This window comes from Yersinia similis (assembly GCF_001053095.1).
Taxonomy (GTDB): Bacteria; Pseudomonadota; Gammaproteobacteria; order Enterobacterales; family Enterobacteriaceae; genus Yersinia; species Yersinia similis.
Window position 1 is genome coordinate 1 of the sequence record NZ_CGBP01000002.1, and the last position, 57,347, is coordinate 57,347.

Sequence of the window (57,347 nt, forward strand, 5' to 3'; positions counted from 1 at the left end):
CGCACAGTAGAACGGCAGCGCGAACTCTTCAACGCAGTACCAAAAAAAACGCAGACGATGAACAGCCGCCATATTACCGGCCACGCTATCGACCTGCTCCCCACCGGTGCCGATTGGAATGATTATAAATGCTGGTTGCCGGTATTGGATGCCATGCACCACGCCGGTAAAGAGTTAGGCGTTAAGCTGCGCTTCGGTATCACATGGACAGATAACCCGAATGACAAGCCCGCCAAGTTTTTGGATGCGCCGCATGTGGAAATCCCAGCATGAAAATAAAATTTGAGCTATCAACAGCGCATTTTGCAGAAGATATGAGGCCGTCACACGGGCCACAAAAATGGCCGTGGTGGCGCTTATTTTCAATTAGCGTTGTTCGCCAAGAGATTCACCGTCCATCAACAGGGCGCAGGATGTGGTTTTATACGCGTTGGGGTGCTGGATACATGGGTATCATTTTAGTCCGGCGTGCATTATGACGACAATCACACGATACGGCCTAATCGGTGCGCTGCTAGTGGCTATCTGTCTCGGCGTTCTGGCATTTCATTATCAGAATAAGGCCACTGGTTTAGAAAAAGACAACACTACGCTGACTGGAGAAAGGGATGTAGCCCAATTCACACTCGGCAACTACACCACGTCAGTTCGTCTATTCAACGATATTGCAAAGGCAAGCGATCATGAGAAAAGGCGCGTTATCAGTGAGAGTGAAATCCGCATTACTGCAATTAAAAAAGATATCAGTGCGGACGAATGCGCTACTCGTTCTATTCCTGTTGCCGCTGTTGAGCGCCTGCGGAATCACGCAAATAAAATACGTACAGACTCCGCACGTACCCCTACCCGCCAGCCTGCTTTCTGATTGTATGCCGCCGCTCATCCCTGACGAGCTAACATGGGGCAACAGCTTGCTACTGAATGACACGCTATTAACAGTTATTGAGTTGTGCAATATGGATAAGGCGAGCATTCGCAAGATTGAGGAGAGCAGAAATGAGCCGTAAAGCCCCTACGCCGCCTCCGTACAAACCTGGCGATACAGTGAAGAGGCCAGCCGCACCGCCTCCACCTCCGCCGCCGACTAACGAGCAGGCGTCATTTTATTTAATTCTGAAATCGGTGAATGGCCAACACGAAAAACAGCATAAACACGCTGTATTGATATCGAGTGGTCTTTAAAATCCCCGGCATTATATTTCAATCACTAGCAGGAAGTTCTAAATGGATATGAAAAAGACGCTGACGTCTGAGCAGAAAGCGCTTTTTGATGCCATGACGCAGTTACAGAAGAAATTCGTTACAGCACTACTCGATGGTGCTAACCAGACCGGTGCATATCGAAAGGCTGGCGGTAAGGCAAAGACTGATGACGGGGCGAGAGCGTCAGCCAGTCAAATCTTAACAAATCATAACGTTCAAGCCTTCCTCCAGTCCGTACAGCACGAAACAGTTAACGAGGCCATCATGACCTACACGGAAGCGATGGAACGACTAACATTGATGGGGCGCACGACAATTCATGATATCGCCACATTTGGCAATTATCAGATTGGTGAGGACGAGGAAGGGCAACCGGTATTTCAGGCGTCGTGGAAATTTAAGGACTCCAAGAATATTAAGCCCGAACACCTGGCTGCCGTCGCTGAATTATCCACTGGCAAGGACGGACTAAAAATTAAGCTGCATGATCCGAAAGCTGCCATCAAGCAACTGGCTGAAATGCGCGGCTGGGAGGCACCGAAGAAAACCGAATTGACCGGCGCGAACGGTGGCCCTATCCAAACGTCAAACCTAACCCCGGATGAAGCCGCCGAGGCATATCGTAAGCTGATGGGGTAATTTTGGTAAACGTCCAGAAATAGCCGGTTCGACGAGTAAAACCTCTATGCAAAATATAGGTTAATTTATGCATCATTTATGCACTCGATTTTCTAACATTCTGCATCATTAACTCTGACAAATAAGCCTTTCGATTCATTATGTTGATGAGTGCTATACGCTTGGTGCGTGTAACATCCATTATGTTAAAAAGTCATTTTTCGTGCAATTTAGTGTAGTGATGATAGTGTCAGTAATAAATAAACAAAAATGTTTAATCTTCTATTGCGCATATAAGCAAAAATGTTTATACTTGTTTCAAGTTAAATAAACAGGAGGAGGAAGTGAAACAACGCGAGTTCCAGCGTTGGCTAGCGGGGCAAGGAGCTGAATTTTCGAATGGCACTAATCACTTGAAGATTTTCTTAAACGGCAAGCAAACGATAATGCCAAGACATCCGGGGAAAGAAATACCGGAGCCTCTGAGAAAAGCGATTCTTAAGCAACTTGGACTTAAATAATAAACCAGCCCTTCGGGGTTGGTTACTCGCGGAGATTCACTTAGTCAAATATGCGATATCCAATAAAATTTGAGCATGACGAAACCGGGTGGTGTATATCGTTCCCGGATATACCAGAAGCATTAACTGGCGGAGCTACAAAGGAAGAAGCGCTATCATTGGCGCAAGACGCCCTTGTAACGTCGTTTGATTTCTATTTTGAAGACCAGCGCCCGGTACCCATGCCAAGCACAGACGGTGAGGAGTTTATCGAGGTGCCTGCAAGCGTGGCCGCCAAAGTGCTATTGCTTAACGCTATGCTGGCTACAGGAACAACACCGGCAGAGCTTGCCCGTCGCCTGGGTACACGCCCGCAAGACGTTAACCGCATTGTTAATCTTGGGCACACGACAAAAATCGACACGATAGAAGCGGCGCTTAAGGCGCTAGGTAAGCGTTTAGAAATAAACGTTCTCTAAATATCGTCAACTTATCTAAAGGCTCGCTTCGGCGGGCTTTTTTTATGGAAAAATTATGCCGTTACCGTTTCCGTTCGACTTCAAGAACCCGGACTACACCCAGATTTTTGAGTGGAGAATGGAGCGACTACAACGCATACGTCAACAGCCTGACATGCTGCCAGCCATGCGGACGTTTTACCGCAACAACCCCGCTCAGTTCATTATTGATTGGGGTATGACCACCGACCCGCGCAACCTTGATTACGGGCTACCTGTCACCATCCCATTCCTTTTATTTCCCAAACAGGAAGAGTGGATCCACTGGATTATGGACAGGCGGGAACGGATGGAAAACGGCATCACTGAGAAAAGCCGTGAAATGGGCCTGAGCTGGACAGCGGTCGGCATGGCCAGCGCGTTATGCCTGTTCAATAAAGAAATGGTGATCGGCTTCGGCTCACGCAAAGAAGAATACGTAGACAGCACCGGCGACCCGAAAGCGCTGTTCTGGAAAACGCGGAAATTTATTGAAACTTTACCGCCTGAATTTCGCGGTTCGTGGAATGACAAGAAACACGCCCCTTATATGCGAATTGAGTTCCCTGATAGTGGCTCAATCATCAAAGGCGAGGCGGGGGATAATATCGGGCGCGGTGACCGTACCACGCTTTATCTTGTTGATGAATCCGCGTTCCTACTGCGTCCACTTTTGATAGACGCGGCGCTGTCACAAACTACCCGTTGCCGTATTGATCTCTCGTCAGTCAACGGCATGAACAACCCCTTCGCGCAGAAACGGCACGGCGGGAAAATACCGGTATTCACATTTCACTGGCGCAGTGACCCGCGTAAAGACGATGCCTGGTATAAGAAAGAATGTGAAAAAATAGATAACCCGGTCATCGTCGCACAAGAATTAGATCTCAACTACAACGCCGCCGCCGAGGGTATTCTAATTCCGTCTGAATGGGTGCAGGCCGCTATCGGGGCGCATACGAAACTGGGTATCACGCCCTCGGGCGCACGCATTGGCGCGCTGGACGTGGCGGACGAAGGGATTGACCTTAACGCATTTTCAAGCCGAACCGGTGTCTTGCTCGACCGCTTAAAAGCCTGGTCAGGTAAAGGCTCTGATATTTACGCAACTACGCAAGACGCAATGATATTGAGTGATGAGAATGACTGTGACTATCTGCTCTATGACGCTGACGGCCTCGGCGCGGGTTGCCGTGGTGATGGGCGCGTTATCAATGAGACGCGACAGAAAGCAGGACAGCGGCAGGTTGAGATAAAGCCCTTCCGGGGCAGCGGTGAAGTTATTTACCCTGACAAGCCTGTATTCAAAGCGGACACGAAAAAAGACGCACGAACCAACAAAGACTACTTCGCAAATCGTAAGGCGCAGGGGTGGTGGGCGTTGCGTATGAGATTCCAAGAGTCTTACCGCGCTGTGGTCAAAGGTATGCCATTTGATCCGGACGAGATAATCAGTATTGACGAAAACTTGCCGGAAAAAGAAAAGCTAATTGCAGAATTGAGCCAGCCAACTTACACAATTAACGGGGCGGGGAAAATCATTGTCGATAAAGCGCCATCGGGCACACGCTCACCCAACCACGCCGACACTGTGATGATTTGTTTTGCACCTGAAAAAATCCGGCGCTCCACTTTTGGATAGTTCGTTTTTTGCTCTATTTAACATAATGACTCTTAAGCGAACTTGTATTCAAAATGCTAAATATTGCTTTCAATACGTTGCGGCATCGTGTGACACGTCACGACGTAAATAGCACACAAACTCATGGCAATCAGTGAATTAACGGCAAGCACTTTACTTTAACAATCAATCAAATCGTTTGAACGAGAGCCGGGGTTTTTATCCTCGGCTTTTTTGTTTGTGCGATTTATGGCACTTGAGGCGAGATCAATGATGAGGTGGTTTAAACGTAAGAAAAAAGAGGAACCACAAAAGCCAGAGCGAGTGCGTGAAGGGTTCTTTAGTACTCACCGCGAATCAGACGATAGCGCGACGGCTACAGAAGTGCTGCAGGGGAAGATAAGCCACATTGCCAATACTCAACCGGTGGCCCAAACAGTTGGTACATTGGACAGCATGGACGGCGGCGGGGCGTTACAGTCCCCGCACGTGAGCGGTGGCGGTACGGTCAGTGACAGCTTGTTTATGTGGTATGCCAACAGTAACTTTATCGGCCACACCATGTGCGCAATCATTGCGCAGCACTGGTTAATATATAAAGCCTGTGCCATGCCGGGCCGCGATGCGATTCGGCAGGGCTATACGATTCAAGGCGAGGGCGGCGAAGAGTTAGATCCGGATGCCTTAAAGCTGCTGAAGCGCTACGACAAAAAAATGAACATCAATAAACAGATGCGCGATTTTGTCACCTTCGGGCGTATTTTCGGGGTTCGTGTCGCCCTGTTTCGCGTTGAGAGTGACGACGACGAATATTATCAAAACCCGTTTAATGAAGATGGCGTAACGGAGAACAGTTACAAGGGCGTGGTACAAATTGACCCCCATTGGTGTACGCCTGATTTAGACGCAGAAGGATTAACAGATCCGACATCACCCAATTTTTACAATCCAACACACTGGATAATTAATGGCAAAAAGTACCATCGGTCGCACTTGATGATATTTATCCCTAATCCCGTCGCCAACATCTTGAAGCCTGGTTACCTGTTCGGCGGTGTGCCGGTGCCGCAGAAGATCATGGAGCGCGTCTACGCCTCAGAACGTACAGCTAACGAAGCCCCTCAGTTAGCACTCAGCAAGCGAACAACGATATTTAAAACTGATGCGGCTAAGGCATTATCAAACGAAAGTGCGTTCAATCAGAATATGGCTACATGGATTAAATACCGCGACAACTACGGCGTGAAAATTGTTGATAACGAAGAAGATAGCTTAGAGCAGTTTGATACTTCCCTTGCCGACTTTGACGCGCTGATCATGACGCAGTATCAGCTTGTAGCTGCCGGTGCTGATGTCCCGGCGACCAAGCTACTCGAAACCCAGCCTAAAGGGTGGGCTAGCTCGGGCGAGTACGAAGAGGGCAGCTATCGAGAAGGACTGGAAAGCCTACAGACCCACGACTTAACCCCGCTACTGGAGCGACATCACTTACTACTGATGCGCTCACACGTTGCGCCTGAACTCAATATTAAGCCTGTTGAAACTTGTGTTAATTGGGAGTCGCTCGACTCACCGACCGCCAAAGAATACGCAGAGATTAACGAAATCAACAGCCGTGCAGATTTGAACCTGGTGAATTCCGGCGCGCTCGATCAATACGATGTCCGTGACCGGCTCATGGCCGATAAAAACAGCGGGTATAGCGGTATAGCGCCAGCAGAGCCACCGGAAGAGCCAGAGCTACCGACAGAGGGGGAGGGCAATGGCGAAAACACCACGCAAAATGGCGAGACGTCAGCCGCCTAAGCCTAAGGACGGCATTCTACGTGGCGCAACACTGTTTATGTCAGTCAGCGCCGGAAGCGAATATCAGCACACTGTTACCCGCACCTTTGATCTACTCCGCGTTGAATCTGAATCAGAAATAAAACGCCTGTTTGAACAATCAGATTCGCCCGTTCTGGACGGTGCGACGCTGGACGGCAGTCTCGCTAACAGTGCTGCGAAATTGCTGCACCGGCTCCGGAGGCGATTTAACAGCGTCTTTAATGACATGACAGATAAAGCGACGGCCCGAATGCTGGAGCGGGTTTCGGGTAACGCAGGCAGCGACGTTAAACGCAGCTTGGAGGAAATCGGGGAGGGGGTATCAATCAAAGTAAATATGTTATCGCCAACAGTGAAAGAAACAATTCAGGCGAAAGGGTATGAAGCCGCCAACCTGATCAAGCGGGTACCGAGTGAATATCTGGACGACATCGGCGCGGAGGTGATGCGCTCTATTTCTTCCGGTCGTGGACTACAGGATTTACAGCCAGCACTGGAAAAAAGAGGCGTCAAGGTGCGTAACTGGGCGAAAAACGTCGCGCTTGATCAAACCCGCAAAGTGTACGACGGCATTTCAACAGCGGCCATGAAATCCGCGGGCATTCGTAAATTTGAGTGGGTTCATAGCGGCGGCAGCAATGACCCACGCGAACACCATATGTTGCCGTGGCCAGCAGGGCTAAACGGTGGAATTTTCGATATAGACGACCCGCCGATTATTGATAAGCGAACCGGTGAGCGCGGGACTCCCGGACAGCTCCCCTATTGCCGGTGTACCAAACGGCCAATAATTGATTTTGGTGATGACGATGAGTGAACGCTCAATTGATACAAACGGCTGGTTTGAATCCCCGAACAACCCCTTAAGCAAAGTCGGTATTTATGCCTACCTCGGCAAAAACATTCCCGGCGCACCTGACCCCAGCAAGATTTATTACGTATACAGACCCGAGGATGAGCTATCAGACCCCGCATGTATCGACTCGTTCAAATTGCTGCCGTGGACAGATGACCACCCACCGGGGTTATTGGGTGAAGAGGACGAAGGGTTAACACCAGCGGAGGAAAAGGGCGTACAGGGCGTGATCGGTGAGCGTGTCTATTACGAAGACGGCGTTCTGTACGGGAATATCAAGGTTTTTTCACAAACGATGGATGAGCTGATACGCAAAGGCAAAAAAGAATTGTCGTGCGGCTACCGCTCTAAATATGAATGGCAATCGGGTACGTACAACGGTGACCAATACGACGTTATCCAGCGACAAATTAGAGGTAATCATTTGTCGCTGGTAGACGAAGGGCGTATGGGTTCAGAAGTCGCTGTACTCGACGCGTTTACACTTGACTCAAAGGATGTAATTCACATGACAGAAGAAGAAAAAAAAGCACTGGCCGCATTGCTGGCCATGTTACCTGCACTGCAAAAAATCGTTGATGCGGCGGGTACGGCAGACAACGAAGAAGAAACAAAAGACAGCGAAGAGGAGGAAGGCACTAAGGACAGCGAAGAGCCGGAAGAGGGTACCAAAGATAGTGAGGAAGAAGGCACCGCTGACGAAGAGGATAAAGATAAGGATAAAGAGGGTACCGCCGACGAGGACGACAAAGACAAAGAAACTGCCGCTGCGCTGGATGCGATGGACAAAGAAATCAAAGCGCTAAAACGGGATGGCTTTAAAAACGTGATGCGTGAAGTGTCGCGCCGTGATGCGTTGGCGCGTGATCTGTCTCGCCACGTTGGCACCTTTGACCACGCCGACATGACCACGAATGAAGTTGCTGCGTACGGTGTTAAAAAGCTGAAAATCACCCATGCGAAAGGGCAGGAACTCTCTTGCCTGTCGGGGTATTTGCAAGCAGCTAAAGCCGCGCCAGTGACGACCTACAGCGGCACCGGCCTCGACGCTATCGATAGCGGTAGTGCGATTTCTAAATACCTGACAGGGGATGAAAAATAATGAATTTTCAAAAAACGGTCCGCTTTGATCAAGCGTTCGGCTTAGTCGGTGAAGTGTCATTTGACGGCCCACTTCGCGCAAAACCGGGCGTACTTAACAGCGAAAACCCGGCCAATAACGTGTTTGGCCGGGCCTTTACTGTGCTGTCAGATGGCTCGATCACGGCAGGCGGTACCGGTTCATTCTGGGGCATTCTCGCTAACCCCAAGGCCCACATGTTCACAAGCCGAATTGGCGACGACGGCAATAACACGTTACCAAACGGCGTTAATGCTGAGTTTGCCGATATGGCGATTATTAACGTTGAAGTATCAACACCAACAACGGTCGGTAGCGACCTGTTTTACTCAACAGAAACAGGGGCGCTGTTGGCCTTGCCATCGGGTACCGCAGCACCAGCAGGACACGCAGCCGTTCCAAACGCTAAAGTAGCCCGACTCCCGCAGACCAGCGCGACAGGCGGTCTTATCGTCGCGCAACTGACTAATTAAGAAAGGACGAAAAATGAAACAATCAGTTACTCACAGTTCACTTGCGCCGCGCAATGTCCGCCCGTTGTCGCTGACAGCAAAAGACATCACTGGCAACGCGCATTTAGAGTTAGGCCGACTGGGGATTAATATTTCGCGCGGCACTATTAGCAACATGATCAGCGGAATGGGCTTGGACAGCAATGATACAGGACTAGCACCATCGCCACTACCGGGGTTGATGCCGGGCGGTTCGCCTACGCCTATTCAATTTCTGCAAGCCTGGCTACCGGGCTTTGTACGCATGATTACAGCCGCGCGCAAAATTGATGAGTTGATCGGCATTGCGACTGTTGGAGCCTGGGAAGATGAAGAAATTGTGCAAGGGATGCTGGAGCCTATCGGCAGTGCGGCTATTTACTCTGACCACGGCAATATTCCGCTGGCGTCTTGGCAAGTGGGTTATGCGCGTCGCAGCATTGTACGTTTTGAACAGGGTTTTTCGGTCGGCGCTCTTGAAGAAGCCCGCACAGCTAAAGCGAGCCTTGCGACAGCAGCGGAAAAACGCAGTAGCGCGGCACAGTCGTTAGATGTCTCGCGTAATCGGGTAGGATTTTACGGCTACAACGATGGTCAGAATATGACCTACGGTTTTCTAAATGAACCCAACCTGTTACCTGCATTAACGGCGGCACCCGGCGCAGGTGGTGATACGACATGGCAGAGCAAAACCTTCCTTGAAATTACAGCAGACATTCGCCGGATTTTAGTTGAGCTTCAAGTTGCGAGTATGGACACTATCGACCCTGAAGCCATGCCGATCACTATCGCACTCCCTACAGGCGTTAATCAGTATCTGAGCGTCACGTCAACCTACGGCAACTCGGTGCGCCAGTGGGTGAAAGAAAACTATCCTAATTTGCGTTTTGTCACAGCGCCGGAGATGAAAGATGCGGTTGGTGGCGAAAGCGTTACTTACGCATACCCTGATTCTGTCAATGACGGTTCAAGTGACGACGGTCAGGTGTGGTCGCAAAACGTGCCGAGCAAATTCACCGTGATCGGCGTTGAAAAACGCAGCAAAGTTTATGTTGAAGATTTCAGTAACGCTACGGCGGGGGTGCTGCTCAAGCGTCCGTATCTCGTTATTCGCCTGATCGGCATTTAACAGTAACTATTGAACATCAAGGGGGCCAATGCCTCCTTTTTTATTTTTAGGAGTTTCTATGCACTATGTTTTTTCCACAATTTCAACGGATGTTAAGTACACATTTTACGGACAGTCAGCAAATGACATGCCAGCGATTGAACGCACGATAACAATTAAAGGCGGCGCGAACGTAGCAACCAAAAATCTCATTACCCCACGCGGCGTAATGACGGCTATAGAAGATGCAGAAGTTGACATGCTCAATACTCACCCGGTTTTTTTACGTCACAAAAAAAATGGTTTTGTGCATGTTGAAGCCAAACCCGCAGCAGCCGATGACGTGGCAAGCGACATGGAACCCCGCGACGAGTCCGCACCGCTGATTGATGATGACTTTACCGGTGATGAAAAGCCGCCAACGACATCGAAAGACAAGAAAAATTAAGGTGACGTGATGACCATAGATATCAGTGTTGTAGAATTCCGTGAACGCTTCCCCGCAATGAGTGATGTGATTGTTTTCCCTGACGGCTTAATTCTTCATCAAAGCGAAATGGCGCAATGCTTCATTAGCGTTGGCCCCACGTTACGCGGCGACTGCTATCAAATGGCTATCTATCTGATGACCGCGCACCTGGTCTGGTCTGATTATCTCATCCGGCAGGGGCAGACAACGGCCGGTATTGTGACCGGCGCGACCGTCAGTAAAGTCTCGGTGAGCATTACGCCGCCGCCGTCTGGCAGTGCATGGCAATTCTGGCTGTCAACGAGTCCCTATGGTTTGCAATTGTGGGCGTTCCTCAATATCAAATCAGCGGGCGGGGCATATGTTGGCGGCTTACCTGAGCGCACCGCTTTTCGTAAAGTGGGCGGGGTGTTCTGGTAATGGCCGGTCAATGGCGGGGGGATGGCGGCAGCAAAATAGCGCGTATTCGTCGTGAAATTGCCGAACTCAACAGCATGCAAATGCGTGTTGGATGGATGGAATCAGCGCGGTACGCGGACGGGAAGCCGGTTGCCGGGATCGCCGTGGTACAGGAATTAGGCACCGAAGATTTAACCATACCGCCGCGATCATTTATGCGAACCACTCAAGATGAGAAAAAAATTGAGTGGGACAGCAATATGAAAAAAGGCTTCACAGCAGTAATAAAAGGGACTCGCACCAGTGCACAAGTCATGGAGGCGCTGGGGCTGATGGCGGCGGGCGATGTTCGCAAGAAAATTACCCAGATATTCACCCCGCCACTGGCCATTAGCACGATAAAAGCCCGTGCGCGCAAGGCGGGACCGAGCGCACGCGCGATATCTATCAAGCCGTTAAATGACTCAGGGCTGATGCTAGCGACGCTCACGCACGTAGTGACTGGAGGTGATGAATAATGATACCGGGTATCAATTTGTTAAACGTAGCGCTGGGCGTTATTGGCTCCCAGCCGGTGGTCTATTTTCGCGACAGTGGCCAACGAGAGACCTTGGCGAACGGCAACTTAAAAACGGTGTTCGAAGAGGGTAAACCCATTTTATCCGGCAGCGTGCAGGCAGTGCCGAAAGAAAAGGTGATCCGGCAGGGTCTGGAAGAGTCATTTGATTATGTTGAATGGTTTGTTTCACAGTCGGTAATCGGCGATGAGCGAGACTACAGCGGCGATGAAATCAAGTGGAACGGTAAGCGCTGGAAAGTCGGCAGCGTTGAAGACTGGTCGGCTCAGGATGGCTGGTGTGTCGCTGTCTGTCAGGAGGTGAAAATAAAACGTGTTAGATAATCCGCTTATTATACTCATCCGAACAAGTTTACTTGCGGGGTTAAAAAGTCGGGGTTATGAAGATATCAACGTGTGGCAAAGTTACCAGCCGACCCAGCAAGGAACATCGTCAGACAAAACACTCTATATTCACAAAATAACAAACGGCAATCACGGCTTTGCGGGTAATCAAGAAATCTACGACGAACAAAACGAGGTCATCAAAAGAATAACCACTGAGATTTTAACGCCGACGTATCAAGTCAGTTCTACGGTTGTTTACGATGAAAATGAGCCTTTTGCTATGACGGCGGGTGACCTCGTTTATTTAGCTTTCAGTGTTATGCAATCAACAGAGTTTCAAAATTTATTACTCGCACAAGACGTGAATATATTCCGTGCGGGTAGCATAAAAAACATTACAGTGCCGAGCGACAAGGCAGGTCATGAAGACCGGCCAACGTTTGATATACAAATCACACATAAAAATATTTATACAACTGAAGTGCCGGTTGTTAAGTCCGTTCATCATCGAACAAGCAGGATTTAAAGAGGTTATAGAATGTCTATTGATCTGAGTAAGTATGTCGAGATTATATCCGGCGTGGGTGGGGGGAATTCTGTTCGTGCGCGTGAATTAATTCTACGGATTTTTTCACGTAATAATTTAATTTCGCCCGATTCCACTTTAGAGTTTAACAACGCGAATAATGTATTAAGTTATTTCGGCGTTGAATCAGAAGAGTACAAACGAGCGGTTAAATACTTCAGCTATATTTCGCCGTCGATTGTGCAGCCTTCAAAAATATCATTTGCGCGTGATCAACGTGAAATTAGTGATTCGTTATTTTTGGGTAAGTCTGGCGCGTATAAACTAGATAATATTTTGCCGCTGTCCGGAACCATCAGCGGAAATCTCGACGGTGTAAAGTTTACTACGCTAGAAATGACATTTGAAAATGATGAGTCACTGAATAGCGTGGCGCGAACAATACAAGGTGAAATTAGTGCCGCAGGTATTGAATACGCGCCAGCCATGTCACAGACATCAGCGACTTACAATGCCACGGCTGCACGTTTTGAGTTGACAATAATTGGTGAAAACGCAGATGTTCCAGTCTCAGCAAAATTGACTATCGACCCTGGCGAAATTGCTGACGCGCTTGGATTATCGGACGGCACAGCGATAATAGGTATACCCGCTGCGCTAAACCCTGTCGAGAGCGTCGCGGCGGCTGACGATATCAGCAACAACTACGGCTCATTTTTGTTTATGAGTGACGATAACTTAGAAACAAGCATTGAACTTGCAGAAGCGAACGCGGCGAAAAACGTCATGTTTATGTATCTGCTTGGCTGTACAGCAGCAAGTGCAAGCGCGTATTACGACGCGTTGAAATCAATTGCCAGTGTCGGCTTAACGCTTATTGCCACTGAAAATACTGATTTTGATGATCAGATCCCAGGCACATTAATGGCAGCGACAAATTATGACGGTCGTAACAGTGTCATTAACTATATGTACCGCCAGATCCCCGGCGTGACTCCAAAAGTCACCACAACGTTACTATCAGATACGTACGATAAATTACGCATTAATTATTACGGACGCACTCAGACCGCAGGCCAAAAGATTGATTTTTATCAGCGTGGAATACTGATGGGCGGCGCAACAGCCCCGGTTGATATGAATGTTCACGCTAACGAACAATGGCTTAAAGATGTGTGTGCGGTGGCGCTGTTATCGCTTCAACTATCACTTGGCCGTATCCCCGCGAATATTTCCGGGCAAGCGCAAATCCTTACTGCTCTTCAAGAATCAATCAACGCGGCGCTGAATAATGGCGTGATCAGTGTGGGTAAAACCTTCGACATTATTCAAAAGCTGTATATCACGCAACTGGCGGGCGACGATGGCGCATGGCAGCAAGTACAGAATATTGGCTACTGGATTGATGCCGTCATGCGCAGTACGACTACAGAAGATGGCCGGATTGAATGGCAGTGTGTCTACACGCTGATTTATAGCAAAGATGATGCCGTTCGTCGCATCGTCGGCACCCACGCACTGATTTAAGGACAGATAGAATGGATATTTCAGGTTTTGGCACAATTGTTAATATTCGTGCTTCAAAAACGTTCCCCGCCGGTTTTAACGTTACGCAATTTGCAGATGATGCCGACCCGCTTGATTCGCCGTCTCAACAACTCGCGGATGTAGGTATGGGGCTAAACGGCGATATGGTGTCTTGGAGCGTGGCTCAAGTGCTGCAAGTCACATTAAACATCACCCCCAACAGCGACGATGATCGTAACTTAGCGATACTGGCAGAGGCGAACAGAATAGCGAAGGGTAAGCGCAGCGTTAATGATGAAATTACCATGTCGATTTCATACCCATCCGGGGAAAGTCGGACGTTATCTGGGGGGGTTATTACTGATGCCATGATCGGTAATAGCGTGAGCAGCGCGGGCCGGTTGAAATCAAAGCCGTATATTTTTAAATTTGAGAATCAGGTGATCGCATAATGTTAGAGCCTATTGAAAAAGAAATCCCCCTGCCCGAGGGGGGCACAAAGACCTTCATTCTGAGTAAGTTCCCGGCCATCGCTGGTCGTGAAATCGTCACACAATACCCGACCACTGGCGCGCCTAAAATCGGCGACTACAAGACTAACGAAGCGTTGATGCTAAAGCTGATGGCTTACGTTGCTGTGCCGATAGAGGGAGGCAGTCAGATCCAACTAACGACAAGCGCTTTAGTAAATAACCATGTCCCGGATTTTGAAACATTGATGAAACTCGAATGGGCAATGATGGAATATAACTGTAGTTTTTTCAGGAACGGCGTGGCCTTAAATTTCTTAACCGGTTTAACAACGAAAGTCCAAACGTTGATTACGAAAACGTTGACGGGTTTATCGCAACCATTGTCGGAGCCGACCGCGCCACCCTCCGAGAACTCAGAGACGTCTACACACTAGAAGAGGCTTTTGATCTCTTCGAAATCATCGCAGTACAGCGCATGAATGAATCCCTCGCCATGGAATACTCGCAAAGGAAAAAATAATGAACTTGCTCGAGGCGTTTTACTACACGTTTGCAGCCGACGCCTCCGGGCTTGATCGTGGGCTGACTGATGCAGAAAAAAAGGCCGAGAAATTAAAAAACTCGGTATCAAATGCCGATGCGGCGGCTGAAAAGCTCGGTACGTCATTTTTAAGCCTGGCTAAGGCGGGCGTTGGATTATTGGGCGTCACCTTAACGCTGGGCGGCATCAAAGCCCTTGCATTGGGAACAGCAGAAACAACAAGCGAGCTAGGCAAGCAGGCCCGGCAAATGAACGTCAACGTATCGACGTTGGACGCGTGGCGCAAGACCATCACAGAAAGCGGCGGCGATGCTGAAGCCTTCACGCGCACGCTCGGCAATATGGCCCAGCGGTTCCGTGATCCGGAGGCCGCATTATTGCGCTATAGCAAAGCACTGGGGGGCATGAGCGCATTCAAAGCGCAGCGTATCGGGAAAATGATTGGCCTGGACGAGGGAACGATAGAATTACTGCGCAAAGGTAAAGTGAGTGTAGAGGAATTACTTAAAAAGCAGAAAGAGCAGGGGGTAATAACAAAAGAGCAGGTCGCGATGACGGATAAATTCAATCAGGATTTGCGAACACTTAAAATGAGTTTTACTGATTTAAAAACTAATATCGGAATGGGATTAATTCCAACATTTCAATATTTGCTTGATAAGTGGAACGCATTATCAAAATGGACATCTGAAAATAAAGATTTCGTGAAAGGATTCTTTATTGCTATTGCAGCTATCATTGTCGATTTTTATTTACCCGCGATGTTAAAAGCAGCAGCAGCAACGATAGCGGCAGTTTGGCCTATTTTGTTAATCGTTGCCGCTGTGGTTGCTATTGCCGCTGCGTTCGCTTTGGCCTATGACGACGTCATGAATTTTCTTGCGGGAAATGATTCAGTTATCGGTGAGCTATCAAAAAAATGGCCGTGGATCGGTGAATTGGTGCTGGGCTTAGTCGCTGAATTGAAAAATCTCTGGGCGCAAATTGTCGCGGTCGGAGATGCGTTAATTTTAATGGTAACTAACCCTATTCAGTTTTTAAAAAACTTCGGCGCTGAAATTAGAGAATTACTGGATCTGCTATTTGGTGAGGGTGCTGGAGATAGTATTTTTAGCGCAATCGCGGATTCAGTCGGCGCGGCGTGGAATGGGATAAAGATATTAATTACAAGCGTTGTCGGCTTAGCCATGAAAGGGTTTGAAGCTATCGGTAACGCGTGGAAGACTGTGAAGGGCTGGTTCGGCGCGGGCGAAGAAGAAGTTAATAACGCTAAAAATACAGCAACGGCAGGGCAGTCGCGGCAAGGGTGGGAAGAGCCTGTAGACTTAACTTATGGCGGTAAAGCGCAACTGGCGCAGGCATCAGCAAGCAGTGTGACGACAATGACGAGCAGCAGCATTACTAACAGCAAAGCAGCGAATAAAAATATTAATAATCGCGTCGATAAAATCGAAGTGATCACGCAAGCGACGGACGCGGAGGGGATCGCCCGTGACATCGGCAGTGAATATGGTAATGCAATGAGTCAGTACGCAGACGGGCTGGAAATATAATGAATGGAACAGAAATTTACGGTATCTATGACAGTGACTTTAACCTGATGTTTGAAAACGCCATTAATATGACAGCCAGTGTTTTTGAAGGCTCTAAGTTAATGGAACACCCCATCGAAGATGGTTCAACAAAAACGGACCACAAAATAATACTGCCAGTTGAGATAGAAGTTACGTTATGGATATCGGAAGCGCATTATAAAGACACGTACTCTGTAATTAAACAGGCTTTGTATAGTGACTCCAGCTTTCAAGTTAATACTCGCGTTGGAATTTATTCCAATATGATTTTATCTGAGATGCCGCACGAGGAATCACCCGATCAATCCGGTGCTATTATCATTACGTTGAGTTTGAAAGAAGCGGTTATTGTTACCACGCAATATCAGGCGTTAACGTCAAGAAAGGTTAAAGACTCGAAAGATACCAGCACTGTAAATCGCGGAGAGCAAAAACCGGTGAAGAATTCTGTTGCCATTGGTGTGGTGTGGGATTTATTTGGAAAATAACATGACTCAGTTAATTATTTTGGAATCAGTAGCGAACCAATCATTAACGATTCGACTTGAAAACTCACGTTATGAAATAGTCTTGAATACGTTAAATGATGATTTGTTAAGTATATCCATTTTTCGTAATGGCATAAACTTAGTTAAAGGGATAAGAGTAATGCCGTATACCTTACTCTTGCCCAAGCATTTACAGCTTAATTATGGAAACTTTTACTTTAACACCCCCGATGATGAATATCCGCATTATGAAAGATTTATAGATAACCATCGTTTTTATTATATTCCCGCCGCCGAGGTGTAAATCATGGAGCTAGACCCGCGCATAATCTCGTTATCAATAGAGATAGATGGCAAGTTACACGTTTACACCGATCTTTATATAGCAGCATCCGGGCAAAAAACGGCAGGTTCGTTACAAAATGAATGCACGATAAAAATTGCTAATCTTAAACAGTCTGACCGCAATTTTCTGATCACAGAAACATCACCGCTCAATCGCCCGCGCAGGCGCAAGAAAATTATTCTGTTCGCCGGACGTAAAAGCTACGGCACGTTTAAGGTTTTTGAAGGGGACATTATCGGATGTACCCCGAGCCAGCCACCTGACATCATGCTCACAATGAAGGCGCGTACCGGGGCTTTCTTTATGACCGACATGCTCAGCTCAAGTTATGCCGCCACGGTGCCACTCAGCAAAATAGCCGCCGACACTGCACAGAGCATGGATTTAACCCTCGATTTTCAGGCATCGGACAAGAATGTCAGTAATTACAATTTCACCGGGGCTAAGCTAAAGCAGGTTGATAAGCTGGGTAGCGCAGGCAGCTATAACGCTTACATCGATGATGACCGATTGATTATAAAAAACAGAGATGTTCCGCTACTCAATGAGACCGTCACCCTCAATAAAAACACCGGCATGATTGGCGTCCCTGAGGTCACGGAAGAGGGCGTTAAAGTGAAATACCTGCTTGATCCGTCGAGCCGTCCGGGGGCCAGCCTGACCATAGAAAGTGATTTAAATCCGGCAGCTAATGGCACCTTTGTTATTTACAAACTCAGTTATGACATCAGTAACCGAGACACACCTTTTTATCACACGGCGGAATGTCGGAGGTTGGGACTATGGCAGACACTACTTTAACCGATATTGACCCGGCGTTAACCGGCTCGCTATCTGGCACGTTGGAATACGTCTTCAAGAAAATGCTACAGGGAATAGATGGCCAGCTGCCCGCGCAGGTGATCAGCTACGACCGCGTGACCAATCGTGCCACGGTTCAACCGCTTATCAGTCGAGTGACGACAGCGGGTGAGGCTGTAGAGCGCGGTACCGTTGCCAGTATGCCAGTGCTCGCTCTGGGGGGCGGTGGGTTCAATATCTCGTTTCCGCTGAAGGCGGGGGATCGGGGCTGGATAGAAGCCAGCGATAGAGATATTTCTCTTTACCTGCAAACCACCCAGCAATCAAAGCCAAATACGTTACGCATGCATGAATTTTCTGACGGGCGTTTTATTCCTGATGTCTTTGCAGACTATGAGTTGCCCGCTGGTCACGACGATTCGCTAGTTATTCAGCATAAATCTGGTCAGACGTGGATCGGCGTAAAAGAGGCGGAAATCAGTTTAAAGGTCGGCAGTGCGGAATTTACATTAACAGAAGACCGCATAACCCTGACAGCAGGCGGTAATTCCTTTGTTGTCAGTGCCGCAGGCGCTAAGCACAATGGCGTTAACGTTGGCGGTAATCATAAGCACAGTGGCGTACAAGGCGGCAATGATAATACTGGAGGCCCCCAATGAATATATTAAGCCTGGCATTAAACGATAAACATCGATTGTATTTAGATGCAGCGGGAAATTTAGCGGTTGTTACTAATCTGTCCGCATGTTTGCAGAACTGCAAAACAGCGATGCTGGCCCAACGAAATGAAATGATATACGCGATGGATGAGGGTATCCCATATCGCGAAACGTTGTGGGACCAATACCGGCCTGCACAATTTGAAGCCGCCGCGCGTACTGCAATCAAGGCTATTACTGGCGTAAAGCAAATCACGTCTTTTTCAATCGCTCGCGCAGGCAATGATTTTTACTATAGCGCGACAATAAAAACAGAGTGGGGAACAGGGGCCATAAATAATGAGCGAGATTTATAATTACATTGAAGACACAGGAATTGTCATACCGGACACCGCCGATATAAAAACAGCAGTAGAAGAAGAATTTAAAGCGGCATTGGGCCAACAGATGTCAACTAACCCGGACTCTCCACAAGGCCGCTTGATCAGCGCCGAGGTCAGCGCCCGTCGAGCGGTTGTCATCAATAATGCAACGTTAGCGAATCAAATAAACCCTAATTTTGCTACCGGTATATTTTTAGATGGCGTCTGTGCGCTACTGGGGATCACGCGTAACAGCCCTGAAAAATCGGTCATACCGAGTGTCACATTGCGCGGCATTCCATTAACCGAGATTCGTGCGGGGTCAAGGGCCAGATCCAGCACCGGTGATATTTTTGTTAGTGCTAACAGCGTACTTTTAAACAGTGCCGGCATGGCTACGGTAGATTTTATTGCAGATGAGGCGGGAGGGGTAAGTTGCGCCTCGGGGGCATTACTGACAGTTATTGATGCCGTGCTGGGCTGGGAAACCGTCTTCAATGATTATGCGGCTGTAGTCGGTAGCGGGGAGCAAAGCGATGTTGCGTTACGCTCAGAACGTAAATTGAGGCTTGCAAATCAGGGTATATCGACGGTAGAGGCCCAAATCAGCGGGCTGTACGGCCTTGCCGGTGTTCATTCGTTATCGTTTCTTGAAAATATCAGTCATGAGTTTATGACAATTGATGGCATTTATATGAAACCACACAGCGTGTGGGCTTGCGTGCATGGCGGCGTTGATCAAGATATAGCGCGTAGCCTTTTACAGAATAAAACCGATGGGGCTGCGTGGAACGGCGCAATATCGGTAACAGTGATAGAACCCAACGCCGATATCCCGTACATAGTCCTGTTTGACCGCCCGGCAGAAATCTCCATCACAGTAAAAGTGATCATGCGCAGTGCGCAGGGAACGATAGACCCGAATGTCGTTATTCCCAACGCCTTGATTGCATACGCAATGGGTGAGCTGGACGGTGAGCGGGGTTTTGTTACTGGCGTTGATGTCAGCCCGTTCGAGCTCGCCGGTGCTATCAGTCTTGTTCACCCCGGTTTTTTTGTGCAGCAAGTTTTGATTTCACGCGGTGGCGAAGCGCTGGCCAGCAACGAAATTACAATAATGAAAAATGAAGTCGCCACACTGTCAGAAGAAAACATATCAGTTGTGATTAATTTATGATTTACACGCAAAGCAATGTTAAAATTCCCACACTAATCATGGAGGCATTAGAATGAGAATTAATTTAACATTTCTATATACATTAATCTTAATTAATAGCGGCGTCGTCGCAGCAGCACAATCCTCACCAACGTCAGGATCGCCCTACTCTTCACTGGTGGTTTTGATAGCCTTAATTGCTTTGGTGATTTATGTTTTTAGAAAAATAAAAACAAATAAAAATAAAGATGTTGATTCAAATAAAAAAGGAAAGTTAACAACTGTATTGTTATGGATTCTTTTTGTATTCATGCTTATATTCTCGTTTTCTACCTTCGCAATAGAATCTTATGGCAGAGGCATGATATTCGGGGGTATAGCAGTCGGTCTATTTGTTATTTTAAGAAGAAGTCGTCGAAGAGATAAGGAAGCGCAAGAAAAAAGAGCTAGGCAAGATATCATAACAAAAGAGCAAGTTAATAAAGTTCATGACGGTGAATTACCTACAGCTAATCCAAGAAAAGCCATATTGCGTAATGATGAAATCGCTTACTTTGCAGAGTTTGCGAAACTCAGAGAGAATAAAACAGTAGGATATTCATCAGGTGGTTCGAGCGTCCGCGTTAGGGTTGCAAAAGGCGTTTCAATTGGTAGCGGGGGCGGACGCTCCAGAGCAATGAAAGAAGATATAATAACTTCCGAAGGTGAGCTTGTTATAACAAACAGAAGGGTTATTTTTGCAGGTAACAACAAAAGTTTTGAGACGCCACTTACTAAGCTAACTAACTACGAAAGTTATTTGGACGGAATTAAATTCCACATGGATTCTAAATCGTATCTTCTTTTAATGGATGAATCTAACGCGGCATTAGCAGACGCAATATTAGATAACATTACTTAATAAAATAAATGCAATTACTGGCCCACCTTTTTTGGTGGGTTTTTTTATGGACGCAATATATGTCAAAACAAATACCTGAAATAAATAGCAGTATGGATTTATTACGTAACATCATTTGGCAATATGACGGTAGCGAAGAAATACAAACGTTAATGCAGAAAAAGGAAGAATGGTACAACCAAGCGCATACCGAATTTTGGAATAACTGGTTCACTGATGTTTTTGATTTACGTACAGCGAATGATTTTGGCTTAAGTGTGTGGGCCTTAATTCTTGGCGTTAATTTATTTATTCCTGAATGCCCCAGCGTGGTTTTAACGACTGAACAAAAACGCCTGGTATGCAGACTGCGTTATTATCAATTAATTACGCGTTGCACCATTCCCGAAGTTAACGGGATCATGATGGATATGTTCGCGACTGAGAACGGCAAGGCTTACGCGCTCGATCCTAATGACATGTCGTCAATCATGTATGTATTCACTGAACAGCCAGCCAGCGCTGTAGCGTTGATACTGACCAAATATGACTTATTACCGCGTCCTGCAACCGTGGGCCTAAAGTTTCGTGTTATTCGCTATATTCCCTTTGGCTTCGGTCAATACTATCAAAACTTTGAACATGCCGGGTTTTGGGATGGCGGCGAACTGATTAATTACGGATGGCGCATTAACTTATTTTTTGACAATGATAGCGGCGTACTGCACGGGCAAATAGCATCATCTGACAGTACGATAGATTTATCGGGTATTGACGTCACGCTGTACTACACAAAATCAACGGGTGAGACATTTACACGTGAAGTCACGACGACTGCTGACGGGTTATTTACGGACCTTGTAAGTCGATCAGGGGCTTACTCTGTCATTGCAAAGACACAGATATTTACGCCAACTTGCACAGTAGATAATGTTGAATCAAGAAGCTACACGTTCACGTACTTAATTAGCGGTGCTGATGTGATGCTTAAGATTTACAACCCTGAAGCGCCGTTATTTAAATTAAACGACATCGGGGAGGTAATCACGATTGATTACGGCGATGGTGTAGACAGTGATGATTATCGTGTTGATAGCCAGGGATTGGTTTATGCAACTCGCGCGTTGACTGCGGGGGTTACGTATAGAATAACCATAAAGCGTAGTAATAGCTGCATGTTTTATCATTCATCACTGGCGTTTGAAAATAAAGTAATAGAAGTCATTAGCGTGTCTGGCAGCAGGCAGGGCATGGTTAACTCATTTACAGCTTGCACTGAGTTACAAGTAATACAGGCTGGGGCATTCGATTATTTGCCAAATGTCACTACGTTTAGTTTTGCGTTTAATGACTGCTTATCGCTGCAATTGATACCTGATAATTTATTTAAATATTGTACGCGCGTTGTTAATTTCAGCTATGTATTCTTATCTTGCGGGAGTTTGCAATATATACCTACAGGATTGTTTGACTACAACCCATTAGTGACAACATTTCAGTTTGCATTTAGATTCTGTACATCTCTTAAAGAAATTCCGGCCGGTTTGTTTGATAACAATACGTTCGTTACATCATTTAAAATCGCGTTCGGAAATTGCTCAAAAATATTAACTGCGCCAACTGGGTTATTCGATAACGCACCGAATGCGACAATTTTTGAAAACGTATTTGTAGATTGCTCGCTTATGACTTCTGATATCAATGATATCTTCCCGCTTGCTGAATATAGCGCAATCAAGGATTTGTGGTGGGCGTTTAACAATTGCCGGTCATTGCGCGGTAGTGCGCTTACGTTTATAGATAAAGTGCCAAATGTAACAATCAAGACAAAGACATTTACGAATGCGTCTAGTTTGTCAGATTACAATCAAATACCCGCAGCATGGAGGTAAAAAATGGTATCGCTGGCAGTGATAAAAGAAAGGATAGATTACCAACAGACTGATGAGAATTTTATAAATTATCTCAAAATATTAAATATGAATGGTGTGATTGTTTTTAGCGAAAATGACATATCAAAAAAGAGGGGGAAACTTTTCGCATCAAAGTATTTATATAATCAAATAATTTCAGTGTACGGCAATGAAACTCCGGAAAAGGAAATAAAAATTGGATAACAGATTTTTTAAAGTGCCGTTCGCGTCAAACGGTGACACGCAAACAATTCAAGACGAAACAGATAACGAGGGGTTTGTTAGTTTTAATGAGGGCTGGGGCGGGGACTACGAGCGTGACTTGAGGACAGACACCCGCGCCAAGCCTGTTGGACGCAAAGAAATGAATTACGTATTAAATGCGATAACACGAAATATTCGGCAGTATCAAACTACGGGTTTTCCTGAGTTTATTACAGCAGCAGATAATAACGGGGCGGCGTTCGCGTACGATACCGGCGTTGTTGTCATGCACAACAATGCTCTCTATTTGTCACTTGCTTCAAATAATACCAGCGTCCCCGGCACTGATGAAAGTACATGGCAGTTGTATATTCAGCGCGAAGCAACGGAAGGAGAAACCCTCGCGGGGGTGAGTGCGATTAGTGCGATCACGCCGCGACGATTAAAATTAAAAACGGATATCATCGAAAATAGTATTACTGATATTAGCAGTTCATTAAGCCGCGTCGGTAATCTGCAAGTTGCACAAGTCTATTTAGAGTCGTCTGGGGTTGCCACTTTAACTGTTCCAACTGACTGTGTGCAAATATTGCTAATCGGTCGCTACGTTACTGACGGCGTAGAAAGCCGGGACCGTTGGGACAGCACAATCTATGCGAATGGAGAGCTTGTTGATACGACGTCATTCTACGGGTTTGTGACTGGCGGCAGTGGCCACGGACACCACCGGCGGGAATTTCTACCTTTTAGTAAATTAATTGATATGCAAGTACTGGCAGGAGACCCAATTAATTTTCAATACACAAGCAATCGCAACAGTAATACAACATTCACCGTTTTCTACATTCAGGGCGTGAGTACTGAAGAGCCTGATCAGCCATCAACTATCATCATTTCGCCGCTTAACAGCGTAATCAATGCGGGGACTAGCCAGCAACTGATCGCAATGGTCCTGCCATCAAGTGCCGCAGCTGAATACCCTGTTACGTGGCAAGTATCCGACCCGGCGCTGGGAACTATTGACAGCAACGGCAGGTATTCCGCAAATGTTGGAGCCAGCGGCACACAAAGCGTTATAGCCAGTGTTTCCACGGGACTAGCGTCCACAGCAATAATAACGCAACACATTTTTCTTACTGGGATCGAGTTCGGTGATGTTCCAGCAAATTTAGTCGCTGGGAATACTTACACCGTACCGGTTACGTATATACCGTCAAATTACACCGAGGCGATACTCACATCATCATCAGACTCAACGAGTGCGACATTATCAGCCCTCGGAACGCTATCAATCAGTAACGCAGGTTCGACAACGTTATCGTTGGCTGGCGCAAATTCTGGTATCACAAAGTCAATAACGATTGTTGCTGTAGATAAAGAAACGCCGGATGTGTTTCTTAAAATTGAAAATAACTTATCTGACGTGTCGAGCATATCCGAGGCCCGAGAAAATCTTGAACTGGGCGAGCTGGCAACTAAGGATTCGCTAACCGCGGGAGATGTAGGAGCTGTTCATATTGCTGATGTAGCGATAGTTGCAGAGTTGGATTTAAACAGCATGACGGGGCCGGGGGAGTACTTTCAAAACATATCGAGCAACGCTCTACTGAGTTTAAATTATCCGATCAACGTTGCAGGGGCGTTAAAAGTCTATGGAACGGGGGTAGACGCTATTGGGTGCCGACAAGTGTACATGCCCTATAACTCAACTTCTGAGTACAGGCGCTACGCGTACGGGGATCCGCTAGTGTTCTCTGCATGGATTGAGAAATAAAAAACCGGGCTTAACTGCCCGGCCTATCCATTCATATTGGGTTTGATGTTTTGGTGATAACGCGGGAATACGGGGGGGGATCGCGGTGATTTTTGAGGTCAAAACGGACAGGTAAGTTATTGATGTATAATGACTGAAATGTTGTGTTTTGTCGTATAAAGTCGCATGTTTATTGAACGCTTATTTCAATATCTAATTGATATATAGAATAATTATTTATTTTTCACGTCCTTTAGCAAGAATAAGGCGTACGGTCATAATTAGGTTGCTGCCATCTAGGTAAAAAAGAGCGATATTGTCTGAGTATGTGCTAGAAAATGCAAACTATCACGCACAGATAAGGGAATGATTATGTCAAAAATATATATTGTTGCGTATGTATACGGTGTGGTTCAGGGGGTTGGTTTTCGTTACAGCACCCAACGGCAGGCGCAACAGCTTGGGTTGACTGGCTATGCTAAAAACTGTGATGACGGTAGCGTAGAAGTGGTTGCCAGCGGCGATCCACAAGCGGTTGAACGGCTGATGGAGTGGATAGGGCAGGGCGGGCCACGCGGGGCGCGGGTCGATCGCCTGTTAACTGAGCCTTATCCGCCCACTCCATTTGAGAAGTTCAGCATCCGCTACTGATGAAAATATTGTTATTGCTGAAAACGTTATCCTTACTTAAAACATTGTCCTTACTTAAAACATTGTCATCGCGCGAGGTTCCGCGGATTAAATGCATTTAACCGGTTTAGGAAGCCCCGCGATTTTCGTTGCTTGTTTCGCCGGGCCTTTAGGGAATAAACGATAAAGGTAGCGGCTGTTGCCTTTCTCTTCGCCATATTTCTGGACCATGGCTTTTACCAGCATGCGAATCGCGGGTGAGGTATTGAACTCTTGATAAAAGGCACGTACAAAGCGCACCACCTCCCAGTGAGGTTCAGTCAGTGTAATACCTTCCTGCTCCGCCAACACAGGGGCTAAAGCTTCGCTCCAGTCTGTGCTGTTCTTCAGATAACCTTGTGCATCGGTATCAATGATTCGACCTTCAAACTCCAACATGTAACCTCAATAATGCAGTTAATGAAATGGCGGCTAATTTAGCAAATATTTGCTCACATCCCAAAAAAGTCTGCATTTAGATAGGCAAAAAAGCCTATGCAGTGGTAATCATCACTCCACTAGCATTGATGGTGATGATTAATTCATCATTCAACTGTGGAGTGGTGGTTTTTTTGGTCAATTAAACTCAAACGGGCTTTACAAGCTTCGATGCTCTGTTTATAGTTCGGCTCGTTGCGGAGGGGTGGCCGAGTGGCTGAAGGCAACGGTCTTGAAAACCGTCGACGGGTAACCGTTCGAGAGTTCGAATCTCTCCTCCTCCGCCATATTCAAATCCCAACCAATTGAAAAAGGTTGGGATTTTTTGTTTGTTTTTTTCTGATATGCCATCGGGTATGCCATATCCCATTCACTGTCATTAGACTAAATTGGTTGATATTGGGATAGATAAAGTCTGCGATGAAAATAAGCACCCGCTATTCGGCTTGATAGAAATCTGATCAGTCGGTTCTGCAAGGTTCTGGGGGAAACGTTAAATTCACTGGTCAATGCGTTAATGGATAACCCTTCCCCCATAAATAACCGCCCGATAATCAATGCCAATCAGACTGTTAACCGGTCATAGTGCATGCTGACTTCAGACATAAGCCTTGTTCCATTGTTATGTTAGACACGATAGATATCGTCCTTACGGGTATAACGCTTTTTGGCGCATATACGCGATACCGCGTTCAGCCATCATCTCTTCCAGATTGTGAAGGCTCAGGGCGTAAGCCAGATACCCGCGAACACATTGCGCGATAACATCGACGAGGTAATGCAGGCGACTTAAGGATTTTCTTATTAGAGAAATGGGCAGGTAACATCACAAAAGAATAGCATGTTACCTCCCTGCGCTTTAATGCGACAGAACCTGAATTCCAGTCGCTGCGACTGTCGCGGCGGACCAAGGCGCTGAGATTCCAAGTTGCCGTATTCCCAATCCCAGAAAGAGCCCCCGTTATCAATATTGTTTTTTTCATGTAACACCTATTTTATAGAGTAAGGTTCGATACATGTCATTGCCATCAAAATACTATTGATGGCAACTTAAATTAATTTTCACTTAAAAACAAAAAATCAAAAAAAGCATGACAGATGAAAATATGCACACCCTATATATTCACCTAAATTTACTGTTCCTATACTCTAGACTAGGGATAATGATTCTCACAACGTGTTATATTAATATGAAATATGTTTATTGAAAAAAAGACATGTTGCAGTATTAAATTCCTTAATACCAATATTAATCGACATAATCAATTGTTGTGGGTGGGAGGATTGATTTTTTCCCAAAAAACATATTGCAGTATTAAATATCTTAATGCCAATATTAATCGATATAATCAATTGAAGTTGGTGGGAGGATTGAGTTTTTTTCCAAAAAACATCAATAGTTCTTATATAATAAAAAACTAAGATAACTAATAATTTCAATGGATTGTATTTTATTTAAATAGGAAATTTCTCTTTTACAGCATCTATGGATGCAACTAGCATTCTTGAATACACGATATATACTTTCTATCAAGCCAGTTATCGATAATCTCTTAAGTCAAATATGAATTACAGATGACTACGATGTGACTAGATAGAAAGGAGCCAATATGATGGTAAGAGCTACTTGTTGTTGCATTTATGGAGTCTGTGGGACTCGTGATTATAGTCTGTTCATCGATTATGTGTACAAGTCGATCCCTGCACATGAAATGTATTTATTGCAGCAGATAGAACTTTGCCCAGACCAGATATTACATGCGTGGAAAATTAGCCAGAACCCTCAGGTTTCCGAAGTGTTTGAAATAGAGATTGTTTCCTCTGAAGAAGATGCTGAAGAAGCGGTCTTATTTTGGAAAGCATATTTTAGTTCACTTGGCGAAACGGTCATTGATGGCAGGCATGTAGGTGATACATTTAGCCGACTTTAATGAAAGTGGCACTACACGAGGTGTAGACTTAAAAATAACCTATCAGATTAATAACGGAGATATGAATAAAAACCATATTTGATATGTATATTTTAAATAATATTCTTTAATTAAAGGTTAATTCAATTTAAGTTTATGACATGTTAATTATAGTGTGTAAATCTGAGGTGTAAAACACACCTCTAAAATTAATGGGTGTTAATCCCGTGAGATATATAAGTAAAAAATCAGATGCTAAATGATTTTTATGGGATATATTTAAATATGAAAAATACTGAATTAAATTTCTTTAAAACGAATTTTTTATTTAACCAAGATATTACTAATGAATTGAATATATCATTTGGACAAGATATCATTAAAAAAATGATACCGCATCGTGAACCATTTTTAATGGTCGACAACGTAGAGCTGATCAATATTGAATTCAGGTTAATAAAAGCAATAAGAAGAGTTGACGAAAAAGACCCGGTGTTTGGTGGTCATTTCCCTAATGACCCTATATATCCGGGTGTATTGCAACAAGAAAGTATGTTTCAAACTGCGCTTATTTTAATGTATTTTCTGCTAAATGAAACGGCTATTCCGCCAGTAGAGGAGAATATCATCCACGCAGTGGGAACACGAGTATACGATGTCTTTCACTTGTCCGCAGTACGCCCAGGAGAATTAATGACAATCCGTTGTTGGATTACGGAATACGACACATTTCTCGCCACCGCCATTGTTCAAATCACGGTTAACGATCAGATCGTAACCGTCGGAAAAGGAGAGTTTCATGTCTTCTGATCGTATCGTTATCACTGGTGTTGCCATTAATACTCCCATTGGTGACACGTTAGATCTGGTGGGCAATAATTTATTATCTGGAAAATCAGCCATCGGCTACTGGCGCAACTTTGACACCAGTAACATTTATTCAAAAATTGGAGGTCAGATTCCTGAATATGACATTGAAGGCAAGTTGCACGCATTTAGCAACCGTATTCCCGATATAGTTCTTTCCCGTGCCGAGAAGGTTTTTAAACAGACGACCAAAGGTGTTCAGCTATCGGTATTGATGGCCATGGAGGCCTGGCTCGACGCCGGATTATTCGAACACATTATAGACCCATTTGATTGCGGGATAATTTGTGGGGGCCATAACCTTTCTGATAAATATTTACTTGATCAGCAGATGATTTTTTCTGATGAGCCAGAATTTATTGATGCTTTTTCCGGGTTAAATTCACTTGATACTGACCATTCATCTTCTGTGGCTCAAGTGTTAAATACCAAAGGATTTGCCTATCTTGTTGGCGGTACCTGTGCGACAGGAAATATTGCTATTCAGACGGCAATAAATGCAATTAAAGTAGATAAAAAACAGGTGGTTGCTGTTGTTTGCCCAATGGCATCTTTCCACCCGATGATGTTGCATTCGCTAACGATTTTAGACGCTATCTGTTATAGCCAGTATCAAGATACCCCCACCAAAGCCAGTCGCCCCTATGACATAAATCGGAGTGGTTTCCTCCCATCTGAGGGCGGTGCCGTCTTGATCCTTGAGCAGGCCGAACATGCAAAAAAACGTGGAGCCAAAATCTATGCTGAACTTCTCGGTGCCAGCGTTAACTCGGATGCCAACCATCTGGGCGATCCCTCTCACGAAGGGCAAGTTCGAGTGATTCAAGATGTCCTGAAGAAATGCAATATCGCCCCAGAGCAAGTTGATTATGTGAGTGCCCATGCCACCTCCACTAAATTAGGCGATATCGTAGAACTGAAATCAATTAAAAGAGTGTTTGGCTCGCATGCGGAAAAACTGATTATCAATGCGCCTAAATCCTTACTTGGGCATACGATGTGGGCATCTGGTGTCGTGGAGGCGGCGATAGCCATTTGGCAAATGAGGCAGGGTGAGTTTCATCAATCACATAATATCGAAACCCTTGATCCCGCAGTCGAACTCAATGTTTGTGCATCCGGAAATGTAAAAAAAGAAGTTAATATTTTTCTGAACAATTCTTTTGGCATGGGCGGTATTAACAGCGCTAGCTTATTTAGTCGATATCATGGTTAACATGAACCTTTTTATCAGCGGTGGTGCCAGTGGCATTGGACGAAGTGTGGTCATTGCTGCTTTGAGCAAAGGCTGGAATGTTGGCTTTAGTTATCACAATAACAAGGAAGGTGCACAACAGCTGCTTGATATCGCGGTAGCGGAGTTTCCTCGGCAATTATGTCGTGCCTATCAACTCGACGTTATTGATAGTGGTGCAGTAGAGTATGTGGGAGACCGTCTTCTCGTCGATTTTAGTAACATTGACGCGGTTGTTTGCAATGCTGGCATAGATTTACCGGGCAATTTGGTGTCGATGACCGATGAAGATTGGGCCTTGGTACTTAATACTAATTTAACTGGCACCTTCTATCTTATTCGTTATTTTTTACCTCTATTTCTTGCTAATAAATATGGACGCATTGTCACTCTATCTTCACTCGCTAAAGATGGGTCATCAGGACAAGCGGCTTATGCTGCATCAAAAGCCGGTTTGATAGGGTTAACTAAAACAACAGCGAAGGAATATGGACATTTCGGTATTACGGCCAATGTCGTTGTCCCAGGCTTAATTAATACCGAAATTATTGGTAATGACATTAAGGGTATTAAGAGTTTTTTTGCTCAATATGCGCCAGTGGGAAGGCTGGGCTCCCCCAGTGAAGTCGCTGAGGTCATTTTATTTCTTATTGCTAAAGAAAATAGTTATGTAAACGGTGCGGTTTTCAATGTGACCGGTGGCATTGATTGGGTTTATTAACTTTGGGATACCTTAATGAATAGTATTGGTATTGAAAAAATCAGTATCTACCCAAGTAGTTTGGCGCTGAAATTATCTGAATTGGCACAAGCACGTGGTGGAGACAACAAATACATTCAAGAATCTTTAATGGTCATAAAGCGCAGTTTAGTACCACAGTGGGAAGATGCGGTCACCCTTGCCGTCAATAGTGCCAAGGATATGCTTAACGATCAGGATCGTTCGGATATCGGTTTATTTATCATTGCAACAGAATCAGGTTTAGACCAAGAAAAGGCCATCAGTACTTGGGCGCATCGTTATTTAGGATTACCTGCGACTTGCCGTGTTTTTGAACTGAAATCTGCTTGCCATGCTGGTGCGGCGGCGTTAAAGATGGCTGAGTCATGGATATCGTCCGGCCTTAATCGAGGGAAAAAGGTATTACTGATCAACGTGGATATCAGTAATAATATGATTTGCCATGGGAAGATGGAATATAGCCTTGGTGCTGGGGCCATTGCTTTACTTATCTCGGATAATCCAGTTTTTGCCGTTATTGAAACGGGGAAATCGGGTATTCATACTCATGAAGTGACTGATGTTATTCGCCCACTTCCCTGGAAAGAGGTCGCTTTCGATGTAGAAGCCAGCCTTTTCTCTTATATGGATGGACTCGAGAATGCTTTCGAGGAATATTGTCATCAGACACCGGAGGCCAGAGAAAGTGCCTATTTCAATTATAACTTATACCACATCCCCTTCCCTGGCATTAGTAAAGAAGCACATAAAGTATTATTAGAACTACAAGGACTCTTTGGAAAAGAGGCGTTAGCCACTTTATTTAAGCAAAAAGTCATGCCGTCCCTGTATTACGCGCAAAAAATAGGCGCGACCTATTGTGGCAGCATTTTCCTTTCCCTATTTTCACTTATGGTGAAAGCGCCAGAGATTAAATCAGGGGATCGAATAGGGGTCTACTCTTATGGTTCAGGATCTTGTGCCGAGTATTTTAGCATGCAGGTCGGGGACCAGGCAGTAGAGATTGCACAACAGCAAGGCGCAGCGTTGGACATACTGCTTACCCAGCGGAAAATACTGGATGTGGCGGCATACGAGCAACTGGAAAATGCACGTAGTGCACAAATGCAAGGTAAAGACTATCGCTTAGACAGGGATAACTTACAGGACTGGTATACACACCATTACAGCGGGAGTGGGCTCCTTATTCTTGAGCGTATCGATAACCACTTACGGCGTTATCGCTATGCATGAATATGTCACTGTACCTATCAAATTTAGCCCCGATTCATTAGCAGATTTCGAAAGTCGCTTTATCTCTGCGCTAAATAATGAGGACTATAAAGTCATTGTGCTTACCGGAGGGCCTACCTACTTTAGTATGGGTATGGATCTTACGTATATTTCTACCCATTATGACGCCGACTTCGTGTCGCAATTCTGCCATATTCTAAAAATGGTAAGGAACAGCCACAAGCCCGTATTAGCTAAGGTTGAAGGGAATGTTATCGCTGGGGGGCTTGCCTTACTGTCGGTCGTCGATTTTATTCTGTCTAGCGATAGCGCGTCCTTTAGTTTGCCAGAAGTCACCTTTGGAATTACACCCACAATAGCCATGTCTTGCTTACTTGAACGTATTAGGCCTCATCATCTTAAATACTTCGTATGGAGCTCAAGTGTTATTTCGGCAAAACAAGCCCTAAAATGGGGTTTGATCGATCAGATAAATACATTGGAAAACTTAGATCAAGATATTCAAGTTATAAGTAAGAAGCTATCTCGCGCTCCAACATCCGCTATAAGAGAAAGTAAATTACTGTTGGCTGAACAATATTCTTTCGAAGAAAGGTTGGATTTAGGTGGACATCTTTTGGTGAAAAGACTAAGTGATGCTCAGACCATAGAAAAGATACGTCACTACTTAGAAGACATTAAGTTGTTTAATGATGAATATGCGGATGACTAATATGGAAAAATTCTATTTAAGAAAAAGTGATGAAGGCATTGCTTTTATGCATATTAACGATCCAGTCAATAAAAATGCCATTGATGGTGAGTTCTGTTTACAGTTGCATGGTATTGTCGACACGATAAAGCAAGACAAAACCATCAAAGTGCTTATTTTGGTTGGATTGCCTGATATATTTTGCACTGGTGGAACCGAAGTATTTTTACAAAGCTTAATTACACACTACAAAACTAATATTGAACATGAGTACGCCAATCACCTCAAACATTTTCTGAATATACCGATCCCGGTTATTGCGGCAATGGAAGGCAGTGCTACAGGGGGGGGATTAGTCTTAGGTTTATATGCAGATATTTTAGTCGCGGCGGAAGAGAGCCGCTATGGTATGTCATTTATGAACATGGGTTTCACCCCTGGGATGGGTTCAACCGCCATGAGTAAGGAGGCGTTTGGTTACTATACCGGTTTTGAGATGATGGTCACTGGTAACTATATTAGGGGCAGTGAGCTGAAAGGAAAATGTTGTTTCAACTATATTTTGCCCCGCGCCAGGGTCATGGAAAAGGCCATTGAACTGGCAACCGCTATTGCTGAAAAACCTCGCCATAGTCTGGAATTATTAAAAAAATACATGTCAATCGACAGACGTAAAATGCTAGAGGAAACAAGTACTATCGAGGCGTTTATGCACCATATTGCATTTAATCAAAGCAATATTGAACAACAAATACAAGATAATTACACGGGTTAGATATGCTGAATAACTTGAGTGAAATGACCGTATTGGTAACTGGTGGCACAAAAGGTATAGGCCGAGCTACTGTTGAAAGTTTTGTTAAAGCGGGAGCAAAAGTATATGGCACTTATTTTTGGGGCGATAATTTAGATGAACTTGAAAACCATTTTTCTCAATATCTCAATCGCCCGGTATTCCTTCAGGCTGATATCAGTGATGAGGAGACAACGACACTGCTAATCGAAGCAATTGCTCAAGAAAATAAAAAAATTGATATTCTTATTCTCAATGCTGCGTTTGCTCCCCAATTTAAAGATACTTATAAATTTAGGGGGCTGATAGATAGTATTGAACACAATTCCTGGCCGCTGATTACTTATATAGATTGTATTAAGCAGCATTTTGGCCAATATCCTGGTTATGTGGTTGCAATTACTTCGGAAGGACATCGTAGTTGCCATATAGCAGGCTATGATTATGTTGCAGCATCGAAAGCGGTATTGGAAACATTAACTAAATATATTGGTGCACGAGAAAATATCATCATTAACTGTATTTCGCCGGGTGTGGTAGATACGGAAGCTTTTGAATTGGTTTTTGGCAAAAAAGCACAAGCATTCATTCGAAAATTTGATCCGGATTTTATTGTTTCACCCGAAGCGGTAGGTAACGTCAGTGTGGCTCTTTGCAGTGGATTAATGGATGCCGTGCGTGGTCAGGTCATCACCGTTGATAATGGCAGGATGTTTACCGATAACTTTACCAAGTGGATCGAAATGATTGAGACGAATTTTATTGAGAAATAATGAGGGGGACTTCATCGCCATTATGAATATTGAGCCGATCGACCACTTGGCATTTTCACTGTATTTTGACCAAAAAGGTATTAGTCATGTCTAATCCCAATAGAAATCTATTTCTTGGCCGTTGGAAACTTGAGTCCTGTATTGGGAACAATGGAGGTATACATATTTACCCGATAGGTAGGGAGCCGTTTGGTATGTTGACCTACACCGAACAGTACATGATGGTGTTTATTTCATCGGTAGAGAGAACTCAATTTAGTACGGAGGATATTCGTGCGATCCCGTCAGAACAGATCGTGGCAGATTTTCCTAAATTTGAAACATATTGTGGCCATTATATTGTTAATCATGATGAAGAAATCGTTACGCACTTTATTGATAACAGTAAAATCCCCAACCAAATTGGTACCCAGTTTCGTCGATATTTTAGTTTTGAGCATGAGAAACTAGTCCTTAAATCCATAGATAGTCTATTGCTTAATGACGAATCGTGGTTATTTGAGCTTGTTTGGAATAAACAGGAATAAGCATGAATTTATTAATTAACCAAGCGGAGATAATATTATGGATAGAGATCATATTGCTAGCATTGTAAAAAAGCACATTATTAATTCAATCGATGGTGCCAAGGAACATGAAATTGATTTGCAAAAATCAATGGCAGACTATGGTGCAAGCAGCTTAGACATTGTTTCCGTTGTATCAGGTGTTATGAGAGAGTTAAAAATAAAAATCCCACGTACTGAGCTAAAAAATATTAAATCTATAAACGGACTGATTGATCTTTTTGTAACGAGCAGTTCAGAATCTTAGAAATTTTTGAACTATGGCCTACGGAGGGGCCATATTCAGAACTGAAATAGGAAAGCCTGCCTGTTTGTGTAACACAATCACAGTAAAGAGGGTGATACATGACATCAAATCATGCCATTTTATTTCCAGGACAAGGTGCGCAGCGTGCAGATATGGGTGCTCCGATATTTGATATCTACACCAAATTAGTGGCAGAGGCTGAAGAGATTGCTGAATTTAGTATTCGTGATTTTTTTCGGGATTGTCCTGCGGATCGGTTTAGCAACACCCTTTATGTTCAGCCAGCTTTATATACAGTTAATGCTTTGTATTATCGTCGATATATTGATGAGTCTGGGGCGTTACCATCATTTCTGGCGGGTCATTCGCTTGGCGAATTTAATGCATTACATGCCGCTGGTGTATTCGACTTTGAAACAGGATTACGTCTGGTAAAAAAAAGAGCCTTGCTAATGTCTGAAAGCCAGGGGGGAGGTATGGCTGCTGTTCTTGGTCTGAATGCTGAAGAAGTGGCCCAAATCCTTGAGGAAAATAATCTGTTTGATCTCACTATAGCCAATATCAATTCCGACTTGCAAATGGTGATATCAGGGCCGATTGAGAGTATCAAACAGGCGGAAGAGATATTTTATGATAACTATGCGATTAAATATGTTGTACTGAGAGTGAGTGGTGCCTTTCATAGTACGATGTTAAATACCTCGGCCATAAAATTCAGTGAATATATCCAAAGTTTTTCATTTTTACCGCCTAAAATACCGGTTATCGCCAATAGAACAGCCTGTCCATATACCCTATCTTCTATAATAAAAAATCTCTCTGAGCATATAACTCGACCTGTCATGTGGCGGCAATCGGTTATATATATGCGGACACACGGTGTAGAGAGATTTACTGAGATGGGAGATACTTCTTTACTGTTGGATATGGTTAAGAATATTTTGTAGAATTTTAGGTCCAATGGTACGGAAGTGTACGATAAGGAATATTTTCTCATGGATTATCTCTCCTTCCTGCTGCCCTTGGTTTTACCCCAATTATACCAAACCGGCGGATCTTCGCGCTATCCTTTGGTATTGTAGTCCCTCTGGCTTTTAGTACCACCGCCAATGCGGTTTGGAACAACTGGCACAGTTACCGCCATTATGGGCACAGGGGCAGGGCGATGCGTTGTTAGCACCGGTGCAGCAACTGCTGAACCGCTATACGTTGCTGGTCGCATCTCCTGGTGCCCAGTAAACACTCGGTTGCTATGGTGGATTATTGAGTAAAACTGCGATCACAGCGTGAAGTGGGGGGGACTGGGGCGGCGGGCGCAATTTTTGAATATTATTAATTAATGATAGCGCTCACAGCGGGGGTGATCCTGCTGGAGCGCAACGTTTAAACTGTACTAACACCAATGAATAATACAGATTAGTTAACTACAGTTTATGTAATGTTATTTATTCGACCATCAACCTCATCACATTCGTTAGAATAAATGACGTGAGGGACCCTTTCGTTATTTTTAATTGCGTATAAATCAGAAAATGATGTATGTTTTACATTTTCTTCAACTAAAGAATAAAGTGGGTGGCGAGTGTCTAATACTTTGCCATTATGAGTATGTTGTGGGTAATAGTTATTATAATATTCAATAGGTTGAGTGTTATCTTCTGGGATCATCTCTTTGATGGCATTTTTTATTTGATATAACGCAACCATATCTCTGACTAAATTATCACGATCCTGTGCCGTTTTTCCTTTTTTCAATTCTCTCTCTTGTACGCCATGTAAAGAATAATCTTTAGGTTCGTATAACTCATCTTTCCTCTGATTAATATATTTGATTTTATCGGTTAGTATCTTTTTGACTAATTCAAACTCAGTTGTCGTTGAGGCGTTATAGTGTGCTTGAGCAATAGCCAGTTTTTGTTTAATGTCATCAATAGTATGCTGGGTTTCAGCACCTATGATGTTTTTGTTAATTTTCAAATCATCCAAGGTTTTGGATGGCATAACACGATTACAATCAAAATGTTTTACATAGTTGTCTGCGTTGCTTATATCGCTCAATGAAAGGCCCATGTTGCTCTCCTGGTGGTTTTAATAAATGATGACTGATTGCTGCCGAGATATTATTTATCAAATACATCAAGTGATCTTTTAAATAAATAAAGTTGCTTATGTTATTTGCATTAATTGAATTTAAGCTTTGTAAAAAATGATTTATTTATAACTAAATGCTATTCTAAATATAAGATAGTATTGCTAATGTGTGGTATTTATTGTATTGGGGAGAGTGGCATATCGTCATATGCGTAATTTTGTATTTTAGTCCTAAAAGGCCATAAATCTCTTGAGCCAGTTTTGATTCTCTGTAGGTATATACCCAAAATAATTCGAGTTGCAGGAAGGCGGCGACTGAGTCAGTCCCCTGGCGCTTATTTATTTAAGCTCAATAACAGGTAAGTGGCTGGGGTGAACGAAAGCAGCCAACACACATGCCGTTTGAAGTATGACGGGCATATTTAACCTGGAAGCCAAAAATGTGCCGCAGCGGCATAGGCCGCTAGAGGTAAATTTCGGGCTTGCGAGCCTTGATGGCACGATTTTTTCTGTCATGTTTGCTTGTCACACCCGTTTTCACCCACTTTTCTGCAGCTCTGCTGAGATTTCGTGCAAAACTGGAGGCGATACTCTCGCCATCTTGTGGCATAATGCGCGCCGAATCACATTTTTTATTCTTCTTGAATATCCCTATTCAGTCATCAAATCGAGAGCGAGCTCTGTGCTAAGTACTAACAATATCACCATGCAATTCGGCAGCAAGCCGCTGTTTGAAAACATTTCAGTCAAATTCGGTGGCGGTAACCGCTATGGCCTGATCGGCGCTAATGGTTGTGGTAAATCCACATTCATGAAGATTCTGGGGGGCGATTTGGTCCCTAGCGGCGGTAACGTCTTCCTTGATCCGAATGAGCGTCTGGGTAAACTTCGTCAGGATCAATTCGCCTTTGAAAATAATACAGTGCTGGATACCGTTATTATGGGACACGGCGAACTGTGGGAAGTAAAAGAAGAGCGTGATCGCATTTATGCCATGGCTGAAATGAGCGAAGAAGATGGCTATAAAGTTGCTGATCTGGAAGTTGCCTACGGTGAAATGGATGGTTACAGCGCAGAGGCCCGAGCCGGTGAGTTGTTGCTAGGGGTGGGTATTCCAGTTGAACAGCATTATGGCTTGATGAGCGAAATTGCACCCGGCTGGAAGTTACGTGTATTGCTGGCGCAAGCCCTGTTCTCCGATCCAGAAATTCTGTTACTTGATGAGCCAACCAACAACCTGGATATCGATACTATCCGTTGGTTAGAGCAGGTGCTAAACGAACGTAACAGCACCATGATTATTATTTCCCATGACCGTCACTTCCTTAACATGGTGTGTACGCATATGGCGGATCTGGATTACGGCGAACTGCGCGTTTATCCAGGTAACTATGATGAGTATATGACCGCAGCGACCCAAGCTCGTGAGCGTTTGTTATCAGATAATGCGAAGAAAAAAGCCCAAATATCTGAACTGCAATCTTTCGTTAGCCGCTTTAGTGCCAACGCATCTAAATCTAAGCAGGCAACTTCACGTGCTCGCCAGATTGATAAAATTCAGCTTGATGAGGTAAAAGCCTCCAGCCGTCAGAACCCGTTTATCCGCTTTGATCAGGATAGAAAACTGTTCCGTAATGCGCTGGAAGTTGAGATGTTGACCAAAGATTTTGGTAACGGTCCGCTGTTTAAAAATCTGACTCTCCGTCTGGAAGTGGGTGAGAAAGTGGCTATCCTTGGGCCGAACGGTATTGGTAAATCTACCTTGCTGAAAACCCTGCTAGGGGAGTATGAATCGGATGCTGGGACCGTAAAATGGTCTGAAAACAGTAAGATTGGTTACTACGCACAGGATCACGCCAGTGATTTTGACATCGATCTGACGGTGTTTGACTGGATGAGCCAGTGGAAGCAAGAGAAAGACGATGAGCAGGCGGTTCGCAGCGTGCTGGGGCGTTTGTTGTTTAGCCAGGATGACATCAAGAAAAAAGTTAGCGTGTTGTCTGGTGGTGAGAAAGGGCGGATGTTGTTTGGTAAGTTGATGATGCAGCGCCCTAACATTTTAGTCATGGATGAACCAACCAACCACTTGGATATGGAATCCATTGAGTCTCTCAATATGGCATTGGAAATGTACGAGGGGACACTAATCTTCGTCTCCCATGACCGCGAGTTTGTGAGTTCATTGGCAACCCGTGTGATTGAAATGACGCCGAATAAGCTTATCGACTTTACCGGTAACTACGAAGATTATCTGCGTAGCCAAGGGATTCAGTCATAATTATTTGATTGACCTAACAAAAAAGCTGATGCTATGCGTCAGCTGAGGTTATTGACAAAGTGCCCGCGACGGAGAGAACAGGCAGATCGTAAAGACGCCGTAAATACATCCATGTAGGCTCGAGCCGCGCCATCCTTGGCGCGGACGCTTTACTCCTCTGCCTATCCTCACCGTTCAAGATTGAGTCATCGGGGTTTGTCAGCAGTCTGAGCTGATGCTGTGCGTCAGCTTTTTTTATGTCTTAACGTTGAGTAATAATAAATAATATAAAATACGGACAATAATAGAAATAAAGTTAAAATATAGTGAGTTTACTATTTAACTAAAAGTATATCGATGACCATTAATTTAATATTACTATACAGTCTGATTCTCAATAACCAATAGTTAATTATTTAATGGAGCAAGAGATATGAATATCAGTGGGCATGTAATAACAGGTTTAGATTATGGTTGGCAGGGGATAGGGTATCTTGAAAAAGGGGTTCATTGGTTAAAAACCGGGTTAGATGCAGTAGGGAAATGTGCTGGGTTACCTGAAGTACAGCCAGCGGTATATCTCTCATCTCTAAATGTGAAATATAATAAGATTGGTGATAATACCCAAGAAACTCTTAATAATATTAACAAAAAATTAAGTAGTGCCTTTTTACTAACCTCGCCTGAACAGATAAAAGAAAAACAAAACCTTATTAATGCAGTGAAGACAGAATTAGAAGAAATGAAGTTCCAAGTGCTCACTGAGAGAAATGAGTTATATTGTGGTGAAGAAGTAAAGCTACATGGAAAAGTACGGACAACATTAAGTGAAGACATTACAGTTGGACGAAGAGATGATTTTATTAAATCACTCGTCAACTTATATCAGATTGTGAGAGGTGTTAAGGCTATGATTGCTAACGGCCCAAATAATACAATAAGCAGTTTGATAAATTTAAATTCTAATGAATTTCATAGTAGTTTTTTCGAAATAGGTGATGTTTTGGATCGAGATTTTAACGCCATTGAAAAAAACAATAGAGTACCTAATGTAATAGTTGATACGCATTTTGATGAGTAAATATAACAAAGACACCATCTGATTTTTATTTATTAAACTGGGGAGTATTTCTGCCCCAGTTTAATGTATTCATTATAGTGGCGATCTTCTGCCACTCCGGCAGACTTCGCACAAAGGATCTTTTGCCAGCTTTATACTGCGAAATTCCGCGGTCATCGCGTCATACATTAATAAACGCCCTGATACCAACTGACCATAATTTGCCAACAGCTTTATGGCTTCCATTGCCTGCAAATTACCGATAATACCCACTAAGGGGGCCATTACGCCGGCCTCGACACAGGTTAGGGCAGTGTCACCAAATAACCGACTTAGACAGCGGTAACAAGGCTGATTATCTTGATAAGTGAAGACGCTGACTTGCCCCTCCATACGGATTGCTGCACCAGAAACCAGTGGTTTGCCTAGCGTATGGCACAGCCGATTGAGTTGCTCGCGGGTGCTGAGATTATCGGTACAATCCAACACCAACTGATGTTCAGCAATAAGGCTAAAGAGTTGTTCATCATCTAACTGTTTATCAAGGGTATTCAGCACCAGATACGGGTTGATTTCTGATAATGTCTGCGCCGCCGAGGCCACCTTCGTCATACCGATACGGCTATCGCGATGCAGTATCTGGCGCTGTAGATTGGAAAGGGCTACGGTATCAAAATCGAGTAGGGTGAGGTACCCAACACCTGCGGCAGCCAGATATTGCGCCGCTGCACAGCCGAGGCCACCTAACCCAACGATGAGTACTTTGGCCGCTTTCAGTTTCTCTTGTCCGTCAAAATCAAAACCTTGTAACGTGATTTGCCGGTTATAGCGCAGGGCCTCAACATCTGAAAGTTCCGGCAACATATCAATCTCCCTTGGGGTGATTAATGGCAAACGGCCGATTTCCCCCCAACAATTCATTAAACAGCTCTATTTCGACGGATTCACCTACGGCTATCGAGCCGCGTTCCCGTTCGAGCACGATAAAACAGTTACCTTGACTGAATGAACTGAAAATGTGGGAGCCTTGGTGGCCTGTCGTACGTACTTCTAGCTGGCCGTCAGCATTACTGGAAAAAATTCCACGTTGAAAATCCAGACGGCCCGGTGTTTTTTTCAGCGGTGTTGTCGTTTTGGCTTTTAATCGTAGTGGCGGGTGCCATTCCGTATGCCCGGACAGCTTTGCCAATAATGGTTGCACCAGTTGATAGAACGTTAGGGCCGCAGAGACAGGATTCCCTGGTAAACCGCAGAACCAGGCATTGCTGAGTTTACCAAAAGCAAAGGGTTTACCGGGCTTGATGGCCAATTTCCAAAAACCAATATCCCCGAGTTCGTCTAGTATCTGTTTGGTATAATCGGCTTCACCGACTGAAACGCCTCCACTGCTGATGACCAAGTCTGCGGCGGTATCCGCCTGCTGAAATGCTGCACGTAGCGCATATTGATCGTCACGGACAACACCAAGATCGATGATTTGACAACCCAATTGCTCCAACATTAGCCTGACGGCAAAACGGTTAGTATCGTAAATCTGCCCTTCAGCCAAGGGCTGCCCGACCGGTTGTAATTCATCACCGGTTGAGAAAATAGCTACTTTCAATGCGCGATAAACCGCGATTTCAGCAATACCTAACGAGGCTAATAGCGGTAGTTGTGCTGCACCCAATTTAACGCCAGCCGGGAAAACTGCCGCCCCTTGCTGGATATCTTCACCCGCTAGCCGAATATTTTGCCCGATTCGAACGTTACCGTTGAATACGACACCTTGGTCACCCACGACAGCGTATTCTTGCATGACAACGGCATCTGCGCCCTTGGGGAGTGGCGCACCTGTCATAATGTGAATGCAGGTCTTTTCCGGCCACACATCTTTAAACGGCGCACCCGCGAATGCTTTTCCTGCTATTGGTAAGGGTATCTCGTCGCTCAATTCATGACAACGTACCGCATAGCCGTCCATCGCTGAGTTGGCGAAAGGTGGGACAGCAATAGGTGAAGTAATGGCGCTGGCAGTGATGCGGCCAGCAGCTTCAGCCAATGGGATGATTTCTACCGCTGGCAATGGCGTGACCTGTGATAGCATTTTGGTCAGTGCTTGTTCCAGAGAGAGTAAATCCGAGGTATTACAGTGATCCATGCTGAACTCCGAGGTCTGGGTGCGCCGCTGTGAAAGGAGAGTCACAGGAGCCGATCTATCAATTAAAATAAGAAGGCCATTATGGCAGAGATTGCCGGGGGGGTGAATGAGCGCTGCCAGTACTGTGGCAATTTCACCTAAAAAGAATATGGATTGATGCTACTTTTGTGAGCATTATCATTTTCATTGGATATATATCAAGTGGGTTAATCGACATTTTGACCGCTTGATTGCGCCGATATCATTGGTGGTTATTTTCTATCCAACTCACGCAGGAAATATCTTCTTTATACCACAGAAAATAGTCCATTTATGGCCCAGTCTCTCGGGGGAGATATAGGGTTTATCCTAAAAGCTCGCCTTAAATATAACTTTCATTGCAACAATATTTTTACCAATATATAACAATGTAAGTAAGAGTCCAGTACTGGATAGTTATCTGCCCTGGATTCAGTTTGATATTTAATATCCTTGATATGGAAGATATTAATAATATGGTAGACACAAACTCAATAAATGCCTCAAATACCGAGGCCACGCAGTCAGCCAGGTTGGCAGAACAAGCCGATACCCGCCAGCGGATAAAGGCTATTATTGGGGCCTCTTCCGGTAATCTGGTTGAATGGTTCGACTTCTATGTTTACTCTTTTTGTGCGCTGTATTTTGCGCCGTTATTCTTCCCAAACGACAACCCTACCACTCAATTAGTACAAACAGCAGGAGTCTTTGCTGCAGGTTTTCTGATGCGGCCTATTGGTGGTTGGCTGTTTGGTTATATTGCGGATCGCCATGGTCGAAAACTATCGATGTTGATCTCTGTTTATATGATGTGCGCAGGGTCGCTGATGATTGCCTGCCTGCCAACTTATGCGTCAATTGGTAATCTGGCACCAATACTGTTATTGCTTGCCCGGTTGTTCCAAGGGTTATCAGTTGGCGGAGAATACGGCACCAGCGCGACTTATATGAGCGAGGTAGCAATAAAAGGGCATAAAGGATTCTATGCTTCTTTCCAGTACGTCACATTAATTGGTGGTCAGTTACTGGCATTATTGGTGTTGGTTTTGTTACAACAAACCTTACCATCAGAAATAATGTACAGTTGGGGATGGCGTATTCCTTTTGTATTGGGAGCATTACTGGCGATTGTTGCTCTTTATTTGCGCCGAACACTAAAAGAAACATCAGATGAAAAGAACCGTAACAAGAAAGATGCCGGTAGCCTAAGAGGTTTATGGAAGAACCGGCGTGCATTTATTATGGTAATGGGATTCACTGCAGGCGGTTCGCTATCTTTCTATACCTACACCACTTATATGCAAAAATATCTGGTCAATACCGCCGGGATGGATGTGAAAACAGTCAGCTTGGTTATGACCGCTGCGCTATTAATATTCATGTTTATGCAACCGTTATTCGGTGCGTTATCTGATCGTATTAGCCGCCGCACATCTATGCTGATGTTCAGTGTATTATCAATGTTGCTGACAATACCTATTTTGTACACCCTTAAAGGGGTGACAAACCCTTATGTGGCATTTATGTTGATAATCATCGCCCTTATTGTTACCAGTTTCTACACATCAATTAGCGGGGTGCTGAAAGCAGAAATGTTCCCACCGGAGGTGAGAGCACTAGGTGTCGGGCTTTCCTATACGGTCGCGAATGCCATATTTGGCGGCAGCGCTGAATATGTAGCGCTTTCCCTGAAGTCTTTTGACTTGGAGAATACTTTCTTTTGGTATGTTTCGGCGATGTGTTTCGTTACCTTCTTAGTCTCTTTGCGTTTACACCGTAAGGGTAAAGAGGTTGAGTTATAAGGTGAATCATGAGGCCTCGTTGACGCCACAATGATGTGGCGTCAACGAATACCTGCCAGATAAGCCTTAATCGTTGCCAGTAACTTTCCGGTACCACAGCACTCGTCATTATATCCTTTGGTATGCCTGCGGTTGATTACTCGATCATGGGGGCAACCGCCATGGCAGATAGAAAACCACTCACAATGTTGCATCTTTATCGTTGCAGCGACTTCTTCGTCTATAGCTTGCTGATTGTGTGATGATTTAGTTAACAGCTCGGCTAAATCAGTTTTCAGCAGTGAACCATAAATACTGTCTGCATCGCCTCTATATTTGTCGCAAGGAGAAACATCACCGTTAGGTTCCAACGTAATGATTTCTTGTGAGCAATTACCTGACCAATAACAAGCAGACAGTTTCTTTTCAGGATTCTCCAGTACACGGATAAAATCCTCGAATATAGCAATATGTATTTTTTCTCGGTAATCTTTTATCCAAATAACAAACAGAGCCGATAGAAATTTAATGAACTCAGCATAGCTAATAAAATTAGCACCAATGTTTTCACCTGCGGCCAGTCGATTATCTGGAACGATATTAAGAAATTCTATGCCTTTTAATTCTATTAAAGTAAAATAATCTAGCATTTCTCTCATGTCTGTTTGGTATACTTCGCGGTCAACAACAATGAGAGCACCATATAATATATCGTATTGTTGAAGTTTCTTTATTCCTTTGGCTATACGGTCAGAAGTCCCCCTTCCACGAAAATCCACCCGACGCTTATCATTAACGGCAGGTATACCATCGAGGCTAATACCTACGTTCATTCCGATCCCCTTAATAAATATTAACCATTCATCGGAGATGTTTACTATATTTGATTGCATCGTGTTAGTGATATATTGCTCTGACCGTTTAAATTGCTGTTGTAACCAAATTAATTTCTTAAAGAAAGCGGGTTTTAAGAGCGTAACTTCGCCACCATGCCAGATAAATTCGAACCTGTTTACATTGGGAATGGCAAGGATTTGGCGGACTATGTGTATAAGCGTACTGAATGAAATCGTTTGATTAGGGCCTTCAGCCCATGAGTGACAATAGGTGCAACGAAGGTTACACAACCGGGTGGCCTTTAATACAATAACTAACTTCTTTGCTTTTATTGCTTTGGCCTGTATTTTTTTAGTTCGTTCGTTATGATAGATATCTAACTCATTTGTATCTAATATTTTTTCAGCCGGTATTTTACCAATTAAATAAGTGGATAATAATGTATATTTACAGAAGCTGAGTTCCTCCAGATTCTGTATGCTTAATTTATTTATTTCTATTGTGTCAATGTATTTAGTGGGTATTATTTCGCGCATAATACACTCCTATTTTTTCATGTTAATATTCCCATCTTTCATGTTAAGTATTCTATTACTATAACTTGACGCTTCATCTGAGTGTGTGACCATGATGATGGTGGTTCCTGATTGATTTATTGCTTTTAATTGCTCTAGTACCGCTCGAGCATTCTTACTATCTAAATTACCGGTAGGTTCATCAGCCAGTATTAATGCAGGGGAAGCTACCATAGCTCTGGCAATGGCCACCCGTTGCTGTTGGCCACCTGATAATTGCATGGGCTTATGATCTTTTCGGTTATCGATCCCCAAAAGGCTCAAGACTTGATTGACTTGTTCAATACGCTTTTTTTTGGCGACCCCGCGATATTTCAACGGTAACTCAACATTATCAAATATTGACAAATGAGGGATGAGGTTAAATGATTGAAATATATACCCTATTAATTCACGTCTTAATGTGATCCGTTGAGAGTAACCTAGGTTATCAACATGTTTTCCTGCTAACGTTAGAGAGCCGTAATCCAGAGGTTCAAACATGCCCACAATATTGAGTAACGTTGATTTACCTGATCCTGATGGCCCCATGATAGAAACAAACTCTCCTTTTTCTACTGAAAGATTTATATTATTTAGAACTCTGGTTTTTATGATTTTTGTTGTGTAATATTTTTCTGCATTTTGTAAATGTAGCATATTATTTAAACTCTATGATATTTGCTGTTTTATCACTATCATCAGGCATTTTTACAATGCGTTGACTTGGCTGTAAGCCAGATGTGATCTCTGTCTTCATCGAACTTCGACGTTTAACTTCAACTTTTGTTTTAATTGCACGGTCATATTTCTCTTGATAAACATATATAAAGTGATCACCATTATGATTTGAAAACACACTTTCAGTTGGGGCTAATAGTGCGTGATTATTTTCTTCTTGTAGTGTAATACGAATTTCAATAGATTGCCCTCGCTTAAGATGAGCGATGCCTGATTCAATTGGCCTAAGCTTTGCTTTGAATTTCCCATTGTCTACTATTGCTGATACTGACTCAATCAGTAGTTGAGTATCTTGACCATTTATCTGTGCGATAATTTTAGTATTAGGTTTTATCTTGTCGATATAATATTCACTGAAATAAACATTGAAATAATATGAGCTTAAATTATCTATCACTGATATTTTTTCGCCTGACTTTATTTGTTGGCCTAATTCAATATCAAGAAAAGATAATGTACCATCAATAGGTGCAATAATAACGAGTTGTTCAAGGCCACTTTCAATCATTTTCATCATTTTTTCAAGTAATATAATAGATTCATCTATGTTTTTAAATTGTGAGGGAAATGATTTTTGGTTTTTACTATTATGCTTTTGTAGTATGTCACTCTTGATTTTCCAATTTATTAGTATATCATCCTGTCGTTCTAACTCAGACTTTGCAATCAAGAGTTTTTTATCAAGTACTTTATATCTTCTCAAATCTTTAGAAATTATATCTATTTGATGTTGAGCTTCTTGCAAACTGAGTTGTGTATCTCTGTTGTCTTGTTCTAGTCTCACTCTCATATTACGAAGGCTATTTATTTGCTCCATAATATCCGCCATTCTGGATGTTGCCTCTAGCGTGAAATCATAATTAGATAATCGAGCAATCACATCGCCCTTTATCACGTTTTCGGCAGATTGCTTGACTACTTCAATAACTTTACCTCCTCTTTCACTTGATAAAATGACACTCTCATTTGGTACAGTAATAGCGCGCGTCACCAATACGTCGTGGTATGGCTCAAATTGAACAGTATAAAATGTTACTTTTTCTCGAGGAACGAGTAGAGCGCTTTCTTTGGTGAATAAATAATAAATTGAAAAACAGCTTAAAAGTAGAATAAGTAACACGAGAAGTATAACTATTTTCTCTCTACTATTTATATTTATTTTTTTTTCTAATTTTATATCCATGTTATTTATTCTTTTTGGTATGGGATAAAATGAGTGACAATATCATTACACTAAGGATGCTCACCATAAACAGCAAAAGTGTTCCAAATGCATAGAAGTATGAGAGGCTATTAATGAAATTATATTTACTCAACCATTTTTGTAATAGGATAAAACCAATCGGGAATGCTATTGCTACAGCAACAAGTACGGGGGTTACATTTTGCTGTATAAAGAAAACGATATGCGTATACATAGAGCCACCTACTGACTCCATTATTTTTAATATTTTACTGATCCTTTGGGATTCAGCCATTCCGATTATCATGGTGCTTATAAGTAGTAATGCTACTGAGAATAGGGTAACCAAGCTAATTGTTTCTTTCATTAAGTTATGATTATTAAAATATTCTTGGTGTATATATTCAGCAAGTTTTATTTGGTCAGCATTGACTCCATATCGTTCAAGTATCATGTTTACGGTGCTAATATCACCCATATGTTGTAGTTTCAGTGCACCATATCGTTGCGCCTCATCACTGATGAGAATAAGCAATGGAATTGTATTTTTATCTCGATCTGCAAGATAAAAATCATTAACTACCCTGAGTATACGAACTGTATACTCAGTATCATTGTTGTTAATATAAAAAAGAGTATTCAGTACTTCATCACTTGACGACTTCCCCATCGCCGACATAAAGGCCTTTGTCGCTATAGCATGATAAATATTATTATTTTTACTGGGTGTAATAGGATTTTCGTGGCCCGCTAATGTTTTTATTCCCCAAGTGTCGGTGAAGTTTTTGTTTACGTTCAATATATTTACGGAAACTAATTTATCTTGTTCCTGTTGGTTTTGATGGAAGACCGAAGTCATTGTTCTTGACATATCAAATGGTCGCCAACTACTCAATGCGATTGAGGAGGCTTCTACGCTATTTTTTAATGCATCTTGCAAGCTATTTAGTGATGCTAAAGATTTTAATTCACCGCTTAATGGGAATGTTACAACGTTTTCTTTTGCATAACCAAATGTATGGTTCTGCATAAAATATATTTGTGTCATGACTCCTGCCCAAATATAAATAATGATACCTGCTATGGCTATTTGTATAGATAATGTTACTTGGTAAATGTAATGTGATATTGGGTGTGCATTATAAGCATGGTTATGCCATGACTTATTAGGGAAAACTGTGGTTGATAGATAGAGGTAATGCGATATCAATATCGCAATATAGAGTGAGAAGAACGCGACAGAAAATGATGATACTAATTGGCCTGTTTTTTGAATTAAAATCAGCTCCCTGACATTTTCAGATGCTTGCATCAAAATAGCGAGTAAGCCAAACGCCAGTATGAGGACACATACCGCTTGCAGTGTTGCGATAAAAAATGACTCTGTCAGTAATTGATAATTAGAGGCACCAACCGATTTCTTTATCTGAAAGCTGCTTTTTTTATTTGTATTTATGATGTTATTAACATTGAAAAAATTCATGGTGGTGGTTAAAAAGATAAAGAAACCCGCGATATACAAGGTATATAGATATGATTTTGAAATAACTGTGCTCATTTCATCGGGGAGCTCAGTGTCATAATGTATATCGGTAATATTACGGGCTGATAATTGAATAAACTCTTCAGGGCTAAAGGGAGCGCCAGGGAGTTGAGGTGCATACCGGGTGACCAGCGTTTTTAACTGCTCATTATTAGGTTTTGCCCCGGCGACCATAGTGGCAAATAGATAGGTGTGCATATCGTACCAGTCATGCCTTTTATCATGGTAACCATCGATGATATCGGGAGAAAATGCAATGACAGCGTGGGTATTAAAGCGGCTGGCCGCGTTTAAGTTAACCACATCTTTGATAACGAATTTACCTTTATTTCCTAATGTGATGACCTGGCCTTTAGGGTGGTTTAAATGAAGATATTGACGATTAAACTCAGGTGTAATGATAATTTCATTTTGTGACAGATAAGGTATTTTCTGCCGATAGGGATTGATCGTCGTTAAAAAATTAGGGCTGACTGCATAAATTTCTACGTCAGTGTGTGTTTTACCGTTAACCTGTAAGTCGATAAACAAGCGTAAAGCGTAGGCGACATCTTTGATGTTTTTTTCATTTTGTAATGCAGCAATTAATGGCAAAGGGACTTGTGCCGACTTAACTTTTTCACCATTAGGTAGATTAAATTGTGTTTCTATCCGATAAACTTGTGGGTAATCATGATGGAATTTTTCAATGCCATTATCAGTTAAATAAAGCAGTAATACGAGAAACAGTGAGATCATCCCTATAGCGGTTATGATAATAGCTAATAATGTTGCCATGGGGCTGAGCTTTACATCGTTTAAAAATTCACTCGTAAGCATACAAGAATATCTCACTGGGATTATTATATTTAGTGATGTTATTATTTTCGTTTTATTTATAACGTCTAAAATGTTTGATGGGCTTAGTCTTCTGCAAAGCTCCTTGACCAATTCCATGCTGTTATTTTAGTGTGAAGGGTATTGTTTTTAACTTCGTCTATTTCATTGCTAGTGATATATAGTGGGTTATTCTTGAATGATTCCTCTAACGATTGCAGCTTACTCTTTAATTTAATTAAGTTAACATTGTTTTTTTCTACCGTTGATTGGGATGAAGGATTCATGTCATTCTCCAATTTATTTATATGGGGGGTAACCGAGAGTGATTATCACTCCATTTACTTTTAATTCTTTTCTTCAATTTTATCAATATTTTTTTATTCTTAATGGTTATTTGTTTTTTATTATTGCCAATTAATTATCTGATTATTTATTTTATTGTTTATTATTTTATGGCCTTAAACGAGGCTTTAATGTGAGGTGGGAGTATCTATCTAATAAAAAGCCCTCGAAAGGGCTTGAGGTTATTGACAAAGTGCCCGCGACGGAGAGAACAGGCAGATCGTAAAGACGCCGTAAATACATCCATGTAGGCTCGAGCCGCGCCATCCCTGGCGCGGACGCTTTACTCCTCTGCCTATCCTCACCGTTCAAGATTGAGTCATCGGGGTTTGTCAGCAGTCTGAAGCCCTCGAAAGGGCTTGGGTTTTTATGCGTAATCATTGGGCTAATGATAAATGTTACGGCTGTAGGTGTTCAGCATGAAAGCGCAGGTGATCTTCAATAAATGTAGCTATGGTAAAATAGCTGTGATCATAACCCGGCTGAATACGCAGCATCAGTGGCCAACCTCGCTGGCGCGCCAGTTCCGCCAATTTTGCTGGTTGGAGTTGATCGGCAAGAAATTGATCACCATCCCCCTGATCCACCAATATAGGCAACTGATGCTGTGAATGGGTCAGTAAATGGCAGCTATCATATTGCAGCCATTGGCTTTCATCACTGCCAAGATATGCGGTAAAGGCTTTTCTGCCCCATGGTACTTGGCATGGGTTCACTATTGGCGCAAAAACAGAAACAGACTGATATTGTTGCGGATTACGCAGAGCCAGCATCAGCGCACCATGGCCACCCATTGAATGACCACTGATTGATTGACGTTCACTGACACTAAAATGTTGGCGGACCAGCGCTGGCAATTCTTGGCTGATATAGTCATACATTTGGAAATGTTCAGACCACGGCACCTGCGTTGCATTAAGATAGAAGCCCGCCCCCTGACCTAAATCATAGCTGTCATCGTTGGGAACATTATCACCACGGGGGCTGGTATCAGGTATAACCAGTACCAGCCCGAGTTCTGCAGCAACCCGCTGTGCGCCCGCTTTCAGCGTAAAGTTCTCATCATTACAGGTTAGGCCCGATAACCAATAAAGGACTGGCGGTGGGTTATCGTCCCGTGGCGGTGGCAGATAGATACTGAAGGTCATATGACAATTCAGGCTGCTGGCAGCGTGGCGGTAGCGCTGTTGCCAGCCGCCAAACATCCGATGCTCTTCGAGAAGTTCAAGTGACGTATTCACGTTTTGTCTGCCTCCTTGCATTATTTGCTTTCGGAAGAGTGATTAAAATGGATCACACTACGGATAGATTTACCCTCATGCATTAAATCAAAGGCTTCGTTGATTTGATCCAGCGCCATGGTGTGGGTAATGAAATCGTTCAACGCGAATTTACCGTCCAGATATTGCTGCACAATGCCCGGTAATTCTGAGCGGCCTTTGACGCCACCAAATGCCGAACCCCGCCATACGCGGCCAGTAACCAATTGGAACGGGCGGGTTGAAATTTCTTCACCGGCACCGGCAACACCAATAATTACCGACTCACCCCAACCTTTGTGGCAGCACTCTAATGCTGAACGCATAACATTGACGTTACCAATGCATTCAAATGAGAAATCTACACCGCCATCGGTCAGTTCAACGATCACTTCCTGAATAGGTTTATCATAGTCTTTCGGGTTGATCAGGTCTGTCGCACCCAATTTGCGGGCCAGCTCGAACTTGCTGGTATTGAGATCGATACCAATAATTCGGCTGGCCCCTGCCATTTGTGCGCCAATCACAGCCGATAAACCGATACCGCCAAGGCCGAAGATCGCGACGGTATCGCCTGGTTTAACTTTCGCTGTATTCATCACTGCACCCATCCCAGTGGTGACGCCGCAGCCTAGCAGGCACACTTCTTCCAACGGGGCTTCTTTATTGATTTTCGCTAGTGATATTTCCGGTACAACAGTCAGTTCTGAGAAGGTTGATGTGCCCATGTAGTGGAAGATGGGCTGACCATTTTTAGAGAAGCGGGTGGTGCCATCAGGCATCAAACCTTTACCCTGAGTGCTTCGGATTGCCTGGCACAGGTTGGTTTTGCCGGAGCGGCAGTATTTGCACTCGCCACACTCTGGCGTGTACAGCGGAATGACGTGATCCCCTACGGCAACACTGGTGACACCTTCGCCAATGGCTTCAACAATCCCACCGCCTTCATGACCTAAAATGGCCGGGAATACGCCTTCAGGATCGGCCCCCGAAAGGGTATAAGCGTCAGTGTGACAAACGCCACTGGCGACAATCCGCACTAACACTTCGCCTTTCTGTGGTGGCATCAAATCAACTTCTTCAACGGATAGCGGCTGGTTTGGCCCCCATGCGACAGCGGCGCGGGTTTTAATCATCTCCATGGTGTTGCTCCTATAGCTTCTGTGTAATGAGTGTTATATAAATATATTCTTTATGTATCAAATATGTTGATAGCAGTTGTTCGGGATCATTAGACCATTACACATAGCGGAAATATATGTATAGATTATGGTCGAACAGATACCGTCCACCAGATCAATCAAGGTATTTCAACGTGCTCGATAATCAGCTCTTTTAATGCGCGGACATTAGGGCTGAAGGCATCTTTACGCCAAATAAGCCAGGTTGCCGTGTGGGCAATATCCTGAGGTAATGGATGAACTTGCACCCGCTCATGGCCCTGTAGCAGTGTAAGGACTGATAGAGGGATGAGGGCCAGCCCGGCACCACTAGCGACGCAGGCCAGCATCGCATGATAGGACTGAATTTCCATGATATGCCCCGGTAATACACCCGCTTGTCGAAACCAGCTTTCCAACCGTAGCCGGTAAGAGCAACTGGGACGAAAAGCAAACAGCGTTTCGTCGACGGCATCGTGGGCTTGCAGTATAGGGGGGCGTTCAAGACAGGAAATGATCACCAGTTGTTCGTCAAAAGAGCGGCAGCCGTGTAACTCATCGTGCTGTACCGGACCATCGACCAACGCTGTTGCCAGTGTACCCGCGCGGACTTGTTCAATAATTTCACCTGAGGTCCCGGTAATCAGCGACAACGATACCTTAGGGTAGCGCTGGTGGTAGGCCGCGAGCAAATTAGGTAAGCGGGTGGCGGCTGTGCTTTCCATTGAACCCAACGGGAAGTTGCCCGCTGGTTCGCCTGCGTGGGTAATGCTCATAGCTTCTTCGCTTAGCGCCAAAATACGGTTGGCATAACAGAGAAAATTATGGCCCATCGGTGATAAACGCAGGCGCTGTTTTTCACGAATAAACAAATCAGCCCCTAGCTCTAGTTCAAGCTGGCGCAGACGTGTAGTGATATTTGAAGGAACTCGGTGCATTTGCTCCGCTGCTCGGGCAACGGAGCCGGTCTCCGCTACACAACAAAACATGCGTAGCTGGGTCAGATTCATAGATGTTCTCTTTTTGTGATGAACTTAATGATTCTTATTCATTTTTTGTGATTCTAATGCTCAGGCATGATGTTAGCAACTTTCTTTTAACAGACGGGTGAAATACCCAATCACCCGTAACGGGTAGGCAGGCAGATGGCATTAAGAATTGCATTGAGTGGTTTTTTGGCATTGGTGGTAGCAATGGGTATTGGTCGTTTTGCTTTTACGCCACAAGTGCCACTGATGATTGCAGAGCATCAATTCACGTTGACTGGTGCGGGTTTGGTGGCGGCATTCAATTATTTGGGCTATCTGTTCGGTGCCTTTGATGCCATGAGAGCCAGCCGTCATGTTGAGCGTCGGTTATGGTTGGGGCTATGGGGTGCCGCATTGCTTACATTATTATCGGCGGTGGTGGTTGGGCCATGGTGGCATGGGTTGGTACGTTTTGCTATTGGCTGGGCCAGTGGCTGGTCGATGGTATTAATTGCTGCCTGGACCAACGAACGTTTGGCACATTTTGGCCGCCCGGCGCTCAGTGCCGCCGTATTTGCCGGGCCGGGGGCCGGTATATTCATTAGTGGCATGTTAGCCGTCGCTATCCATAGTTATGGCTTATCGGCTGCTGAAGCTTGGTGGGTTTATGGTGTATTGGCGCTGATTATCATTGCTTCAATCAGTATCAATCTGCCACGTGGCGGTGAGTTGCACCGGCCACAGGTCGCAACGGTGCCTTTGACATTAACACCAGCCTTGAAGCGACTGGTCTGGAGCTACAGTTTGGCGGGGTTTGGTTATATTTTACCCGCAACTTTTTTATCGCAGATGGCCAGCGCCCGTTTTCCTGATAGCCTGTTTGCGCAGTTTGTCTGGCCAGTCTTCGGTGGGGCGGCGGTCATCGGCATTACATTGGGCATTTTGACCCGCCATTGCCTGACATCACAAACCCGATTGGCATTGACGTTGTGGGTTCAGGCGTTGGGCGTGCTGTGCGCTGAATGGGTGCCGGGAGTGAGTGGATTGGCGCTGGGAGCATTGCTGACCGGAGGAGGCTTCCTCAGTGTGGTACAACTTTCGTTGCAACATGGGCGTGAACTGGCCCCAAAACATACCCGTTATATGGCCGGTTTACTCACCACCGGCTATGCCATAGGGCAATTAGTCGGCCCAATATTATCCGCAATTTCAACGACATTAACTCATCGCTTAGAGCCAGCGCTGTATGTGGCCGTGGTGGCACTGATTATTGCCGGCGGTCTGGTTATTAAAACTCCAGCACGTACCCAGGAAGCGCTTGCCAGTTGATGACGGCAGAGCAGATGCGAATATTTCATTACGATGATCAGTATTATTCGCTATGAAGAACCGGTCGAAATGAAGAACAATCACTGGATAATCATTTCGCTCTCAACTAGAGTGAGAGCGAAATTCGGATGTGACCCGCATCATGCTTGTCTTATCCGGATGCGTAAGCCCGTTGGAGAAAAGAATGTCATCGCTAAGTAAAGAAGCTGAGTTGGTTCATCAAGCGCTGCTGGCCCGTGGTCTTGAAACCCCGTTACGTAAACAAGAATTAGATGCCGAGACGCGCAAAACTCGGATTCAGGCTCATATGACGGAAGTCATGCATTTGCTGAATCTTGATTTAACCGACGATAGTCTGGCTGATACACCAAGACGCATTGCGAAGATGTATGTTGATGAGATTTTCTCCGGATTGGATTACGAAAATTTCCCTAAAATCACGCTGATTCAAAATAAAATGAAAGTTGATGAAATGGTAACGGTACGGGATATCACCCTGACCAGCACTTGCGAACATCATTTTGTGACGATTGATGGGAAAGCCACCGTCGCTTATATTCCGAAAGATAGTGTCATTGGGTTGTCAAAAATCAACCGTATCGTGCAGTTTTTTGCGCAGCGTCCGCAAGTACAGGAACGATTAACACAGCAGGTCCTGCTCGCATTACAAACCCTGTTGGGTACCAATAATGTCGCAGTTTCCATTGATGCAGTTCATTATTGCGTTAAAGCGCGTGGCATCCGTGATGCGACCAGCGCGACTACCACCACATCATTAGGTGGGTTATTTAAATCCAGTCAGAATACGCGCCAGGAATTTCTGCGTGCGGTTCGCCATCACGGCTGATTGGCTTTTTGCCAGAGGGCGGGCCTGTAGGCCCTCGTATACAGGATGTCGAGTATGCGTCAACGCATCGCAACGTTAGACATTGCGCGGGGGCTGGCCATTCTTGGCATTCTGCTGCTTAATATTAGTGCGTTTGGTTTGCCAAAGGCCGCTTATCTCAATCCAGCTTATCTTGGTCTTCCCTCATTATCAGATACCTGGACTTGGGCGATCCTCGATATTGTCGCACAGGTAAAGTTCCTTTCTATATTTGCCATGTTATTTGGTGCAGGCCTTGAGCTGTTACTTAAGCGTGGGAAAAGTTGGGTACGTGCCCGCCTTTCTTTATTGTTACTACTGGGGTTAATTCACGGCATCTTCTTCTGGGATGGGGATATTCTGTTGGCTTATAGTTTGATTGGCCTGGTGTGTTGGCGAATAATCCAAGATAGCAAAGATGCCGCCAGTTTATTACGCACCGGCGCGGTACTCTATTTGATCGGTGTCGCTGTGTTGTTGTTGCTGGGTTATATTACTCGCGGAGAACCGGGCCGTTTTTGGCTCCCAGGGCCTGCGGACCTGCAATATGAGCAATTTTGGAAGTTACAGGGTGGGGGAGAGGCCTGGAGGAATCGTCTGGGCCTGTTGTCATCCAACTTGATTGCTATTGGTGCGCAATATGGTTGGGAATTGGCAGGCTCCATGGTATTCGGCGCTGGGCTTATGCGTTGTGGCTGGCTGCGGGGGGAATTCAGTCTGCGTCACTACCGTAGGCTCGCACTCTTCCTGATATCGCTCTCATTGGTTATCCAAATACCCGGTGTTGCACTGCAAGTGTATGTCGGTTGGGATTACCGTTGGGCTGGCTTTTTGCTACAAGTGCCCAGAGAATTGGGGGCGCCGTTGCAGGCGATGGGGTATTTGGCGCTGCTGTATGGGTTCTGGCCAACATTATCCCGCTGGGCTATCAGCCATTGGTTGGCACAGGTTGGTCGTATGGCGCTGAGTAATTATTTATTACAGACATTGATTTGTACGCTGATTTTTTATCATTTCGGTTTATACCAGCAGCTCGATCGTTTGCAACTGTTAGCTGTCGTGCCACTGGTTTGGGTCTGTAATGTGATTTTTTCTCTGTTATGGTTACGCTATTTCACGCAAGGACCAGTGGAGTGGCTATGGCGTCGGTTAACCGCTTATGCCTGTGGTCACGAGTTACAAATACGTAACACTAAGCTCTGACAGAATCAAAAGAGAAAATGATGTTATGGGTTGCAAATATGTATGTAAACGTTTTCTTTTTGTAACATGTGTCACGCGGTAATATCCATAAACTGGAGAGAATAGGGCGCAGCCATATTTGGTCGCACCTAATACGTGCTTGGCTGTTTTTTGCAAGATAATGCTGTATCTACTTTGCGTTCGCTGGTGGGCTTTGATGACATTTCTATTGCTCGCTA

Annotated in this window: 63 protein-coding genes, 1 tRNA gene and 2 pseudogenes; 51 read left to right on the forward strand and 15 right to left on the reverse strand. The window is 44.4% G+C overall.

The features are described from left to right. The 32 genes from AC971_RS01570 to yccX all read left to right on the forward strand — a co-directional run. Positions 1-273: M15 family metallopeptidase domain-containing protein (locus AC971_RS01570; protein ID WP_053084905.1), on the forward strand; the 273-nt coding region annotated here is incomplete at its 5' end. A 202-nt stretch (positions 274-475) separates the two neighbouring features. Beyond that, positions 476-865, forward strand: a complete 390-nt coding sequence (locus AC971_RS24100; protein ID WP_025383389.1) for a hypothetical protein — start codon at positions 476-478, stop codon at positions 863-865. Next, a complete protein-coding gene (lysC, locus tag AC971_RS25885; protein ID WP_144236083.1) occupies positions 747-1,007 on the forward strand; it encodes an Rz1-like lysis system protein LysC in 261 nt (86 codons plus the stop codon). The genes AC971_RS24100 and lysC overlap by 119 nt, the downstream gene beginning before the upstream one ends. A gap of 268 nt (positions 1,008-1,275) precedes the next feature. Continuing rightward, complete coding sequence (locus AC971_RS22550) at positions 1,276-1,842, forward strand: terminase small subunit (RefSeq protein WP_082160198.1); 567 nt, start codon at positions 1,276-1,278, stop codon at positions 1,840-1,842. A gap of 323 nt (positions 1,843-2,165) precedes the next feature. After that, positions 2,166-2,342 (forward strand): type II toxin-antitoxin system HicA family toxin, encoded by a 177-nt coding sequence (locus AC971_RS01600; protein ID WP_025383392.1) that lies wholly within the window; start codon positions 2,166-2,168, stop codon positions 2,340-2,342. Positions 2,343-2,392: 50 nt separating this feature from the next. Next, positions 2,393-2,800, forward strand: a complete 408-nt coding sequence (locus AC971_RS01605) for a type II toxin-antitoxin system HicB family antitoxin (protein ID WP_025383393.1) — start codon at positions 2,393-2,395, stop codon at positions 2,798-2,800. Positions 2,801-2,855: 55 nt separating this feature from the next. After that, entirely contained in the window at positions 2,856-4,460 is a 1,605-nt protein-coding gene (locus AC971_RS01610; RefSeq protein ID WP_025383394.1) for a terminase large subunit, read from the forward strand. Between the two features lie 249 nt (positions 4,461-4,709). Then, complete coding sequence (locus AC971_RS01615) at positions 4,710-6,245, forward strand: phage portal protein (RefSeq protein WP_231572987.1); 1,536 nt, start codon at positions 4,710-4,712, stop codon at positions 6,243-6,245. Then, entirely contained in the window at positions 6,202-7,083 is an 882-nt protein-coding gene (locus tag AC971_RS01620) for a phage head morphogenesis protein (protein ID WP_038402194.1), read from the forward strand. Before AC971_RS01615 ends, AC971_RS01620 begins: the two co-directional genes overlap by 44 nt. Further along, complete coding sequence (locus AC971_RS01625) at positions 7,076-8,224, forward strand: DUF2213 domain-containing protein (RefSeq protein ID WP_025383395.1); 1,149 nt, start codon at positions 7,076-7,078, stop codon at positions 8,222-8,224. Before AC971_RS01620 ends, AC971_RS01625 begins: the two co-directional genes overlap by 8 nt. Then, complete coding sequence (locus AC971_RS21645) at positions 8,224-8,715, forward strand: structural cement protein Gp24 (RefSeq protein ID WP_025383396.1); 492 nt, start codon at positions 8,224-8,226, stop codon at positions 8,713-8,715. Before AC971_RS01625 ends, AC971_RS21645 begins: the two co-directional genes overlap by 1 nt. A gap of 13 nt (positions 8,716-8,728) precedes the next feature. Next, a complete protein-coding gene (locus AC971_RS01635; protein ID WP_025383397.1) occupies positions 8,729-9,862 on the forward strand; it encodes a major capsid family protein in 1,134 nt (377 codons plus the stop codon). A 28-nt stretch (positions 9,863-9,890) separates the two neighbouring features. Further along, the gene (locus AC971_RS01640; RefSeq protein ID WP_144236084.1) at positions 9,891-10,289 is read left to right on the forward strand and encodes a hypothetical protein; all 399 of its coding nucleotides are present in this window, start codon (positions 9,891-9,893) and stop codon (positions 10,287-10,289) included. Positions 10,290-10,298: 9 nt separating this feature from the next. Then, positions 10,299-10,730: a DUF4054 domain-containing protein gene (locus AC971_RS01645; protein ID WP_048677239.1), complete on the forward strand. Its 432-nt coding sequence runs from the start codon at positions 10,299-10,301 to the stop codon at positions 10,728-10,730. Next, positions 10,730-11,227, forward strand: coding sequence for a hypothetical protein (locus tag AC971_RS01650; protein ID WP_025383400.1), 498 nt, complete (start codon positions 10,730-10,732; stop codon positions 11,225-11,227). The genes AC971_RS01645 and AC971_RS01650 overlap by 1 nt, the downstream gene beginning before the upstream one ends. Further along, entirely contained in the window at positions 11,227-11,610 is a 384-nt protein-coding gene (locus AC971_RS01655; protein WP_025383401.1) for a phage collar protein, read from the forward strand. Before AC971_RS01650 ends, AC971_RS01655 begins: the two co-directional genes overlap by 1 nt. Further along, positions 11,600-12,139: a phage gateway protein gene (locus tag AC971_RS01660; RefSeq protein WP_025383402.1), complete on the forward strand. Its 540-nt coding sequence runs from the start codon at positions 11,600-11,602 to the stop codon at positions 12,137-12,139. The genes AC971_RS01655 and AC971_RS01660 overlap by 11 nt, the downstream gene beginning before the upstream one ends. Positions 12,140-12,151: 12 nt before the next feature. After that, positions 12,152-13,666, forward strand: a complete 1,515-nt coding sequence (locus AC971_RS01665) for a DUF3383 family protein (protein ID WP_025383403.1) — start codon at positions 12,152-12,154, stop codon at positions 13,664-13,666. 11 nt (positions 13,667-13,677) lie between these two features. Then, on the forward strand, positions 13,678-14,118 hold the full coding sequence (locus AC971_RS01670; RefSeq protein ID WP_012303821.1) for a phage tail fiber protein: 441 nt from the start codon (positions 13,678-13,680) through the stop codon (positions 14,116-14,118). Then, complete coding sequence (locus tag AC971_RS01675; RefSeq protein ID WP_081761337.1) at positions 14,118-14,573, forward strand: hypothetical protein; 456 nt, start codon at positions 14,118-14,120, stop codon at positions 14,571-14,573. Before AC971_RS01670 ends, AC971_RS01675 begins: the two co-directional genes overlap by 1 nt. Positions 14,574-14,658: 85 nt before the next feature. Continuing rightward, positions 14,659-16,233 (forward strand): phage tail tape measure protein, encoded by a 1,575-nt coding sequence (locus tag AC971_RS01680; protein WP_025383405.1) that lies wholly within the window; start codon positions 14,659-14,661, stop codon positions 16,231-16,233. Further along, complete coding sequence (locus AC971_RS01685; protein WP_025383406.1) at positions 16,233-16,742, forward strand: phage baseplate protein; 510 nt, start codon at positions 16,233-16,235, stop codon at positions 16,740-16,742. The genes AC971_RS01680 and AC971_RS01685 overlap by 1 nt, the downstream gene beginning before the upstream one ends. 1 nt (position 16,743) lies before the next feature. Beyond that, entirely contained in the window at positions 16,744-17,046 is a 303-nt protein-coding gene (locus tag AC971_RS01690; RefSeq protein WP_025383407.1) for a phage baseplate plug family protein, read from the forward strand. 3 nt (positions 17,047-17,049) lie between these two features. Next, positions 17,050-17,889, forward strand: coding sequence for a baseplate hub protein (locus AC971_RS01695; protein WP_025383408.1), 840 nt, complete (start codon positions 17,050-17,052; stop codon positions 17,887-17,889). Then, a complete protein-coding gene (locus AC971_RS01700; protein ID WP_025383409.1) occupies positions 17,871-18,548 on the forward strand; it encodes a Gp138 family membrane-puncturing spike protein in 678 nt (225 codons plus the stop codon). Before AC971_RS01695 ends, AC971_RS01700 begins: the two co-directional genes overlap by 19 nt. Further along, positions 18,545-18,904, forward strand: coding sequence for a contractile injection system sheath initiator (locus AC971_RS01705; RefSeq protein ID WP_025383410.1), 360 nt, complete (start codon positions 18,545-18,547; stop codon positions 18,902-18,904). Before AC971_RS01700 ends, AC971_RS01705 begins: the two co-directional genes overlap by 4 nt. Continuing rightward, on the forward strand, positions 18,888-20,087 hold the full coding sequence (locus tag AC971_RS01710) for a baseplate J/gp47 family protein (protein WP_025383411.1): 1,200 nt from the start codon (positions 18,888-18,890) through the stop codon (positions 20,085-20,087). Before AC971_RS01705 ends, AC971_RS01710 begins: the two co-directional genes overlap by 17 nt. 52 nt (positions 20,088-20,139) lie before the next feature. Beyond that, positions 20,140-20,967: a hypothetical protein gene (locus AC971_RS01715; protein ID WP_012105508.1), complete on the forward strand. Its 828-nt coding sequence runs from the start codon at positions 20,140-20,142 to the stop codon at positions 20,965-20,967. Between the two features lie 59 nt (positions 20,968-21,026). After that, positions 21,027-22,838 carry a baseplate wedge 1 family protein gene (locus tag AC971_RS01720; protein ID WP_025383412.1) on the forward strand — a complete coding sequence of 604 codons (1,812 nt, stop codon included), beginning with the start codon at positions 21,027-21,029 and terminating at the stop codon, positions 22,836-22,838. A gap of 3 nt (positions 22,839-22,841) precedes the next feature. Continuing rightward, on the forward strand, positions 22,842-23,063 hold the full coding sequence (locus AC971_RS01725) for a hypothetical protein (protein ID WP_012303831.1): 222 nt from the start codon (positions 22,842-22,844) through the stop codon (positions 23,061-23,063). After that, on the forward strand, positions 23,056-24,837 hold the full coding sequence (locus AC971_RS01730) for an Ig-like domain-containing protein (RefSeq protein ID WP_025383413.1): 1,782 nt from the start codon (positions 23,056-23,058) through the stop codon (positions 24,835-24,837). The genes AC971_RS01725 and AC971_RS01730 overlap by 8 nt, the downstream gene beginning before the upstream one ends. Before the next feature lie 351 nt (positions 24,838-25,188). Next, a complete protein-coding gene (yccX, locus tag AC971_RS01735; RefSeq protein ID WP_025383414.1) occupies positions 25,189-25,467 on the forward strand; it encodes an acylphosphatase in 279 nt (92 codons plus the stop codon). 87 nt (positions 25,468-25,554) lie between these two features. Here the strand turns inward: yccX and tusE are convergent, their stop codons facing one another. Further along, positions 25,555-25,884: a sulfurtransferase TusE gene (gene tusE, locus AC971_RS01740; protein WP_025383415.1), complete on the reverse strand. Its 330-nt coding sequence runs from the start codon at positions 25,882-25,884 to the stop codon at positions 25,555-25,557. Positions 25,885-26,122: 238 nt separating this feature from the next. Between tusE and AC971_RS01745 the strand changes: the two genes are divergently transcribed. Next, positions 26,123-26,210, forward strand: a tRNA-Ser gene (locus AC971_RS01745). Positions 26,211-26,605: 395 nt separating this feature from the next. On the opposite strand, the pseudogene AC971_RS22555 reads toward AC971_RS01745, so the two are convergent. Continuing rightward, positions 26,606-26,737, reverse strand: a pseudogene (locus AC971_RS22555) (IS6 family transposase); the annotation flags it as partial. 898 nt (positions 26,738-27,635) lie between these two features. Here AC971_RS22555 and AC971_RS01750 point away from each other — a divergent pair. The 12 genes from AC971_RS01750 to AC971_RS25470 all read left to right on the forward strand — a co-directional run bounded on the left by AC971_RS01750 (position 27,636) and on the right by AC971_RS25470 (position 36,218). Next, positions 27,636-27,854 carry a hypothetical protein gene (locus AC971_RS01750; protein WP_025383416.1) on the forward strand — a complete coding sequence of 73 codons (219 nt, stop codon included), beginning with the start codon at positions 27,636-27,638 and terminating at the stop codon, positions 27,852-27,854. A 264-nt stretch (positions 27,855-28,118) separates the two neighbouring features. After that, the gene (locus tag AC971_RS01755) at positions 28,119-28,643 is read left to right on the forward strand and encodes a 3-hydroxyacyl-ACP dehydratase FabZ family protein (RefSeq protein ID WP_025383417.1); all 525 of its coding nucleotides are present in this window, start codon (positions 28,119-28,121) and stop codon (positions 28,641-28,643) included. Continuing rightward, positions 28,633-29,916: a beta-ketoacyl-[acyl-carrier-protein] synthase family protein gene (locus AC971_RS01760; RefSeq protein ID WP_025383418.1), complete on the forward strand. Its 1,284-nt coding sequence runs from the start codon at positions 28,633-28,635 to the stop codon at positions 29,914-29,916. The genes AC971_RS01755 and AC971_RS01760 overlap by 11 nt, the downstream gene beginning before the upstream one ends. A gap of 1 nt (position 29,917) precedes the next feature. Beyond that, entirely contained in the window at positions 29,918-30,655 is a 738-nt protein-coding gene (locus tag AC971_RS01765; RefSeq protein ID WP_038402196.1) for an SDR family NAD(P)-dependent oxidoreductase, read from the forward strand. Between the two features lie 15 nt (positions 30,656-30,670). Further along, on the forward strand, positions 30,671-31,909 hold the full coding sequence (locus AC971_RS01770; RefSeq protein ID WP_025383420.1) for a hydroxymethylglutaryl-CoA synthase family protein: 1,239 nt from the start codon (positions 30,671-30,673) through the stop codon (positions 31,907-31,909). After that, positions 31,902-32,621 carry an enoyl-CoA hydratase/isomerase family protein gene (locus AC971_RS01775; RefSeq protein ID WP_025383421.1) on the forward strand — a complete coding sequence of 240 codons (720 nt, stop codon included), beginning with the start codon at positions 31,902-31,904 and terminating at the stop codon, positions 32,619-32,621. The genes AC971_RS01770 and AC971_RS01775 overlap by 8 nt, the downstream gene beginning before the upstream one ends. 1 nt (position 32,622) lies before the next feature. Further along, entirely contained in the window at positions 32,623-33,375 is a 753-nt protein-coding gene (locus AC971_RS01780) for a polyketide synthase (protein ID WP_038402197.1), read from the forward strand. 2 nt (positions 33,376-33,377) lie between these two features. Further along, positions 33,378-34,166, forward strand: a complete 789-nt coding sequence (locus AC971_RS01785) for an SDR family oxidoreductase (RefSeq protein ID WP_025383423.1) — start codon at positions 33,378-33,380, stop codon at positions 34,164-34,166. Between the two features lie 86 nt (positions 34,167-34,252). Beyond that, a complete protein-coding gene (locus tag AC971_RS01790) occupies positions 34,253-34,693 on the forward strand; it encodes a lipocalin-like domain-containing protein (protein ID WP_071825497.1) in 441 nt (146 codons plus the stop codon). 37 nt (positions 34,694-34,730) lie between these two features. Then, positions 34,731-34,979: a phosphopantetheine-binding protein gene (locus AC971_RS01795; protein ID WP_025383425.1), complete on the forward strand. Its 249-nt coding sequence runs from the start codon at positions 34,731-34,733 to the stop codon at positions 34,977-34,979. 98 nt (positions 34,980-35,077) lie between these two features. Further along, positions 35,078-35,926: an ACP S-malonyltransferase gene (locus AC971_RS01800; RefSeq protein ID WP_025383426.1), complete on the forward strand. Its 849-nt coding sequence runs from the start codon at positions 35,078-35,080 to the stop codon at positions 35,924-35,926. 169 nt (positions 35,927-36,095) lie between these two features. Then, on the forward strand, positions 36,096-36,218 hold the full coding sequence (locus AC971_RS25470) for a hypothetical protein (RefSeq protein WP_258953812.1): 123 nt from the start codon (positions 36,096-36,098) through the stop codon (positions 36,216-36,218). A gap of 192 nt (positions 36,219-36,410) precedes the next feature. Here the strand turns inward: AC971_RS25470 and AC971_RS01805 are convergent, their stop codons facing one another. Continuing rightward, positions 36,411-37,049: an NleF caspase inhibitor gene (locus AC971_RS01805; RefSeq protein ID WP_025383427.1), complete on the reverse strand. Its 639-nt coding sequence runs from the start codon at positions 37,047-37,049 to the stop codon at positions 36,411-36,413. A gap of 703 nt (positions 37,050-37,752) precedes the next feature. Here AC971_RS01805 and AC971_RS01810 point away from each other — a divergent pair. Beyond that, entirely contained in the window at positions 37,753-39,348 is a 1,596-nt protein-coding gene (locus tag AC971_RS01810; RefSeq protein WP_025383428.1) for an ABC-F family ATPase, read from the forward strand. 41 nt (positions 39,349-39,389) lie between these two features. On the opposite strand, the pseudogene AC971_RS24970 reads toward AC971_RS01810, so the two are convergent. Then, positions 39,390-39,461 (reverse strand): annotated as a pseudogene (locus tag AC971_RS24970) (gluconate 5-dehydrogenase); the annotation flags it as partial. 299 nt (positions 39,462-39,760) lie between these two features. On the opposite strand from AC971_RS24970, the gene AC971_RS01815 reads away from it, so the two are divergent. Continuing rightward, on the forward strand, positions 39,761-40,408 hold the full coding sequence (locus tag AC971_RS01815) for an NleF caspase inhibitor (protein ID WP_025383429.1): 648 nt from the start codon (positions 39,761-39,763) through the stop codon (positions 40,406-40,408). Between the two features lie 72 nt (positions 40,409-40,480). Here AC971_RS01815 and moeB read toward each other — a convergent pair whose 3' ends face one another. Beyond that, complete coding sequence (gene moeB / locus AC971_RS01820; protein WP_025383430.1) at positions 40,481-41,251, reverse strand: molybdopterin-synthase adenylyltransferase MoeB; 771 nt, start codon at positions 41,249-41,251, stop codon at positions 40,481-40,483. Between the two features lies 1 nt (position 41,252). After that, positions 41,253-42,527, reverse strand: a complete 1,275-nt coding sequence (gene moeA / locus AC971_RS01825; protein ID WP_025383431.1) for a molybdopterin molybdotransferase MoeA — start codon at positions 42,525-42,527, stop codon at positions 41,253-41,255. A gap of 494 nt (positions 42,528-43,021) precedes the next feature. Between moeA and AC971_RS01830 the strand changes: the two genes are divergently transcribed. After that, positions 43,022-44,347, forward strand: a complete 1,326-nt coding sequence (locus tag AC971_RS01830; protein ID WP_025383432.1) for an MFS family transporter — start codon at positions 43,022-43,024, stop codon at positions 44,345-44,347. Between the two features lie 41 nt (positions 44,348-44,388). Here the strand turns inward: AC971_RS01830 and darE are convergent, their stop codons facing one another. The 9 genes from darE to ptrR all read right to left on the reverse strand — a co-directional run bounded on the left by darE (position 44,389) and on the right by ptrR (position 53,774). Next, entirely contained in the window at positions 44,389-45,699 is a 1,311-nt protein-coding gene (gene darE / locus AC971_RS01835; RefSeq protein ID WP_025383433.1) for a darobactin maturation radical SAM/SPASM protein DarE, read from the reverse strand. 9 nt (positions 45,700-45,708) lie between these two features. Continuing rightward, positions 45,709-46,377 carry a darobactin export ABC transporter ATP-binding protein gene (gene darD / locus AC971_RS01840; protein ID WP_025383434.1) on the reverse strand — a complete coding sequence of 223 codons (669 nt, stop codon included), beginning with the start codon at positions 46,375-46,377 and terminating at the stop codon, positions 45,709-45,711. A 1-nt stretch (position 46,378) separates the two neighbouring features. Beyond that, positions 46,379-47,641, reverse strand: a complete 1,263-nt coding sequence (darC, locus tag AC971_RS01845) for a darobactin export ABC transporter periplasmic adaptor subunit (RefSeq protein WP_025383435.1) — start codon at positions 47,639-47,641, stop codon at positions 46,379-46,381. A gap of 1 nt (position 47,642) precedes the next feature. Further along, on the reverse strand, positions 47,643-50,003 hold the full coding sequence (gene darB, locus AC971_RS01850) for a darobactin export ABC transporter permease subunit (protein ID WP_038402198.1): 2,361 nt from the start codon (positions 50,001-50,003) through the stop codon (positions 47,643-47,645). Positions 50,004-50,086: 83 nt separating this feature from the next. Beyond that, the gene (gene darA / locus AC971_RS01855) at positions 50,087-50,299 is read right to left on the reverse strand and encodes a darobactin family peptide antibiotic (protein ID WP_072081216.1); all 213 of its coding nucleotides are present in this window, start codon (positions 50,297-50,299) and stop codon (positions 50,087-50,089) included. Positions 50,300-50,493: 194 nt separating this feature from the next. Next, on the reverse strand, positions 50,494-50,592 hold the full coding sequence (locus AC971_RS25705; protein WP_197090724.1) for a gluconate 5-dehydrogenase: 99 nt from the start codon (positions 50,590-50,592) through the stop codon (positions 50,494-50,496). Positions 50,593-50,743: 151 nt separating this feature from the next. Continuing rightward, entirely contained in the window at positions 50,744-51,586 is an 843-nt protein-coding gene (fghA, locus tag AC971_RS01860) for an S-formylglutathione hydrolase (RefSeq protein ID WP_025383438.1), read from the reverse strand. Positions 51,587-51,606: 20 nt separating this feature from the next. Next, positions 51,607-52,746 carry an S-(hydroxymethyl)glutathione dehydrogenase/class III alcohol dehydrogenase gene (locus AC971_RS01865; RefSeq protein WP_025383439.1) on the reverse strand — a complete coding sequence of 380 codons (1,140 nt, stop codon included), beginning with the start codon at positions 52,744-52,746 and terminating at the stop codon, positions 51,607-51,609. Between the two features lie 158 nt (positions 52,747-52,904). After that, on the reverse strand, positions 52,905-53,774 hold the full coding sequence (gene ptrR, locus AC971_RS01870) for a putrescine utilization regulator PtrR (protein WP_025383440.1): 870 nt from the start codon (positions 53,772-53,774) through the stop codon (positions 52,905-52,907). A 135-nt stretch (positions 53,775-53,909) separates the two neighbouring features. Here ptrR and AC971_RS01875 point away from each other — a divergent pair, with 135 nt between their 5' ends. From AC971_RS01875 to yeiB, 3 genes are all read left to right on the forward strand, one after another. Further along, positions 53,910-55,061, forward strand: coding sequence for a YbfB/YjiJ family MFS transporter (locus AC971_RS01875; protein WP_025383441.1), 1,152 nt, complete (start codon positions 53,910-53,912; stop codon positions 55,059-55,061). 184 nt (positions 55,062-55,245) lie between these two features. Beyond that, on the forward strand, positions 55,246-55,908 hold the full coding sequence (gene folE / locus AC971_RS01880) for a GTP cyclohydrolase I FolE (protein ID WP_025383442.1): 663 nt from the start codon (positions 55,246-55,248) through the stop codon (positions 55,906-55,908). A 54-nt stretch (positions 55,909-55,962) separates the two neighbouring features. Beyond that, on the forward strand, positions 55,963-57,129 hold the full coding sequence (gene yeiB / locus AC971_RS01885) for a DUF418 domain-containing protein YeiB (RefSeq protein ID WP_025383443.1): 1,167 nt from the start codon (positions 55,963-55,965) through the stop codon (positions 57,127-57,129). The last annotated feature ends 218 nt before the right edge of the window (positions 57,130-57,347 follow it).

What these genes read in the sequence shown, in the direction of transcription:
- AC971_RS24100 (WP_025383389.1), top strand. Translation starts at nt 476, where the DNA reads ATGACGACAATCACACGATACGGCCTAATCGGTGCGCTGCTAGTGGCT.
- AC971_RS22550 (WP_082160198.1), top strand. Translation starts at nt 1,276, where the DNA reads ATGACGCAGTTACAGAAGAAATTCGTTACAGCACTACTCGATGGTGCT.
- AC971_RS01605 (WP_025383393.1), top strand. Translation starts at nt 2,393, where the DNA reads ATGCGATATCCAATAAAATTTGAGCATGACGAAACCGGGTGGTGTATA.
- AC971_RS01610 (WP_025383394.1), top strand. Translation starts at nt 2,856, where the DNA reads ATGCCGTTACCGTTTCCGTTCGACTTCAAGAACCCGGACTACACCCAG.
- AC971_RS01615 (WP_231572987.1), top strand. Translation starts at nt 4,710, where the DNA reads ATGATGAGGTGGTTTAAACGTAAGAAAAAAGAGGAACCACAAAAGCCA.
- AC971_RS01620 (WP_038402194.1), top strand. Translation starts at nt 6,202, where the DNA reads ATGGCGAAAACACCACGCAAAATGGCGAGACGTCAGCCGCCTAAGCCT.
- AC971_RS01625 (WP_025383395.1), top strand. Translation starts at nt 7,076, where the DNA reads ATGAGTGAACGCTCAATTGATACAAACGGCTGGTTTGAATCCCCGAAC.
- AC971_RS21645 (WP_025383396.1), top strand. Translation starts at nt 8,224, where the DNA reads ATGAATTTTCAAAAAACGGTCCGCTTTGATCAAGCGTTCGGCTTAGTC.
- AC971_RS01635 (WP_025383397.1), top strand. Translation starts at nt 8,729, where the DNA reads ATGAAACAATCAGTTACTCACAGTTCACTTGCGCCGCGCAATGTCCGC.
- AC971_RS01640 (WP_144236084.1), top strand. Translation starts at nt 9,891, where the DNA reads ATGCCTCCTTTTTTATTTTTAGGAGTTTCTATGCACTATGTTTTTTCC.
- AC971_RS01645 (WP_048677239.1), top strand. Translation starts at nt 10,299, where the DNA reads ATGACCATAGATATCAGTGTTGTAGAATTCCGTGAACGCTTCCCCGCA.
- AC971_RS01650 (WP_025383400.1), top strand. Translation starts at nt 10,730, where the DNA reads ATGGCCGGTCAATGGCGGGGGGATGGCGGCAGCAAAATAGCGCGTATT.
- AC971_RS01655 (WP_025383401.1), top strand. Translation starts at nt 11,227, where the DNA reads ATGATACCGGGTATCAATTTGTTAAACGTAGCGCTGGGCGTTATTGGC.
- AC971_RS01665 (WP_025383403.1), top strand. Translation starts at nt 12,152, where the DNA reads ATGTCTATTGATCTGAGTAAGTATGTCGAGATTATATCCGGCGTGGGT.
- AC971_RS01670 (WP_012303821.1), top strand. Translation starts at nt 13,678, where the DNA reads ATGGATATTTCAGGTTTTGGCACAATTGTTAATATTCGTGCTTCAAAA.
- AC971_RS01675 (WP_081761337.1), top strand. Translation starts at nt 14,118, where the DNA reads ATGTTAGAGCCTATTGAAAAAGAAATCCCCCTGCCCGAGGGGGGCACA.
- AC971_RS01680 (WP_025383405.1), top strand. Translation starts at nt 14,659, where the DNA reads ATGAACTTGCTCGAGGCGTTTTACTACACGTTTGCAGCCGACGCCTCC.
- AC971_RS01685 (WP_025383406.1), top strand. Translation starts at nt 16,233, where the DNA reads ATGAATGGAACAGAAATTTACGGTATCTATGACAGTGACTTTAACCTG.
- AC971_RS01690 (WP_025383407.1), top strand. Translation starts at nt 16,744, where the DNA reads ATGACTCAGTTAATTATTTTGGAATCAGTAGCGAACCAATCATTAACG.
- AC971_RS01695 (WP_025383408.1), top strand. Translation starts at nt 17,050, where the DNA reads ATGGAGCTAGACCCGCGCATAATCTCGTTATCAATAGAGATAGATGGC.
- AC971_RS01700 (WP_025383409.1), top strand. Translation starts at nt 17,871, where the DNA reads ATGGCAGACACTACTTTAACCGATATTGACCCGGCGTTAACCGGCTCG.
- AC971_RS01705 (WP_025383410.1), top strand. Translation starts at nt 18,545, where the DNA reads ATGAATATATTAAGCCTGGCATTAAACGATAAACATCGATTGTATTTA.
- AC971_RS01710 (WP_025383411.1), top strand. Translation starts at nt 18,888, where the DNA reads ATGAGCGAGATTTATAATTACATTGAAGACACAGGAATTGTCATACCG.
- AC971_RS01715 (WP_012105508.1), top strand. Translation starts at nt 20,140, where the DNA reads ATGAGAATTAATTTAACATTTCTATATACATTAATCTTAATTAATAGC.
- AC971_RS01720 (WP_025383412.1), top strand. Translation starts at nt 21,027, where the DNA reads ATGTCAAAACAAATACCTGAAATAAATAGCAGTATGGATTTATTACGT.
- AC971_RS01725 (WP_012303831.1), top strand. Translation starts at nt 22,842, where the DNA reads ATGGTATCGCTGGCAGTGATAAAAGAAAGGATAGATTACCAACAGACT.
- yccX (WP_025383414.1), top strand. Translation starts at nt 25,189, where the DNA reads ATGTCAAAAATATATATTGTTGCGTATGTATACGGTGTGGTTCAGGGG.
- tusE (WP_025383415.1), bottom strand. Translation starts at nt 25,884, where the DNA reads ATGTTGGAGTTTGAAGGTCGAATCATTGATACCGATGCACAAGGTTAT.
- AC971_RS01750 (WP_025383416.1), top strand. Translation starts at nt 27,636, where the DNA reads ATGTATTTATTGCAGCAGATAGAACTTTGCCCAGACCAGATATTACAT.
- AC971_RS01755 (WP_025383417.1), top strand. Translation starts at nt 28,119, where the DNA reads ATGAAAAATACTGAATTAAATTTCTTTAAAACGAATTTTTTATTTAAC.
- AC971_RS01760 (WP_025383418.1), top strand. Translation starts at nt 28,633, where the DNA reads ATGTCTTCTGATCGTATCGTTATCACTGGTGTTGCCATTAATACTCCC.
- AC971_RS01765 (WP_038402196.1), top strand. Translation starts at nt 29,918, where the DNA reads ATGAACCTTTTTATCAGCGGTGGTGCCAGTGGCATTGGACGAAGTGTG.
- AC971_RS01770 (WP_025383420.1), top strand. Translation starts at nt 30,671, where the DNA reads ATGAATAGTATTGGTATTGAAAAAATCAGTATCTACCCAAGTAGTTTG.
- AC971_RS01775 (WP_025383421.1), top strand. Translation starts at nt 31,902, where the DNA reads ATGCATGAATATGTCACTGTACCTATCAAATTTAGCCCCGATTCATTA.
- AC971_RS01780 (WP_038402197.1), top strand. Translation starts at nt 32,623, where the DNA reads ATGGAAAAATTCTATTTAAGAAAAAGTGATGAAGGCATTGCTTTTATG.
- AC971_RS01785 (WP_025383423.1), top strand. Translation starts at nt 33,378, where the DNA reads ATGCTGAATAACTTGAGTGAAATGACCGTATTGGTAACTGGTGGCACA.
- AC971_RS01790 (WP_071825497.1), top strand. Translation starts at nt 34,253, where the DNA reads ATGTCTAATCCCAATAGAAATCTATTTCTTGGCCGTTGGAAACTTGAG.
- AC971_RS01795 (WP_025383425.1), top strand. Translation starts at nt 34,731, where the DNA reads ATGGATAGAGATCATATTGCTAGCATTGTAAAAAAGCACATTATTAAT.
- AC971_RS01800 (WP_025383426.1), top strand. Translation starts at nt 35,078, where the DNA reads ATGACATCAAATCATGCCATTTTATTTCCAGGACAAGGTGCGCAGCGT.
- AC971_RS01805 (WP_025383427.1), bottom strand. Translation starts at nt 37,049, where the DNA reads ATGGGCCTTTCATTGAGCGATATAAGCAACGCAGACAACTATGTAAAA.
- AC971_RS01815 (WP_025383429.1), top strand. Translation starts at nt 39,761, where the DNA reads ATGAATATCAGTGGGCATGTAATAACAGGTTTAGATTATGGTTGGCAG.
- moeB (WP_025383430.1), bottom strand. Translation starts at nt 41,251, where the DNA reads ATGTTGCCGGAACTTTCAGATGTTGAGGCCCTGCGCTATAACCGGCAA.
- moeA (WP_025383431.1), bottom strand. Translation starts at nt 42,527, where the DNA reads ATGGATCACTGTAATACCTCGGATTTACTCTCTCTGGAACAAGCACTG.
- AC971_RS01830 (WP_025383432.1), top strand. Translation starts at nt 43,022, where the DNA reads ATGGTAGACACAAACTCAATAAATGCCTCAAATACCGAGGCCACGCAG.
- darE (WP_025383433.1), bottom strand. Translation starts at nt 45,699, where the DNA reads ATGCGCGAAATAATACCCACTAAATACATTGACACAATAGAAATAAAT.
- darD (WP_025383434.1), bottom strand. Translation starts at nt 46,377, where the DNA reads ATGCTACATTTACAAAATGCAGAAAAATATTACACAACAAAAATCATA.
- darC (WP_025383435.1), bottom strand. Translation starts at nt 47,641, where the DNA reads ATGGATATAAAATTAGAAAAAAAAATAAATATAAATAGTAGAGAGAAA.
- darB (WP_038402198.1), bottom strand. Translation starts at nt 50,003, where the DNA reads ATGCTTACGAGTGAATTTTTAAACGATGTAAAGCTCAGCCCCATGGCA.
- AC971_RS25705 (WP_197090724.1), bottom strand. Translation starts at nt 50,592, where the DNA reads ATGGATGTATTTACGGCGTCTTTACGATCTGCCTGTTCTCTCCGTCGC.
- AC971_RS01865 (WP_025383439.1), bottom strand. Translation starts at nt 52,746, where the DNA reads ATGGAGATGATTAAAACCCGCGCCGCTGTCGCATGGGGGCCAAACCAG.
- ptrR (WP_025383440.1), bottom strand. Translation starts at nt 53,774, where the DNA reads ATGAATCTGACCCAGCTACGCATGTTTTGTTGTGTAGCGGAGACCGGC.
- AC971_RS01875 (WP_025383441.1), top strand. Translation starts at nt 53,910, where the DNA reads ATGGCATTAAGAATTGCATTGAGTGGTTTTTTGGCATTGGTGGTAGCA.
- folE (WP_025383442.1), top strand. Translation starts at nt 55,246, where the DNA reads ATGTCATCGCTAAGTAAAGAAGCTGAGTTGGTTCATCAAGCGCTGCTG.
- yeiB (WP_025383443.1), top strand. Translation starts at nt 55,963, where the DNA reads ATGCGTCAACGCATCGCAACGTTAGACATTGCGCGGGGGCTGGCCATT.